General features: G+C 61.4%; 55 protein-coding genes (2 of these 55 running past the window's edge). 33 read left to right on the top strand and 22 right to left on the bottom strand.

Translation table 11 applies throughout. The features are described from left to right. Positions 1–259: the final stretch of a hypothetical protein gene (locus ACYVM5_RS21085; protein WP_460620058.1), read on the top strand. The gene continues 632 nt to the left of window position 1, outside the view; only the last 259 of its 891 coding nucleotides appear in the window; the start codon falls outside the window, past its left edge; it ends in the stop codon at positions 257–259. Positions 260–281: 22 nt separating this feature from the next. Here the strand turns inward: ACYVM5_RS21085 and ACYVM5_RS21080 are convergent, their stop codons facing one another. Further along, positions 282–1,610: a DUF5103 domain-containing protein gene (locus ACYVM5_RS21080; protein ID WP_460620057.1), complete on the bottom strand. Its 1,329-nt coding sequence runs from the start codon at positions 1,608–1,610 to the stop codon at positions 282–284. Between the two features lie 281 nt (positions 1,611–1,891). Between ACYVM5_RS21080 and ACYVM5_RS21075 the strand changes: the two genes are divergently transcribed. Continuing rightward, entirely contained in the window at positions 1,892–2,527 is a 636-nt protein-coding gene (locus ACYVM5_RS21075) for a carbonic anhydrase (protein WP_460620207.1), read from the top strand. 114 nt (positions 2,528–2,641) lie between these two features. Here ACYVM5_RS21075 and ACYVM5_RS21070 read toward each other — a convergent pair whose 3' ends face one another. Both ACYVM5_RS21070 and ACYVM5_RS21065 read right to left on the bottom strand, forming a co-directional pair. Continuing rightward, positions 2,642–4,552, bottom strand: coding sequence for an ABC-F family ATP-binding cassette domain-containing protein (locus ACYVM5_RS21070; RefSeq protein WP_460620056.1), 1,911 nt, complete (start codon positions 4,550–4,552; stop codon positions 2,642–2,644). A gap of 142 nt (positions 4,553–4,694) precedes the next feature. Beyond that, positions 4,695–7,427, bottom strand: a complete 2,733-nt coding sequence (locus ACYVM5_RS21065) for an AsmA family protein (protein WP_460620055.1) — start codon at positions 7,425–7,427, stop codon at positions 4,695–4,697. Positions 7,428–7,582: 155 nt separating this feature from the next. Between ACYVM5_RS21065 and ACYVM5_RS21060 the strand changes: the two genes are divergently transcribed. Both ACYVM5_RS21060 and ACYVM5_RS21055 read left to right on the top strand, forming a co-directional pair. Then, the gene (locus ACYVM5_RS21060; RefSeq protein ID WP_460620054.1) at positions 7,583–8,140 is read left to right on the top strand and encodes a DinB family protein; all 558 of its coding nucleotides are present in this window, start codon (positions 7,583–7,585) and stop codon (positions 8,138–8,140) included. 47 nt (positions 8,141–8,187) lie between these two features. Further along, the gene (locus tag ACYVM5_RS21055; protein WP_460620053.1) at positions 8,188–8,811 is read left to right on the top strand and encodes a 2'-5' RNA ligase family protein; all 624 of its coding nucleotides are present in this window, start codon (positions 8,188–8,190) and stop codon (positions 8,809–8,811) included. Between the two features lie 148 nt (positions 8,812–8,959). On the opposite strand, the gene ACYVM5_RS21050 is transcribed toward ACYVM5_RS21055, so the two are convergent. The 4 genes from ACYVM5_RS21050 to ACYVM5_RS21035 all read right to left on the bottom strand — a co-directional run bounded on the left by ACYVM5_RS21050 (position 8,960) and on the right by ACYVM5_RS21035 (position 12,738). Continuing rightward, positions 8,960–9,592 carry a DNA-3-methyladenine glycosylase family protein gene (locus tag ACYVM5_RS21050; protein WP_460620052.1) on the bottom strand — a complete coding sequence of 211 codons (633 nt, stop codon included), beginning with the start codon at positions 9,590–9,592 and terminating at the stop codon, positions 8,960–8,962. Further along, on the bottom strand, positions 9,593–10,285 hold the full coding sequence (locus ACYVM5_RS21045; RefSeq protein WP_460620051.1) for a metallophosphoesterase family protein: 693 nt from the start codon (positions 10,283–10,285) through the stop codon (positions 9,593–9,595). It abuts the gene before it with no gap. A gap of 49 nt (positions 10,286–10,334) precedes the next feature. Further along, entirely contained in the window at positions 10,335–11,615 is a 1,281-nt protein-coding gene (locus ACYVM5_RS21040; RefSeq protein WP_460620050.1) for a cation:proton antiporter, read from the bottom strand. A gap of 76 nt (positions 11,616–11,691) precedes the next feature. Continuing rightward, positions 11,692–12,738 carry a threonine aldolase family protein gene (locus ACYVM5_RS21035; RefSeq protein WP_460620049.1) on the bottom strand — a complete coding sequence of 349 codons (1,047 nt, stop codon included), beginning with the start codon at positions 12,736–12,738 and terminating at the stop codon, positions 11,692–11,694. Between the two features lie 263 nt (positions 12,739–13,001). Between ACYVM5_RS21035 and ACYVM5_RS21030 the strand changes: the two genes are divergently transcribed. Further along, on the top strand, positions 13,002–13,307 hold the full coding sequence (locus ACYVM5_RS21030) for a hypothetical protein (RefSeq protein WP_460620048.1): 306 nt from the start codon (positions 13,002–13,004) through the stop codon (positions 13,305–13,307). A gap of 171 nt (positions 13,308–13,478) precedes the next feature. Here ACYVM5_RS21030 and ACYVM5_RS21025 read toward each other — a convergent pair whose 3' ends face one another. Then, complete coding sequence (locus ACYVM5_RS21025; protein WP_460620047.1) at positions 13,479–13,982, bottom strand: metallophosphoesterase family protein; 504 nt, start codon at positions 13,980–13,982, stop codon at positions 13,479–13,481. A 139-nt stretch (positions 13,983–14,121) separates the two neighbouring features. On the opposite strand from ACYVM5_RS21025, the gene ACYVM5_RS21020 reads away from it, so the two are divergent. Next, positions 14,122–14,829, top strand: a complete 708-nt coding sequence (locus ACYVM5_RS21020) for an NUDIX hydrolase (RefSeq protein WP_460620046.1) — start codon at positions 14,122–14,124, stop codon at positions 14,827–14,829. A 41-nt stretch (positions 14,830–14,870) separates the two neighbouring features. Then, a complete protein-coding gene (locus tag ACYVM5_RS21015) occupies positions 14,871–15,335 on the top strand; it encodes a hypothetical protein (RefSeq protein WP_460620045.1) in 465 nt (154 codons plus the stop codon). Positions 15,336–15,343: 8 nt separating this feature from the next. Here the strand turns inward: ACYVM5_RS21015 and coaD are convergent, their stop codons facing one another. From coaD to ACYVM5_RS20995, 4 genes are all read right to left on the bottom strand, one after another. Continuing rightward, complete coding sequence (coaD, locus tag ACYVM5_RS21010) at positions 15,344–15,811, bottom strand: pantetheine-phosphate adenylyltransferase (protein ID WP_460620044.1); 468 nt, start codon at positions 15,809–15,811, stop codon at positions 15,344–15,346. A 7-nt stretch (positions 15,812–15,818) separates the two neighbouring features. Beyond that, positions 15,819–16,694 carry a DUF3822 family protein gene (locus tag ACYVM5_RS21005; RefSeq protein WP_460620043.1) on the bottom strand — a complete coding sequence of 292 codons (876 nt, stop codon included), beginning with the start codon at positions 16,692–16,694 and terminating at the stop codon, positions 15,819–15,821. A 129-nt stretch (positions 16,695–16,823) separates the two neighbouring features. After that, complete coding sequence (locus ACYVM5_RS21000) at positions 16,824–17,327, bottom strand: NUDIX hydrolase (protein ID WP_460620042.1); 504 nt, start codon at positions 17,325–17,327, stop codon at positions 16,824–16,826. Between the two features lie 126 nt (positions 17,328–17,453). Continuing rightward, positions 17,454–18,080: a DUF4126 domain-containing protein gene (locus tag ACYVM5_RS20995; protein ID WP_460620041.1), complete on the bottom strand. Its 627-nt coding sequence runs from the start codon at positions 18,078–18,080 to the stop codon at positions 17,454–17,456. A 70-nt stretch (positions 18,081–18,150) separates the two neighbouring features. On the opposite strand from ACYVM5_RS20995, the gene ACYVM5_RS20990 reads away from it, so the two are divergent. The 4 genes from ACYVM5_RS20990 to ACYVM5_RS20975 all read left to right on the top strand — a co-directional run bounded on the left by ACYVM5_RS20990 (position 18,151) and on the right by ACYVM5_RS20975 (position 21,344). Beyond that, positions 18,151–18,594 carry a PaaI family thioesterase gene (locus ACYVM5_RS20990; protein ID WP_460620040.1) on the top strand — a complete coding sequence of 148 codons (444 nt, stop codon included), beginning with the start codon at positions 18,151–18,153 and terminating at the stop codon, positions 18,592–18,594. A 12-nt stretch (positions 18,595–18,606) separates the two neighbouring features. Further along, the gene (locus tag ACYVM5_RS20985; RefSeq protein WP_460620039.1) at positions 18,607–19,143 is read left to right on the top strand and encodes a hypothetical protein; all 537 of its coding nucleotides are present in this window, start codon (positions 18,607–18,609) and stop codon (positions 19,141–19,143) included. 62 nt (positions 19,144–19,205) lie between these two features. Next, positions 19,206–20,642 carry an ATP-dependent DNA helicase gene (locus ACYVM5_RS20980; protein WP_460620038.1) on the top strand — a complete coding sequence of 479 codons (1,437 nt, stop codon included), beginning with the start codon at positions 19,206–19,208 and terminating at the stop codon, positions 20,640–20,642. A 165-nt stretch (positions 20,643–20,807) separates the two neighbouring features. After that, positions 20,808–21,344 (top strand): DUF1573 domain-containing protein, encoded by a 537-nt coding sequence (locus tag ACYVM5_RS20975; RefSeq protein ID WP_460620037.1) that lies wholly within the window; start codon positions 20,808–20,810, stop codon positions 21,342–21,344. Positions 21,345–21,427: 83 nt separating this feature from the next. Here the strand turns inward: ACYVM5_RS20975 and ACYVM5_RS20970 are convergent, their stop codons facing one another. The 4 genes from ACYVM5_RS20970 to ACYVM5_RS20955 all read right to left on the bottom strand — a co-directional run bounded on the left by ACYVM5_RS20970 (position 21,428) and on the right by ACYVM5_RS20955 (position 24,621). Next, positions 21,428–21,805: a DUF423 domain-containing protein gene (locus ACYVM5_RS20970; protein WP_460620036.1), complete on the bottom strand. Its 378-nt coding sequence runs from the start codon at positions 21,803–21,805 to the stop codon at positions 21,428–21,430. 60 nt (positions 21,806–21,865) lie between these two features. Beyond that, the gene (locus tag ACYVM5_RS20965; RefSeq protein WP_460620035.1) at positions 21,866–23,053 is read right to left on the bottom strand and encodes an aspartyl protease family protein; all 1,188 of its coding nucleotides are present in this window, start codon (positions 23,051–23,053) and stop codon (positions 21,866–21,868) included. 188 nt (positions 23,054–23,241) lie between these two features. Beyond that, positions 23,242–24,312 carry an o-succinylbenzoate synthase gene (locus ACYVM5_RS20960; protein WP_460620034.1) on the bottom strand — a complete coding sequence of 357 codons (1,071 nt, stop codon included), beginning with the start codon at positions 24,310–24,312 and terminating at the stop codon, positions 23,242–23,244. A 45-nt stretch (positions 24,313–24,357) separates the two neighbouring features. Further along, entirely contained in the window at positions 24,358–24,621 is a 264-nt protein-coding gene (locus tag ACYVM5_RS20955) for a con-10 family general stress protein (protein WP_460620033.1), read from the bottom strand. Between the two features lie 275 nt (positions 24,622–24,896). On the opposite strand from ACYVM5_RS20955, the gene egtB reads away from it, so the two are divergent. From egtB to ACYVM5_RS20925, 6 genes are all read left to right on the top strand, one after another. Beyond that, on the top strand, positions 24,897–26,195 hold the full coding sequence (gene egtB / locus ACYVM5_RS20950; RefSeq protein WP_460620032.1) for an ergothioneine biosynthesis protein EgtB: 1,299 nt from the start codon (positions 24,897–24,899) through the stop codon (positions 26,193–26,195). Positions 26,196–26,234: 39 nt separating this feature from the next. Next, positions 26,235–27,209: an L-histidine N(alpha)-methyltransferase gene (gene egtD / locus ACYVM5_RS20945; RefSeq protein ID WP_460620031.1), complete on the top strand. Its 975-nt coding sequence runs from the start codon at positions 26,235–26,237 to the stop codon at positions 27,207–27,209. Positions 27,210–27,355: 146 nt separating this feature from the next. After that, entirely contained in the window at positions 27,356–28,459 is a 1,104-nt protein-coding gene (locus ACYVM5_RS20940) for a pyridoxal phosphate-dependent aminotransferase (RefSeq protein ID WP_460620030.1), read from the top strand. A gap of 155 nt (positions 28,460–28,614) precedes the next feature. Continuing rightward, complete coding sequence (locus ACYVM5_RS20935; RefSeq protein WP_460620029.1) at positions 28,615–29,973, top strand: MATE family efflux transporter; 1,359 nt, start codon at positions 28,615–28,617, stop codon at positions 29,971–29,973. A gap of 161 nt (positions 29,974–30,134) precedes the next feature. Next, positions 30,135–30,713 carry a DUF922 domain-containing protein gene (locus tag ACYVM5_RS20930; protein ID WP_460620028.1) on the top strand — a complete coding sequence of 193 codons (579 nt, stop codon included), beginning with the start codon at positions 30,135–30,137 and terminating at the stop codon, positions 30,711–30,713. A 160-nt stretch (positions 30,714–30,873) separates the two neighbouring features. Next, a complete protein-coding gene (locus ACYVM5_RS20925) occupies positions 30,874–31,233 on the top strand; it encodes a tRNA-binding protein (RefSeq protein WP_460620027.1) in 360 nt (119 codons plus the stop codon). Here ACYVM5_RS20925 and ACYVM5_RS20920 read toward each other — a convergent pair. Next, on the bottom strand, positions 31,230–31,649 hold the full coding sequence (locus tag ACYVM5_RS20920; RefSeq protein ID WP_460620026.1) for a DUF4296 domain-containing protein: 420 nt from the start codon (positions 31,647–31,649) through the stop codon (positions 31,230–31,232). The two genes, ACYVM5_RS20925 and ACYVM5_RS20920, sit on opposite strands and share 4 nt — an antisense overlap. A gap of 36 nt (positions 31,650–31,685) precedes the next feature. Here ACYVM5_RS20920 and ACYVM5_RS20915 point away from each other — a divergent pair, with 36 nt between their 5' ends. The 11 genes from ACYVM5_RS20915 to ACYVM5_RS20865 all read left to right on the top strand — a co-directional run bounded on the left by ACYVM5_RS20915 (position 31,686) and on the right by ACYVM5_RS20865 (position 46,188). Continuing rightward, positions 31,686–32,588 carry a DUF58 domain-containing protein gene (locus ACYVM5_RS20915; protein WP_460620025.1) on the top strand — a complete coding sequence of 301 codons (903 nt, stop codon included), beginning with the start codon at positions 31,686–31,688 and terminating at the stop codon, positions 32,586–32,588. A gap of 76 nt (positions 32,589–32,664) precedes the next feature. Then, positions 32,665–33,516, top strand: coding sequence for a hypothetical protein (locus ACYVM5_RS20910; protein ID WP_460620024.1), 852 nt, complete (start codon positions 32,665–32,667; stop codon positions 33,514–33,516). Between the two features lie 81 nt (positions 33,517–33,597). Then, positions 33,598–34,620, top strand: coding sequence for a vWA domain-containing protein (locus tag ACYVM5_RS20905; protein WP_460620023.1), 1,023 nt, complete (start codon positions 33,598–33,600; stop codon positions 34,618–34,620). Positions 34,621–34,761: 141 nt separating this feature from the next. Then, positions 34,762–35,430, top strand: coding sequence for a YggS family pyridoxal phosphate enzyme (locus tag ACYVM5_RS20900; protein WP_460620022.1), 669 nt, complete (start codon positions 34,762–34,764; stop codon positions 35,428–35,430). 132 nt (positions 35,431–35,562) lie between these two features. Beyond that, positions 35,563–36,750: a lysophospholipid acyltransferase family protein gene (locus ACYVM5_RS20895; protein ID WP_460620021.1), complete on the top strand. Its 1,188-nt coding sequence runs from the start codon at positions 35,563–35,565 to the stop codon at positions 36,748–36,750. A gap of 66 nt (positions 36,751–36,816) precedes the next feature. Next, positions 36,817–37,791, top strand: coding sequence for an alpha/beta hydrolase (locus ACYVM5_RS20890; RefSeq protein ID WP_460620020.1), 975 nt, complete (start codon positions 36,817–36,819; stop codon positions 37,789–37,791). Between the two features lie 248 nt (positions 37,792–38,039). Then, complete coding sequence (locus ACYVM5_RS20885) at positions 38,040–38,681, top strand: phasin family protein (protein WP_460620019.1); 642 nt, start codon at positions 38,040–38,042, stop codon at positions 38,679–38,681. 149 nt (positions 38,682–38,830) lie between these two features. Further along, a complete protein-coding gene (locus ACYVM5_RS20880; protein ID WP_460620018.1) occupies positions 38,831–40,513 on the top strand; it encodes an ABC1 kinase family protein in 1,683 nt (560 codons plus the stop codon). Between the two features lie 155 nt (positions 40,514–40,668). Continuing rightward, on the top strand, positions 40,669–42,762 hold the full coding sequence (locus ACYVM5_RS20875) for a hypothetical protein (RefSeq protein WP_460620017.1): 2,094 nt from the start codon (positions 40,669–40,671) through the stop codon (positions 42,760–42,762). Between the two features lie 99 nt (positions 42,763–42,861). Then, a complete protein-coding gene (locus tag ACYVM5_RS20870; RefSeq protein WP_460620016.1) occupies positions 42,862–45,258 on the top strand; it encodes a TonB-dependent receptor in 2,397 nt (798 codons plus the stop codon). Between the two features lie 96 nt (positions 45,259–45,354). Next, on the top strand, positions 45,355–46,188 hold the full coding sequence (locus ACYVM5_RS20865; RefSeq protein WP_460620015.1) for a DUF4249 domain-containing protein: 834 nt from the start codon (positions 45,355–45,357) through the stop codon (positions 46,186–46,188). A 214-nt stretch (positions 46,189–46,402) separates the two neighbouring features. On the opposite strand, the gene ACYVM5_RS20860 is transcribed toward ACYVM5_RS20865, so the two are convergent. Together ACYVM5_RS20860 and hppD are read right to left on the bottom strand one after the other, a co-directional pair. Next, positions 46,403–48,139, bottom strand: a complete 1,737-nt coding sequence (locus ACYVM5_RS20860) for a phospho-sugar mutase (protein ID WP_460620014.1) — start codon at positions 48,137–48,139, stop codon at positions 46,403–46,405. Between the two features lie 128 nt (positions 48,140–48,267). Next, positions 48,268–49,401, bottom strand: a complete 1,134-nt coding sequence (hppD, locus tag ACYVM5_RS20855; protein WP_460620013.1) for a 4-hydroxyphenylpyruvate dioxygenase family protein — start codon at positions 49,399–49,401, stop codon at positions 48,268–48,270. Between the two features lie 164 nt (positions 49,402–49,565). Between hppD and ACYVM5_RS20850 the strand changes: the two genes are divergently transcribed. The 3 genes from ACYVM5_RS20850 to ACYVM5_RS20840 all read left to right on the top strand — a co-directional run bounded on the left by ACYVM5_RS20850 (position 49,566) and on the right by ACYVM5_RS20840 (position 51,380). Then, the gene (locus ACYVM5_RS20850) at positions 49,566–49,952 is read left to right on the top strand and encodes a hypothetical protein (RefSeq protein ID WP_198070253.1); all 387 of its coding nucleotides are present in this window, start codon (positions 49,566–49,568) and stop codon (positions 49,950–49,952) included. 149 nt (positions 49,953–50,101) lie between these two features. Continuing rightward, positions 50,102–50,461: a DUF952 domain-containing protein gene (locus tag ACYVM5_RS20845; RefSeq protein ID WP_460620012.1), complete on the top strand. Its 360-nt coding sequence runs from the start codon at positions 50,102–50,104 to the stop codon at positions 50,459–50,461. Between the two features lie 76 nt (positions 50,462–50,537). Then, entirely contained in the window at positions 50,538–51,380 is an 843-nt protein-coding gene (locus tag ACYVM5_RS20840; RefSeq protein WP_460620011.1) for a hypothetical protein, read from the top strand. Positions 51,381–51,658: 278 nt separating this feature from the next. Here the strand turns inward: ACYVM5_RS20840 and ACYVM5_RS20835 are convergent, their stop codons facing one another. Continuing rightward, positions 51,659–53,578, bottom strand: coding sequence for an ABC-F family ATP-binding cassette domain-containing protein (locus ACYVM5_RS20835; protein ID WP_460620010.1), 1,920 nt, complete (start codon positions 53,576–53,578; stop codon positions 51,659–51,661). A 190-nt stretch (positions 53,579–53,768) separates the two neighbouring features. Here ACYVM5_RS20835 and ACYVM5_RS20830 point away from each other — a divergent pair, with 190 nt between their 5' ends. Then, complete coding sequence (locus ACYVM5_RS20830; RefSeq protein WP_460620009.1) at positions 53,769–54,623, top strand: hypothetical protein; 855 nt, start codon at positions 53,769–53,771, stop codon at positions 54,621–54,623. Positions 54,624–54,684: 61 nt separating this feature from the next. Here ACYVM5_RS20830 and ACYVM5_RS20825 read toward each other — a convergent pair whose 3' ends face one another. Next, positions 54,685–55,275 carry a hypothetical protein gene (locus ACYVM5_RS20825; protein ID WP_460620008.1) on the bottom strand — a complete coding sequence of 197 codons (591 nt, stop codon included), beginning with the start codon at positions 55,273–55,275 and terminating at the stop codon, positions 54,685–54,687. A gap of 277 nt (positions 55,276–55,552) precedes the next feature. Between ACYVM5_RS20825 and ACYVM5_RS20820 the strand changes: the two genes are divergently transcribed. Further along, the gene (locus ACYVM5_RS20820) at positions 55,553–55,867 is read left to right on the top strand and encodes a hypothetical protein (RefSeq protein WP_460620007.1); all 315 of its coding nucleotides are present in this window, start codon (positions 55,553–55,555) and stop codon (positions 55,865–55,867) included. A 162-nt stretch (positions 55,868–56,029) separates the two neighbouring features. Here the strand turns inward: ACYVM5_RS20820 and ACYVM5_RS20815 are convergent, their stop codons facing one another. After that, positions 56,030–56,073 carry the end of a hypothetical protein gene (locus tag ACYVM5_RS20815; RefSeq protein ID WP_460620006.1) on the bottom strand. The gene runs 484 nt beyond the window's last position, so the window shows 44 of its 528 coding nt (coding positions 485–528); the start codon falls outside the window, past its right edge; the stop codon is at positions 56,030–56,032.

Here is a 56,073-nt window from a genome sequence, read left to right as displayed (position 1 = left end):
CGTAGTAGGCATCACGCTGGCCGGCGGCAAAATCGCCATGCCCGGCCAGGGTGGTGGGGGCGGTGGCGGAATGAGCGGTGGCGGGATGCGTGGCGGTGGTGGCGGAATGCGTGGCGGCGGAATGCGCGGAGGTGGTGGCGGGATGCGTGGTGGCGGTGGCTATGGCGGCGGCGGCGGAATGCGCGGCGGCGGGGGCTACGGCGGGGCACAAATGACCCCGATAACGCTGAAAACCAGCGTGCAGCTCAGCGCGAAGTAGCCACAGCGGCGCGCTGCCGACGCTATTGCCGGCTGTTCATGTCCACGGTTTTGTAGCCGATGAGCAGGTCGGCGCGGGTGCCGGGCGGGCGGTAGTACACCAGCAGGTCGTATTGGTTTTCGGTTTCGTAGTGCGTGCCCTCGAAGTAGACTTCGTTCGGGGCCTTGCCGGTAGCGCCGGCCACGGCAAAATCGTAGTTGTAGTAGCCTTGCTTGAGCAGGGCGTGGCCGGTGTAGAGCTGCTGGGCCTCGTCGTATTTCAGCTTGAACTCGTCCTTCAGTTGCCAGTCGGAGAGCGCGCCGAAGACGTAGACCGGGCCGGGCGCGGGCTGCGGGGCTTTCAGCTGAAACTCCACGTCGGCGTAGTCGGCATTGGTGGCGCCGCTGCCGTATTCGCGGCTCTCGAATACGCGCTGGCCGTTGGAATCCACGTACTGGTTGTAGGCCGTGAGGGCACGCGACACTTCGGGCTGGAGCTGCACCGTGGTCACGGGCGTGGCGCGCGGGTCCACGTGCAGCACGCCGATGCCCACCGTCTGGATGGAGCGCGTGTCGAAATACCGGTACTCACTCAGGCCGGGGAAGGCGTTTTCGAAGTTGAAATACTGGTACTCAAGCCGGCGCTCGGCATCGCGCACGAAAGTGGGATGCAGGTTGTATTTGGCATTGTCCCAGCGGAAATTCTGGCGCAGCACCACCTTCACTTCCACGGCGGGGTTCACCAAATCCACAGTGCCGTAGCCGATGCTGAAATCGAGCTGCTGCATAGTGAACCGCTCCTGCCCGCCAATGACGATGCCCGGGGCCAGGCCCACATTCACCTGGTTCTCATACACCAACAGCCGGCGCGACACCACCGGCACGCCGCCCTGGCTTTGCACCACCAGCAGGTAGTTGCCGCTCAGCTTCACCTGCGGGGCGCGCAGCCGGTAGTGGTAATACGGCACTTTGGTGCCCGTGCCCACCCGGTAATCGGTGATGAGATACTCGTTGATTTCGCTCAGAAACTGCATGTCCGTCAGCACCGAAGGCTGCCAGTCGGCATCGCAGTGAATGAGCTTGGCGGTGTAGCGCTGGCTTTGCTCGCCCAGCACGTCAAACTCCAATAGGATGCTTGGGCTTTGGCCCAGGGGCACCACCGGCGGCTGCAATACCTCGTTGGGCTGGCCGGTGTTCACGTAGCACTGCACGCTGCGCACGTCGGGCGCGTAGGTGTAGTCCTGGTAGCGCAGGGTGCGGTCGGCGTAGTATTCGGGGGGCTTCTGGGTGCCGGGCGTGGTGCTGGTGATGGGGGTGCCCAGCGGCACGCAGGCGGTGGCGAGGAGGAGGGAGGCAAGGGGAAGGAGACGCATGGGCCGAAAGTTACGGCTCAGCAATAATGATTCGCTCCGCAAGGCTGTACGCCATTCGGAACAGCACGGGCCACTGGAAGGCGTTATGCATAAAACCCGGCCCGACGTAGAGGCTGCTTAACAACCCATCAACTCGGGATGCAAACCTGATTTGGTTAACTTTTCAAACCAGTTTGTTGCTTTGCGTTGCCATCGGAGCACCCGCGACGCCTGAACCAGCTCAGCAGGCCGTTCCAATTGAATTACACTATAGGTTTCCCACACAAAAAAGCAACAGCCAAATGCGGGTGCACACACAAGAAACCCAAGCCAGCTTAACCCCAAAGACTGCGCTTCAGATTTTGAGAGAAGGCAACAGCCGGTTCGTGAATAACCTCAAGGCCAACCGCGACTTGCTCGAGCAGGCCGGGTACACGGCCGACGGTCAATTTCCGTTTGCCGTTATTCTGAGCTGCATTGATAGCCGGACTTCGGCCGAGCTGATTTTTGACCAGGGATTGGGGGATGTTTTCAGCGTGCGGATAGCCGGAAATATCATCAACGAAGATATTTTGGGCAGCATGGAATTTGCCTGCAAAATAGCCGGCTCAAAAATAATTGTGGTGCTGGGCCACACGAAATGCGGCGCGGTAAAAGGCGCCTGCGACCACGTGGAAATGGGCAACTTAACGGCCTTGCTGAATAAAATTCAGCCGGCGGTATTTGATGAGAAAACCGAGTCGGAAAATAGAACTTCCGCCAATGCGGCCTTCGTAGAAAAAGTGGCCATGATAAATGTGAGTAGAACAGTGCGGGGAATTCTGGAGCGCAGCCCGATTTTAAAGGAAATGATTGAGAATGGGGAAGTTGGAATTGTTGGCGGTATGCACGACATCGCCACGGGACGAGTTGCCTTCCTGGAAGAAGCGGGAACGTAATCCGATATTCGCGTCAGCCAGAATTTGCCGGCATAAACCAACTGCCTGAAATAAAAACGCCTCTCCGAAGCACGGTGCTTCAGGAGAGGCGTTTTTATTAATTGCTCCTTCTAATTACACTTCCGCCAGCATTTCCCAACGGTCGTTCAGTTGGGCCAATTCCTTTTTCACCTGCTCGAATTTCATCGTTGCGTCCTTCAACTGCGATGAATTCTCGTAGATTTTCGGGTCGGCCAATTGCTTTTCGTAGCCGGCTAACTCCTTTTCCAGCGTGTCGATTTTAGCCTCTACTTCGGCCAATTCTTTCAGCGCTTTTTTCTGGTCGGGCGAGGAGGTTTTAGCTGGGGCAGCGTCGGCTTTTTTCTCTTCCTTGGGCTGGGGCTTGGGGGCTGAGGGGCTGGGCAGGCCGGCCTTTTTGGCGGCCTTTTCGCGGTCCTCCATCCATTGCTCGTACTCGTTGTAGGTGCCGGGGTACTCCTTCAGCTGGAAATCCTCGATGTACCAGATTTTGGTGGCCACGTTTTCCACGAAGAATCGGTCGTGGCTAATCACGATGAACGTGCCTTGGTACTGCTCCAGGGCCTGAATCAGAATGTTTACCGACACCATGTCCAGGTGGTTGGTCGGTTCGTCAAGGAGCAGGAAGTTGGCTTCCGAAATCAGGGTTTTGGCCAGGGCCACGCGGCTTTTCTCGCCACCCGAGAGGACTTTGATTTTCTTGAAAACCTCCTCGCCCGTGAACAGGAACGAGCCCAGTACCGAGCGCAATTCCATGTCGTTGCGCTTCGAGCCGGCCTCGCTCATCTCCTGCAAAATCTCGTTGTCGAGCGTTAAGCTCTCGAGTTGGTGCTGGGCGTAGAACGACATAATCACGTTGTGGCCCAGTTGGTGCTTGCCGGCCGTAGGCGCTTCGGTACCCGCCACGAGGCGCATGAGCGTCGATTTGCCCTTGCCGTTGGCCCCGATTAGCGCGATTTTGTCGCCCCGCTCGATGTGTACGTTGGTATCGCGGAAAATCAGCTTCTGGTCGTACTTCTTCGTCACGTGCTCCATGCGGAGGATGTGGCGGCCGGGCTCCACTTTGAAGGTAAACTTCATGTTGATTTTGGCCGCGTCCTGCGCCACGTCGTCGATGCGCTCCAGCTTGTCCAGGGCTTTCACGCGGCTCTGGGCCTGCTTGGCCTTGCTGGCCTTGGCTTTGAACCGCTCGATGAACCGCTCGGCCTGCCGAATCTGGGCCTGCTGGTTCTCAAAGGCGCCCTTCTGGATGAGGTTGCGTTCCTCTTTTTCCTCGAGGTAGTAGCTGTAGTTGCCGGCGTAGGGCACCAGCTTGCCGCCCAGCACTTCCACCGTAGTATTGGTGGTGCGGTCGAGGAAAGCCCGGTCGTGGCTCACGATGATAACCGCGCCCTCGTAGTCGGCCAGGTAGTTCTCAATCCACTTAATAGACGGCAAGTCCAGGTGGTTGGTCGGTTCGTCAAGGAGCAGGAGGGAAGGCTGCTGGAGCAGGATTTTGGCCAGCATCACGCGCATGCGCCAGCCACCCGAAAAGCTTTTCAACGGCTTGGCCAGCTCCTCGGTCGTGAAGCCCAGGCCTTCGAGGATTTCCTCGGCGCGGGCCTGCATGGTGTAGCCGCCCAGTGCCTCAAACCGCTCCTGCATGGTGGCCAGCTTGTCCACCAAATCATCGGAATAATCGGTTTCAAACAGCACCAGCAGGTCGTCGATTTTCTTCTGCAGTTCCAGCGCTTCCTCAAAGGCCTGCATGGCCACGTGCAGAATGCTCTCGTGCGTGTCGTAGCTCAGCAAATCCTGGTTCAGGAAGCCCAGGCTCACTTCCTTGCTCATCGAAATCGAGCCGCCGTCGGCTTTGTATTCGCCCACAAGCAGGCGCAGCAGCGTCGATTTGCCAGTACCGTTGAGGCCGATGAGGCCGATTTTATCCTTGGGCTTGATGTGCAGGCTGGCGTTGTCGTACAGCGTGCGGGAGCCGAAGTGGAAGTCGAGGTCGGAGATTGAAATCATGGGGTCGCGGGGTATTCAGGCGCAAAGGTACGGCCGATGCCGGGGCCGCCGGCTAAAAAACCGAACTGCCCCATGAGGCAACCACCGAACGGGGCTGGAAAGTGCGAAACGCAAGGGACTGTTTTGCCCAGTTTGACCCTTGTTATTTCTTCTTTGTCTCCTGTTTAGATACGCCCTTTGGCAGTGGCGCTTGGTCCTGGGCTTCGCTCAGCTTCTGGGCGATTTTCTGAGGTACGCCTACGTTGTTGAACAGGCCGCTCACCACGCCCTGCCGCCAGAGCGCAAACACCGAAAAGCGCGGCTCGCGGGTGCTTTTCATTTCGCCGGTCACCAGCTCGCCGCGCTTGCGCGGGTTCTGGTCGCGAATCACGATGACGTTGACGGCCTTTGAAATGACGCGTTTGATGAGAGTTTTTTTGACTTCCTCGTGCTTGTAGCCCAGCAATTCCATTTGCAAACCAGTGTATTCGGCCCACATGGTGCCGGTGGTGCCCTGGCGGTCCACCCGCATATCGAAACGGATGCGCTGGGCCTGGCCGCGCTTGAACTCCACCAGCTTGGTGGGCACGGTCATGGAGTTGAGCATGGCAAACGGGCCGGACCCGAATGCGCCCCAGATGCGGTGGCGGCCCTTGGGGTCGAGCAAATAGATGGACACCTGCGCATCGAGCCGGCACTGGTTCTGGAGGTAAGTGGTGGCCCGGCCGGTGAGGGGCGTGGCGGGCGTCTGGTGCCGGCGGTCGTTGCTCAGGTTCAGGAACGTACCGTTGAACCGGGTGATGTTCATGGTGCCGGTGATGGGCGTGAGCGGGCTGCGGTAGGTGGTGTATAGGTTGCCGTTCACGAGGTCGAGGCGGGGCACGTCGACGATTACGGGCAGGTTGAGCATTTCCTCGGGCGAGATTTTCGACTTGTTCGGGTTGATGGGCCCGCGGCCGTCGGAGGCGATGGTGACGACCGGGCTTTGCACGGTGGCGCGCTTCATCCGAAAATCGCCGTGGTTCACCAGCCCCACAAAATCGAGCCCGGCCATTGCCAGCCGCTTCACTTTGATGGTGACGGCCGGGGCCTGGTAGCCCTTGTGCAGGTTCATGCCAATGGGCGAGAACCGGGCCCGTAGCAGCATGTCGCTGAATGTTAGCTGATGGGCATCGGTGTCGAGATGCACGTACTGGCTGCTGGCCCGGTAAAAAGGGGGGTCGAAGGGGGCGGAAAACCGGCCGGTATTCAGCACCCAGGCGCGGGCGTAGGCAATGCGGCGCGGGTCGATATTCGCCGCCGAATCGATGCGGATGGATTTGCCGGTCGCGTTCAGGTCGCGCACGTGGGGGGCGTGCCGCCAGCGGCCGAAGCGCACGTCGGCGTGGTTCACGCGCACCACGGCCAGGTCGGAGCGGCGCAGCTGTTTCGAGAGCAGCTTCCAGAAGGGCGGAGGGGGCTGCACGGGCGGCGTAAAGTCGAGGTCCGGCCGGTCCAGCACCAGGCTTTGGGCCTTGAAATGGCGTTGTTGCAATGCTTTGGAATCGAGCCCGGCCAGCGCCAGGCCGGGCAGCTTGAGGTCGACGCGTACGCCGCCGGACTTGCCCTGGCACGGCGCGGGCGGCCGAATCCGCACCGAGCGCAAGTCAAACGTTCCTTTCGCGGTTGATAAATGCAAACTACCCAGCGCCAGCGCATGCGCCGCCACCGTGGCCTGGCTACGGCCCAGCGCTACTTCCCAGGCTTTAGCAAAGAAAATGCGCTGCGCATCGGGCGCATTCAATGAATCGAAATGAATGGCCGTGCCCGCTACTTGCAGGCCGTGAATGACGGGATTTGCGGCTGTGCCCTGCACCCGGACGTAGCCTTCCTGCACAGCCAGATGTGCCAAATCAAGGCTTTTCAGGTATTCCAGAGGTGATTTTGAGTTTCCCGCCGAGCCCGTAGCGGGCAGACTGGCGGTAAGCTGCGGCTGCCGAATCAGCAGCGAATCGGCCCGAAACCGGTGCTGGTGCTGCAACGCCGCCGCCCGCAGCCCGGTGAGGCGCAGGCGCGGCAGCGTCAAATCGACGCGGGGCTGACCGGGGGCGGTATTGCCCAGCGGTTGCACCCGTCCGGAGTCGAGTTGGATGCGCTGGTCAGCGGTCGAAACAGTGAGCCCGGCCACGGCTAGCTGATGGCCGCCCGCCTGCCCTTGCGCGTGTTGCAGCCGCAAATTCCAGCCAATGGCGTAGCCCAGACGCTGCGAATCGGCCGCGCCGGCCGCGCTGATGAGCAGGTTCTGGGCGCTCAGGTCGGCGCGGCGAAATTGGGCCGTGGATTGGGCCTGCGTGCCGCCGGGCTGGTAGCTGGCCTGAACATGTTGCAAGCCGAAGTAGCCAATATCCAGGCCTTTGAGCTCGAGCGGTAGTTTTTCGTGCAGTGGCTTTCCGGCGTTTTTGGTGGATTTTTGGGCCAGCGCCAGCACTTCAATCCGGGCCGAATCCAGCACCACACTGTCAACCGGCACCACGCCCTTCCGCAACAGCGCCAGCAGGCCAATGTCCGTGATATCAATTTGCGCCACATCGAGCCGGATACGGGGCAGGGTGTCGGCCACAGTAGCGGCAGGGCGCAGGCGCAGGCCGCTGAGCCGAATGGCGCGCTGCCACAGGCTGGTGTGCAGTGCGCCCACTTGCAGGCGGTATTGGCCGTGGGTTTGAGTGCTCACCTGCTGCTCCAGCTTGCGGCGCAGCCACGGGTCGAGCATGCGCTGCGCCACCAGGGTGAGCACGAGCAGCACCGCCGCCACGCCCAGCAGCCACCACACCCAACGACGGCGCCGGGGCGAAGGAACCTCCGGCGCACGGGGTGCGGCAGGCGACGGGAGGGCGGTGGGTACAGCTAGTTCGGACACGGCATCGGGCGGAAAGCGGATAACGCAAACGGCCCGGGGTAAGGTTGTGCTTTAGCCAGCTGAGTCGATGAAAAGGCGCAATTCCCCGACCAGTCAGCTAGTTAAAATGCCGGCCGGCCTACTGTAGCTTCGGCCGGATTCATTACTTTTAGGCCATGCCTACCCCCTCCGCCGCCGACGCCCTGGGCGCGGCCCTGCTGGCTTCTTTCCGCCACAGCTTTCAGCAATATAAAACCCTGGCCGACCGCGCCCTGGGCCAGCTCAGCGATGCGGAGTGGCTGCACCGGCCCGCGCCGGGCAGCAACAGCGCCGCCGTCATCGTGCAGCACATGGCCGGCAACCTGCGCTCGCGCTTCACCGATTTCCTGACCACTGACGGCGAAAAGCCCACCCGCCAGCGCGACCAGGAGTTTGAGGAGCCCCAGAGCGCAGCCGGTATCCCGGCGCTGCGGTGGGAGTGGGAGGCCGCGTGGGGCGTATTGTTTGATTTGCTGAATGAGCTACAACCGGCCGATTTGCTGCGCACCGTTACCATCCGGGGCGAGGCGCACACGGTGCTGGAGGCCGTGCAGCGGCAGGTGGCCCATTATGCTTCGCACGTAGGCCAGCTGGTGCAGCTGGCCAAAATCATTCGGGGCGATGATTTTCAGTCCCTCAGCATCCCGCGCGGCCAGAGCCAGCAGTTCAACCAAGCCATGCAGGCTCGCAAATAAGGCCACTCGTGCATCTACTTGGCCGTACTCCCGTAAGCAACATGCCAATGATTCAGCCTGATTTTCTGCCCGGCTGCCCCGCCGAGAACACCGATTGGCCCCCGCCCTATATGCTTGCCATCACCACCCTGCTCACGCCTCCTCACGCCGCGCACATCAATCGCATCATCAAGCGCTTGGAGAAGAAATTCGGCCTCGACGACGTGCAGGCCACTCCCGACCCGCACCTGACCTACCAGCTGGCCGGCGTGCACAAGCTCTCGGCCCTGAAGGAAGTGCTGGCCGACGTGGCTGCTACCACCGAGCCTTTTTCGGCCTTCACCACCGGCCTGGGCGTGTTTCCGGGCGAGCGGCCCGTTATTTACATCCCCGTGCTGCGCTCTGATGCCCTCAACGCCCTGCACCACCGCATCATCGAAGCCACCGCGCCGCTGTGCCTGCGCACCGATAAGTTCAGTGGCCCCGATTGCTGGCTGCCGCACATTTCCCTGGCTCTGCACGACACCACCCCCGACCTGCTCGGCCCGGTGCTGAGTTACCTCAACGAGGAAACCTACAACCTGAAAATTGAGATAAACAACCTCGCCATCCTGCGCCAGCAGGGCGACTTGTTCCTGCAGGAAGAAACGTTCCAACTGGGGGTAGAACAGGCGGTGGCGAAGGAACGGTAGGGGAATGCAGGATAATCAATAACGGTCATGCAGAGCGCAGCGAAGCATCTTGCTCACCACCACTAATCTTGTTCGATTGGGTTTGGTTGAGCGGTAAAGATGCTTCGCTGCGCTCTGCATGACCGTACTATTTAAGCATCGAATCCTGTTACACCGACGGCGGAATCTGGGTGCCGTTGTCCAGGCTTTGCCACAGGTATTTGCAGGCCAGGGAGCGGTAGGGCCGCCAGGGCTCGGCAATCACAATCATGCGTTTTTGGAGGGCGCGCCCGGTTTCCTCCAGGCCGTAGTGCTTGCGCATTGCGTTTTGCACGCCCAGGTCGCCTTCGGCAAACACGTCGGGCTGGTCGAGGGCGAACATCTGGAGCATCTGGGCCGTCCAGCGGCCCACGCCCTTGATGGCGGTGAGGTGCTGGGTGAAGGCCTCTTCCGAGAGGCTGGTGAGGTGCTCGTAGTCGAGCAGGCCACGCTCATTGTACTCGGCAATGGCCTTGAGGTAGCCGGCTTTCTGGCGCGAGAGGCCCACGGCGCGCAGTTCGTCTTCGCTCAGGGCCAGTACTTCGCGGGGCTCGGGGTAGCCTTCGGGCGGGAACAATGACTGAAAGCGTTTCCAGATGGCCGCCGCCGCTTTGGTCGAAATCTGCTGGCTCACGATGGCGCGCAACAGGGCCAGGTACAGGTCTTCGTGGGGGCGCGGGTGAATGTCGCGGCCGTTGGCAATGACGGCCCCGAGAATCGGGTCGGCGGCCGAGAGGTGTTCGATGGCGGCTTGGTTGAGCATTTAACGGGGAGTAATATGGGCGGAGCGGGCCTTGTCCGGCAGGTCGTCGGGATTGACGGGGAGCATGATAATGTCGAGTACCTTGCCAGTGGGCGAGAGGCGCAGGCCCGTGAGGTTGTACCCGAACACCGCGCCCGTGTCGAGGTACACGGTATTGGTGGTGCGGTCGAAAAACGGTTCGCCGCCGTCGGTGGGCGTGTGGCCCACTACTTGCAGCTGCGGCAGTTGCCGGAGCGGCCCCCGCCGCCACAGGATGCCGTCGGAGCTGTCGCGGTCCATGGCCACGGCCATCGGTATGTCGGCCAGGCCGGCGTGGCTGACCAGTACGTGGTCGTTTTGCCACAGCAGCGGGCGTTGTTCCAGCCAGGGCAGGTGCCGGGCCAGCAGTTTGGGCTGCAATTTATATTGGTCGGTGGTGCTGCGGCCACCCCAGTTCAGCCAGCCGGGGTAGGGCCCCTGGGGGCTGAAGTGGTGCAGCAGTGCGTCCTCGTGATTGCCCATCAGGAAGGTGGTCGACTCGGGATATTGCTCGTTGAGCTGACGGGCCAGTTCCACAGTCTCGGGAATGTGGGCACCGCGGTCTACTAAATCGCCCACCTGAATGAGGTGGTCGGTGGCCGGGTCCCAGCGCTTCAGCATTTCGCTGAAAGTGTGAAAGCACCCGTGCACATCGCCAATGATGAATAGATTCATGGCTTTTAAAACAGTGAAGAGATGGTGGAAAGGTCCTGCCGGAAGTGTTTTAGTCGTGTTTTTTTGCCTCGTCTGTACCCGGCTGCGCCACGCCCAGCCAGCGCACCAGCGGCCCGATGGTCAGGCCCTGGCCAATAATCGAAAACACCACCACCACGTAGGTAATGCCCACCAGCAGCTCGCGCGGCATGGTGGCGGGCAGGCTCAGGGCCAGCGCCACCGACAGGCCGCCGCGCAGGCCGCCCCAGGTGAGCACGGCCAGGCTGTGGTCGGAAGCCCGGAATGTGTTGCGTACCCGCAGCAGCCCCAGCGGCAGGGCCACCGCCGCCAGCCGCGCCACCAGCACCACCGCTATGGCCGCCAGCCCCGCCAGCACCGTGCGCCCGGGAATGTGCAGCACCAGTACTTCCAGCCCCATCAGCACAAAGAGCAGCGCGTTCAGCACCTCGTCAATCAGCTCCCAGAACTTGTCCACGTAGTCCTGCGACGCATCCGAAAGCATGCCGCCGCTGCGGCTGAAATGGCCCACCAGCAGCCCGGTCATCACCATCGCCAGTGGCCCCGAAGTGTGCAGGTACGTGGCCAGGGCCGTGCCGCCAGCCACTAGCGCCAGCGTAATAAGCACCTCCACCTGGTAGTTGTCGATGGTGCGCAGCAGCCAGCCCGCGCCCAGCCCCAGGGCCGTGCCCAGGGCCAATCCGCCCACCGTTTCGCGCAGAAAGATGCCCAGCGCGTGGCTCAGCGTCACGTCGCCCGGCCCCAGCAGAGCCACTTCCAGCGTCACCACAAACAGCACCACGCCCACGCCGTCGTTGAACAGCGACTCGCCCACAATCTTGGTTTCGAGCGATTTCGGAATGTTGGCTTTGGTCAGGATGCTAAGCACGGCCACCGGGTCAGTAGGCGAAATCAGCGCCCCAAACAGCAGGCAGTAGATAAACGGTGTGGGCAGCCCAAACCACGGCAGTAGCAGGTACATGGCCCCGGCCACCAGGCCCGTGCTCAGCGGCGTGCCCACCAGTGCCAGCACGCTCACCGGCCAGCGCAGCCGCCCCAGACTGCGGGTATCGACGTGAATAGCGCCCGCAAACAGCAGAAACCCCAGCATCACCTGCATCACGATGGTGCTGAAATCCAGTCGGTTCACCAACTTCGCAAACTTCAGCACGGGCTTCACCTCGAACTGCGCCAGCCCCACCAGCGCCAGCGACGCCACCAGCCCCAGCACCATCAGCCCAATGGCAGTAGGCATCTTCAGATAACGCAGATTGACGTAGGCAAAAGCCGCCGCAATGACGAGCAGGAGCGCAAGGGCGGTGTAGAGGTCCAATAGGGTAATGATTAGTGGTTAATAATTAACGGTTAATTGCACTATGTGGACCAAGTAGTCCATTAATCATTGACCGTTAGCCATTAATCATTGATAAAGCTGCCTCAATGCGCGCCACCATCGCATCATCCACATCCAGGTGCGTTACAAACCGAATCCACTGCGGCCCGAAGCTGCTGGCCCGGATGCCCTGCGCCTCCAATGCGGCCAGGAAGTCGGCGGCGGGCAGGCTGTCGTGCAGACGGAAAATAACGAGGTTGGTTTCCGGGTTCAGCACCTCCGCCACGTAGGGCTGCAGGCGGAGCGTGGCGGCCAGCTGGGCGGCGCGGCGGTGGTCGTCGGCCAGGCGGTCCACATGATTTTCCAGCGCGAAAAGGCCGGCAGCGGCCAGGTAGCCGGCCTGCCGCCACCCGCCGCCCATCACCTTGCGGATGCGCTTGCATTTCTTAATAAAATCGGCCGAACCCAGCAGTACCGAGCCCACCGGCGCGCCCAGCCCCTTGCTCAAACACACCGAAATCGAGTCGAACAACTGCCCATAATCTTCGCTGCGCTGGCCGGTAGCCACCAATGCGTTGAAAATGCGCGCGCCATCGAGGTGGCGCGCTAGGCCGTGCTTTTTCGCCACTTCGCTGATGGCGGCCATGTCGTCCCAGCTGTAGCAGCTGCCGCCGCCCCGGTTGTGCGTATTCTCCAGGCACACCAGGCGGGTGGTGGGGTAATGCACGTTTTCGGGCCGGATGGCGGCTTCCACCTGCGCGGCCGTGAGGCGGCCCCGCTCGCCAGGCAGCAGCGCCACCGACGCGCCGGAGTGAAACGCAATGCCGCCCACTTCCCACAAATAAACGTGGGCCGTCTGCTCGCAAATTACCTCGCTCAGCGGCTCGGTGTGGGCCTTGATGGCAATCTGATTGGTCATCGTGCCCGAGGGGCAAAACAGGCCGACCTCCAGCCCGAAACGGGCCGCGGCGGCTTCTTCAAGCCGGCGCACGGTGGGGTCTTCCTCGTACACGTCGTCGCCCACGGGCGCGGCCCACATGGCAGCCAGCATGGCAGGCGTGGGGCGGGTCACGGTATCGGAGCGTAAATCGACCAGGGGAAGGGCAGGGTTTTCAGGGCGCATAATGTTGAGGTATAGGGAAGGTGCCGGAGGAAAATGACATGGCAAAAGCCGCCCGGCAAGCTCCAGAGCCGCAAACCAGCGCTACGAAGCCTCCAAACCGGGCCGCACGGCCGGGGCAAAAGTAGCGCCCGGAACCCGGCAGCCGTCGCCTGGGCGAATGCGCAGTAATTCAGCAAAATGCCTCGCAGGCTTGCACTTTCAAAATGAAAGCCCTACTTTTGCCCTCCGTTTCGTAAGCCCTAGACTCTAATCATTCCGGCACCATGACCGTTACCCGCCTCAAGCGCAAGCACCGCAAGAACATTGCCCGCGCCAACAACAAGCAGCACATCATCAAGGAGTTGCTCCGCACGCCCGTTCTGAAAAACGTGGACCTCGAAGAGCTGAAATCGCGCTTCACCACCACCGCAGTTGCTGCTCCCGCCGCCAAAGCTCCTGCCAAGAAGGCTGCTAAAACCACCGAAACGGCCGACAACGCCGCCGCTTTCGATGCTGCTGATGCCGTGACCAAGCCGGTGAACGCCGACGGTCAGGAAGGCGAGCACCCCAAGCCCGAAATTGCTCTGTAAGTAATTTTCCGTTTGTCATCGTGTCGGGCTGAAGCAATTCGTCCGGTTTCGTTGGCTAGGCCCAAAATTCGACAAGCCCCGTTTCCTGTTTTGCAGGTTGCGGGGCTTGTTGGCTTTCTCATGGGTGGCGGTTGTTATTGCGGGTGGAGCACAGCGCAACGACAGACGGCGTCAACTGCTGCGCTTACCCAATTCCACGGCCTGCAAATCCACCACCTTGCCGCCGCTAATACCGAAGCGCAGCAGCGTGCGTACCTGGTGGAAGCCGTGGCGCCCGGCCGCGCCCGGGTTTAGGTGCAGCAGGTGGCGGCGCGGGTCGGGCATTACCCGCAAAATGTGCGAGTGCCCGGTGATGAACAGCCCCGGCCGCGCCTGGTCGAGCAGGGGCCGGGCGGCGGGCGCGTAGTGCCCCGGATAGCCGCCAATGTGGGTAATCAAAACCCGCAGCCCCTCAATTTCAAAGTCTTGGACCAGGGGCTGGGTGCGGCGCACGTCCGTGCCGTCGATATTGCCGTACACGCCCCGAAAGTGCGGCGCTAAGGCCTGCAGTTCGTCCACCACACGGGCATCGCCGAAATCGCCGGCGTGCCATATTTCGTCGCAGTCGCGCAGATGATGCGCGATTCGCTCGTCGAGGTAGCCGTGGGTGTCGGAAAGCAGGCCAATACGTGTCATGCCGCAAAGATGGGGGCGGCCGGCAAATCGGCCCATTCCCGTATCTTGCAGCCGCTACCACCGACCAGCCTCTTAATTTTATTCCCTGACGTCGGCCGCCTGCTTTTGGCCGAAGTCTTCCCTCAATTCGCTTTTCCCGATGAACATTTTCATCAACGACATTCCGCTGGTTATCAAGAAGCTCAGCGAAAAAGTGTACAAGCATAAGTTCGACCTTATCCTGAGTCCCGACGATGACTTCACATCGAAAGACCTGGTGGGCGATGTGCTGGTGCGCGACGCCGGCCCGCTGTTCATCGACCGTCTGCTGCGCCTGATGGAGGTGAAGAAGCTGAAAAAGCTGAAGTCGCTGACCATGCTGGTCAAAAAGAAAAAATTCATCACCCTGCACTTCAAAGACCAGTTCAAAATTGCCAAGGCCGGCGGCGGGCTGGTGGTGAAAGGCGACCAGGTGCTGATGATTTACCGCCTCGGCAAGTGGGACCTGCCCAAGGGCAAGCTTAAGAGCGACGAGGACCAGGCCGCCGGTGCCCTGCGCGAAGTAGAGGAAGAAACGAACATTAAGCTCGAACTCGGCGAAGAGTTGCCCAGCACCTGGCACAGCTACGCCTATAAGGGCAACAAGATGCTGAAGAAAACCAGCTGGTTTCTGATGAAGTGCCTCGATGACAGCCTGATGAAGCCCCAGACCGAGGAGTATATTGAGGAAGTACGCTGGATGTCGCCGCAGGAGGCCCTGGCCAAACTGGAAGATTCCTATGCCTCCATCGCGCTGGTGGTGCGCCACTACCTGAGCGAGATGGCCGGCAAGTCGAAGCCGACCAAAGAACCGGCGAGCGGGAAATAACCGTACATTGCCGGGCTATGCAGTGGTTTCGGATACTTATAGTGAGTCTGCTCTTGGTTGGGGTGGGGGCTTGTTCGGGCGCCCACGAGCCCAACCATGACCGCGCCGCGCCCTCCGCAGCCGCTCCGGCCCTGAAACTACCGCAGCTGAATGTGTCGGCGCTGCTGCCGCTCACCATTGATGAGATAAGCCAGCAGCTGGGACCGCGCCTGCCCATGCCGGATTCCTTCACCGACCCCACGCGGGTACCGTCCATCCATTCCGATGAGCGACTGGATTCGACGGTGCTGTTTCAGCACCGGGGCCTGACCATGGTGGTGGGCTATGATGCCCGCACGCGCCGGGTGAATGAGTTGCTGTTGATGGGCAGCAACGAAAATGACCTGATGACCCGTAGCGGCCTGCAGCTCAACTCGCCGGATTACCTGGTGCTGCCATTTTTTCAGCGGAACCGCCCCACCCAGCTCATGGGCCTGCGGGTGCTGGCACTAGCGCTCAGCCAGTAACCGCTGCGCTACTGCGCCAGAGGCGGCAGCGAAAATGGTAGAAAAGCATCGACATTGCCCCCGAAACGGTGAATGTCGCGGATGATGGTGCTGCTGATGGCTCCCAGCGTGGGCGAGGTCAGCAGAAACACTGTTTCCAGGCCGGCATTGAGGTGTTGGTTGCCGTAGGCAATGGGCTTTTCGTATTCGAAATCGGGGCTGTTGCGCAGGCCCCGCAACAGGAAGTTAGCGCCGGTTTCGCGGGCAAATTCTGCCGTGAGGCCTTTAAAGGTGCGCACCGAAACCCGCGAATCGTTTTGGAAAAGCCCAGCAATCAGTCCCTGCATCTGCTCAACCGGCAGGTAGCGCTGCTTGCTGCTGTTGGTGCCAATGGCAATGATAACGTGGTCGAACAGCGCCAGCCCGCGCTGCACAATGTCGAGGTGGCCATTGGTGAACGGGTCGAAGGAACCGGGGAAAAGGGCAATGCGGGGCATGGCGCTATCAGGCAAAGTGCAGGCTGAACAGGTCGAAATAGCGGTACTCATACACGTCGTTGAGCCGGTAGCTGTACTGCACGTTGCCGGGCCGGGTGCCAAAATGCACGTTGCGCACGTAGGTGCGCAGCAGGCTGAACACGGCCGAATCGGGCGTGAGCTCGCCCCACACGGTCACGTCGTCCTGGTCGGGGTCGAGAGCTAATTCCTGCATCACGAGGATGGTGTAATACACCACGTCCTCGGCGGTGGTGCAGGGGAACACGTTACAGTATTCGAGGTGCTGGCCCAGCACTACCAAGGTGAGCTCCTGCGGGCCGGGGTTGAGGTATAGCCGGCGCGGGGAGGCGGCCCCGCGTTGGTGTACCAACCCCGCCAGCAGGGCGCTGGTGTGGTGCAGCAGGCGGCCGGTGGCACCGTAGGTGGCGGTCAGCCATTCGGCCAGCGTAGCGTCGGCGGCAAATACGTTCACCAATTCCAGGCCGGGGTGGGTGGTGTGGCGCACCACTTCGGTGGGCGTGGGGGTGTGGTGCAGGCGCAGGGTGGCGGCTTCGTCGCCGGCCCGAAACAGCGGGGCCGGCAGCAGCGTGAAGGCCCGGCCCGTGACGGCCAGCCGCACCGCATTCCAGCCCCGCAAGCCCAGGAAATCGTGCTGGGCGGCCAGGGCTGGCACGCCACCAGTGGGCAGTTGGTAGTCCTCGAGCACTACAAATTTGCGCCGTTCCACATCGGCCACGGCCACGTGCAGGCGGGCGGGGCTGGCCAGCAGGTACAAATTGTAGGCCCCCAGATTGGCGGGGTCAAACGTTTCATCGCGCAGGCGCAGCAGGGGCGGCAACGCCGCCGCCGACGCGAAAGAGGCTGAAGTAGTGGGAGCAGGCACGAATCGAAGCTAAGCAGGCCAACGGCCGGGGCTAAAGATAAGGCCGCGCCTGTGGAAGCAGCGGCAACCGGACCGGGCAGGCCCCGCTGTTTTCCGCTCCGTGTGCAGCGTTGAATTCCGGATTATTAATCAGACAAAGCGTATCTGGGGCACAAATAAGTCGTCGGGGCTGAGCATCATGCGCAGCAATGGATGCACCTGCACCGGGGGCAATTGCATCAGCTGGCGGGGTGTAAACCACTGTAGCTCCGTGAGTAGCTGGCGGTCGGCGGCGTGTTCGGGGTCGTGGCCCAGGGTAGGTTGGGCGTCGGCGTCGGCTATTACTTCGAAGAAAAGCTCCAGGGCCTGAAGCTTATCGGTACTGAACTCGTGCAGATGCAGAAAGCGCCCCACCCGAACCGTCAGGCCGGTTTCTTCCCGGAATTCCCGCACCAAAGCTTCTTTAAGACTCTCGCCAAACTGCCAGCCCCCGCCCGGCGGCGACCAGAACGGCGCATCCTGCGGCAGCAGGCCCCGGTGGCCCGCCAGCAGCAGCCCGCCATCGCGCAGCAACAGCCCCCCAACCCGCACCCTAACTTTACCAGAATATGCCTGCAGGAGTGTATCGGGGGAAATATTCGGCGAATCGGGCATAGCTCGTTGGGAAGGGTGAAAGGCCGTCGGGTTATCAGGCGGCAGCCTTGTACGGCAAACGCCCTCGAAACGACATTGTTTTGCCGATTATACCTGCGCCGGAGTAAGAATTTCTTAGTGAGAAAGTTATGTGCCCGGCTGGCGTTGGCCCTGTTCCAGCCGGCTCGTAGCTGCCGCGCGGCGGCGCATTCGCCCGCGCCGCAGCCGGCTCAGGATGAACGCCAGCAGCAACACCACCAGCCCAGCCGCCACCAGCGGCAGCAGCAGCGTGATGGCCACGCCGCCCACGGCCAGCGTGTTTTCGACGGTGGCCAGCACGGGGTTGGCCAGGCCGGCGGTGGTGGCGGTGGAGGCGCCCCGCAGCAGCGCGGTGCCGGTTTGCACCAGGCCGGCCGTGCCGCCGCCCACCAGGATGCCCAGCGTCCAACGCAGCGTGGGGTCGAGGTGGGGGAGGGCCGAGGTCATGAGAATGGTGCCGGCTATGAAGGAGGCCGGCGTGGTCATTGTATCCAGCACGTGGTCAACCAGCGGAATGTAGTAGCCGGCCACTTCTACCACCGTGGCCGTGGACAGCGTGAGCAGTGCCGCCCAGGTGCCCAGCCAGGCAAAGCCCGCCGCCGGGGCCAGGTAGCCGGTGTGGTAGGCAATGCTGGCCGCCAGCAGCGGCACAAATACCCGAAACCCGCTGCACGCCGCCAGCCCCAGGCCCAGCGCGCCCGCCACCAGAAACTGCATTGCCGGGACCTGTTCCATGACCATTGCGAAAGCTGAATTGTGACGCCGAAAGATACGGGCACGAGCCGTAGCCCAGTACCTTTGGCGAATGTCTTCAGAAAACCACGCTCCTGCTTCCGCTACCACCACTGACCTCGAAACCCGCATCCGCCGCAAGCTGCTCGGGCAGGGCTTCATGCACCTCATTGGGGCTGAAATGACGGTTATTATGCCCGGCCGCATCGAGGTCGAGCTTACCCTGGAAAACCAGCACCTGCAGCAACGCGGCTTCGCGCACGGCGGCCTCATTGCTACGCTGGCCGATTTGGTGGCCGGCTTCGCGGCCGTGACGCTGGTGCCGGACACCTTCGGCGTGGTCACGTCCGATTTGAAAATCTCCTACCTGAACCCCGGCGTGGGCCGCCAGCTTCGCGCCATTGGTTGGGTGCTGAAACCCGGCCGCCGCCTGCATTTCTGCGAAGCCGAGGTGTGGTGCGACGACCTGCTGATTGCCAAAGCCAGCGCCACGATGGCGGTGATTGAACCGCAGTGACAAAACCCGGTAATGGAAAATAAGGGCACCAGGTACTATCCATACCATGTGCGCTGGCAACAGCGCGAGGGATTTCTCCTATGGCTGGACCGACCAGAACCGGAACGAGAGTCGCTTTGGGTTGATGCCCAAAACAGCGTGCCCATTTTCGAGACATACCAGCAGCTAAATTCCTTCGTGCTTGGTTTAGGTCAGGAACTGGAGAGCCAAGTAAATAAGCCAACTAATCTTGACGCAGTAGCCGATTGGTTGGCTCATGGTACCGAACAGCCGGTTGAGGAATGTTTGGGGGCCTGGAATTTGTTTGATGATTTGAGTGCCGGCGTGCAAAAGCCATTCGTGGGCAATGCACACAACCCGAAACGTGACCAAGTTTTTGACATGCTTTATGCCAAAAATGGTCCGTATCTCAACTCAGAAATTGATGTGCCTTGGCACTTGAATGGTCCGATGCAGTGGAAGCTGGAGAGCCTGAATACCTTGCGTTATATCCTGACTCAAGGGCTTGGGCTATGGAAACAAAGCACCTATTGGCAGTTTAAAACTTAGCGCATCAAAAAGAAGCTGTCCCTGCACTCGTTGGCAGCAGATAAATATCTTACTGAATAACTGTGTCATTACTCTCCCTCCGCACCCCGTCCGTCCGCGACTACTTCCCCTACGAGCCCACCGACGACCAGGCCCTGCTCTTCACGCAGCTCGACGCGTTTCTGAAGGACCAGTTGCCGGGGCGCAAGGTGTTTGTGCTGCGCGGCTACGCGGGCACCGGCAAAACCACCGTGGTGAGCGCCCTGGTGCAGTGGCTGCACAAGATGCAGCGCAAATACACCCTGATGGCCCCCACGGGCCGCGCCGCCAAGGTGATGGCCGGCTACGCGGGCGTGCCCGCCAGCACCATCCACAAGAAGATTTACCGCCAAACCAGCGGTTCGCCATCCGAACGGCTCAACTTCCAGCGCCAGCCCAACCGCGCCGAGCAGACGCTCTACATTGTGGACGAAGCCTCGATGATTTCGGATGAGAAAGCCTTCGGCGAGAACGGTTTGCTCGATGATTTGATGGGCTTCGTGTTCGAGAAAACCAGCAACAAGCTCCTCGTCATCGGCGATACGGCGCAGCTGCCGCCGGTGGGCCAGCTCCTGAGCCCGGCCCTCGACCCGGAGCTGCTGGCCCACCGCTTCCGGGCCGACGTGGGCAGCGTGGAACTGCGCCAGGTGATGCGGCAGGCCCAGCAGTCGGGCATTCTGGTGAATGCCACCGAATTGCGCGAAGAATTGCGGGAGGAAGCGCCCAATATCCAGCTGCATACTAAGGGTTTCCGCGATATTTTTAAGATGGGCGGCGACAAGCTGGAGGACGGCCTGCGCTGGGCCTACCGCCAGTTTGGCCACGAAAACACCACCATCATTTGCCGTTCCAACCGCAACGCTAATCAGTACAACCAGCTTATCCGGCGGGCGTTGTTCGATGCCGAGGAGGAAATTGAGGGCGGCGACTACCTCATGGTGGTGCGCAACAACTACTACTGGCTGCCGAAGGACTCCGAAATTGGCTTCCTGGCCAACGGCGATTTCCTGCAAATCACGAAAGTGGTGCGCCGCGAGGAGATGTACGGCTTCCACTTCGCGCAGGCCCAGGTGCGGCTGGTGGACTATCCCGACGAGCCCGAAATCGAAGTGAAGTTGCTGCTCGATACGCTGCACACCGAAAGCCCGGCCCTGCCCTCGGACCGCAACAATGCCCTGTATATGGCCGTGAGCGAGGACTACGCCCACCTCAAAACCAAGGCCGAGCGCTACAAGGAGATGCGCAAAGACCCCTACCTCAACGCCCTGCAAGTAAAATTTGCCTACGCCCTGACGTGCCACAAGGCGCAGGGCGGGCAGTGGCAAGCCGTGTTCGTGGACCACGGCTTTCTGAAGCCCGACGAGCCGCTGGCGGGCGAATTTGCGCGCTGGCTCTACACGGCCATCACGCGCGCCTCGGAGCGGCTGTTTCTGCTCAACTTTCAGCAGAAGCTGATAAGCGACCCGGTGGAAGAGGACTAAGCCGCAGGAACAACACGGAATCATAAAGCAAGCCACTTCGTTGAGAAAGACTTCACCGTTTCTTCAGGCATGGCCGGCTAGTTTGGTCAGAAATTTGTGAGTGCGCCCGAAAGCACTAAATTTGTTCATCCCTCAGCCCATCAACGTTTCTTCTTTTTGAATTTTATGAAAAAAACCCTGCTTCTCGCCCTGAGCCTGACCGCTGCTGCCTACTCCGCCCAGGCCCAGGCTCCGGCTGCTAAAGCCGCCACTACGGCTGGCCCTGCCATCACGTTTGAAGAAGTGAAGTACGACTTCGGTTCTGTGGTGCAGGGTGGTACTGTTGACCACACGTTCAAGTTCAAGAACACCGGCACGGCTCCCCTCATCATCTCCAACATTGGTGTGAGCTGCGGCTGCACCACTCCGGAGTGGACCAAGGCTCCCGTAGCCCCCGGCAAAACCGGTACCATCGCCGCCCACTTCAACTCGGCCGGCAAAATGGGCATGCAGAACAAAGTGCTGACCATTGAGTCGAACGCCACCGCTGGCAGCACCACCGTTTCGCTGGTTGGTGAAGTGAAAGAAGCCACCACGGCCGCTGCCAACGCCACCCCCAGCATGACCGTGACCGACACCACGCCGATGGCTACCGTGAAAGACAACGGCAAGAAGGTGAAAGAGAAGTCGGGCGACACCAAGCTGAAAGCCAAAGTGAAATAAGCTTTCGCTTGAAATAAAAGCCCAATAAAAAAGGCCGCTTGCATTTGCAGGCGGCCTTTTTTATTGGGCTTTTCGACAAAGCCTTATAGCTCGCGCATGGCCAGAGCTAGGCTTACCCAGCCCGCCAAAAACAGCAGCCCGCCGATGGGGGCCACCGCGCCCAGCTTGGTTATACCCGTGAAGCACAGCGCGTAGAGCGAGCCACTGAACACCACAATGCCGCCCAGCCAAAGCGCACCCGTGGTGCCCAGGCTGCGCAGCTCGGGGCGGGCGGCCCAAAGCACGCCCACGGCCAGCGCGGCCAGGGCGTGGTAAAACTGGTAGCGCACGGCGGTTTCGAAGGTGTCGGCACGGCCGGCTTTCACCAGCATGTCGTGCAGGGCATGGGCTCCGAAGGCCCCGATGGCCACGCCCAAGCCGCCAAACACGGCGGCCAGCTGAATTAAAAGTCGAGCAGTCATAAAGAAGAATAGGGGAGAATGAAGGCACGAAGGTAGCCTGCCTGCCCGCAAGCCCGGGCGTCAGATTTGCCGTTTGAGGCGCAGGGAAGCGGTGTGGAGGTTGCCATCGGGCCTGCGCAGCACGAGCAGAAGCACGCGGCCGTCTTCGGAATGCAGCATGCGGTCGAGCTGCGTCAGCGAGAACGTATTGACCGGCAGGAAATTGACGCTGACCAACTCTTCGTCGGCTTCGATGCCGGCGGTGGCGGCCGGCGAGTCGGGCATGACCCGGAGTATCAGGAACCGGTGGTAGTCGTCGCCGGTAGCCAGCAGGTCAATGCCGGACATGTCGTGCTCGAAGGGTTCCCGAAACTTGGTGTTGGGGCGGAGCAGCAGGCGGCGGTGGGGATAGTCGACAACGAGGGAAAACCGTTTCAGCAGCTCGTAGCCAATGTTGCCGTTGCGCTGCACGTCGATGCGCCGGTGCACGTCGCCGGCATCGGGAAAGGAGGTGAGGACCGAACGCATGGCGTAGCGGCCCAGGTGCAGGGTCGGCACCCGCCCCAGAAAGCCCCGCACCGTGCCCGACAGCCCCCGCCCCAGGTCGGTTGGCAGGCGGCGGGCGGGGGCCGTCATGCGCGGGTCCGAGTCGAGCTCCAGGGAAAGGGCGTGGCTAGCCCCGGTATCGAGCACCAGTTTGAGCGGCATCGTGAGCGAGTCGTTGAGCTGCACGGGCACGGTGAAATAGGCCTTGTTATTTTCCAGCGAGAGCGGCAGGCTCGACCAGCGCCTGCCACGGGGAGGATGATAGGTGGCCGGGTCGTTGAGCACCACCGTGGACATTTCCGAATGAATGGTGACCACAAAGCTGCGAAACAACTCGGAGCCCAGAATGCCGCTGATGGGCACCCCCACGTAGCCCGACAGGTTGAGCACATCCTCCGACATCACCAGCCAACTCATGCGCGGGGCAACTGCGCCCGGCAGCTCCACGCGCACGCTGTCGGTTTGGTAGGCGAGCAGGCCGGTATCGGTCCCGCCCATGCCGACTACCCGGAAATACTGCCCGTGGTGGAGGCGCAGTGAGTCGGCCAATTGCGGTGAGGTGATGATGGACGTGCCTACGCCGGAATCGAGCAGAAAATTGAAGGGGCCAGCTCCGTTCAGACGCAGCTTCACCACCAGCAGGTTGCGCTGCACCTGAAAGCTTAGCGAGGTCTGGTGGTCATTGGCACGGGTGAATTCGAACGGGCCGGGCGGCAAGGGCACTGTCTGGGCGCAAACGGGCGAATGCAGCCCCCAGCAAAGGGCCCAGGCAACCAGCAAAAACACCAAGTGCGGGCTACGCATAATCTGGGACAACTCAAGCAACCGGTAAATAAAGCGAAAAGACACGCTATAATTTGCCTGGGGTGCAAATAACCACCGAGGTTGAGGCATAGTCCGCGCTTTTGAGCTTACCCGAGCGCCTCCCAGGCTTCGGCAGGAGCGTAGCGCAACGCCCCGCCGCTGATGTGCAGCGGCGCCGCTAAGTTGTTGTGATAGAGTTGGCCCGTGCCCAGTCCTTGTGCAAAGCCATGCACATTGTACTCGCCCGTGAGCTGGGCCACGGCGTTCAAACCAATATTGGATTCCAAGGCCGAAGTAACCCACCAGCCAATGCCGCGTGCCTCGGCCAGCGCAATCCACTGGCGAGTGGCGGCGTGGCCCCCCAGCAGGGTGGGCTTGAGCACGATATAAGCCGGCCGTATTCCATCGAGTAGCTCCGCCTGCCGCCCGGGCTCGGTCACGCCAATCAACTCCTCATCCAAGGCAATGGGAATGGGGGAGGTGCAGCACAGCGCAGCCAGTGCCGCCGGCTGGCCCGCCGCAATGGGCTGTTCGATGGAATGGATGTCGAACGCGGCCAACTGCTCCAGCTTAGCCGGCGCTTCGGCCGGTGCGAACGCCCCGTTGGCATCGACGCGCAGCGTGAGCCGCTCGGGCGGCGCTACGGCCCTGATTTCGGCCAGCAGGCCCAGCTCGGTGGCAAAATCCAGCCCCCCGATTTTGAGTTTCAGGCAGGAGTAGCCTGCCGCTAGCTTTTGCTGGATTTGCTCCCGCATAAAGGCCGCGTCGCCCATCCACACCAGGCCATTGATGGGCAAAGCTGCTTCGCCCCGGCTGAAAGCATTGTCGTAAAGCTGATGCCGGCCGCCCCGCGCCAGGTCCAGCGCGGCGGTTTCGAGGGCAAAGGTGAGCGCCGGCCACCCCGGACCCACAAACGCCGGGGCATCGGCTGCCGAAAAAGCAGCCAATGCCCCGGCGTTGAACCGTTGGCATAAATCAGCAATGGCCTTGGCAAAGTCGGGGCCGTAATCGGGGCTGAGGCCCGCCAGCGGGGCGGCCTCTCCAACGCCTTCCACCAGAGGGCGGGCGTCATCGGTCAGATGTAGGTACCAGGCCACGTGCTCGGCCAGCGCGCCCCGCGACGTGCGTGCCGAAAAGCTGAAGCGCAGCGTACGCTGCGATAATCGAAGATGAAGCATGGCGCAAAGATGCGCGCCGAGCCATATCAGCGGTGAGTTGCGGCGTTACTTTATCTGGGAGCTTTTGCCGCGGCGACTTACAAGGCCACCCTTTCGGCCGGCATCCCGGGCCTCATCGGCTGAGAAGCGGTGGCCTCGGCCACTGGCGTGCGATGCCTTGCCGCCTTCGCTGGCAATGCGGCGCTGGGTTTCGGGGCTCATGGCGGCGAAGCCGCGCCGACTCTTGGTGCCTACGCGGTTAGCAGGGCGAGTAGTGCTTTTGAGGGCTGGAGTAACAGTTGCCTCGGCAGTGAGCAGGTTCGTTTTCATATGACTAAGGGAAGAAGGTTTTGTATGTTGCAATGGTAGTGTGGATAGTCAACATTACCTACCTTTCCTAACCTGAAATGTTGCTTTTATTGCTGAAACTGGTCGTAAATACCACTTTTTACCGAGGAGCTTCTACGTACTTTTCCCTGGCTCTACGTGTTTGATTCGAACCATAACTGCCCGGTTTTCCTCGGAATATTTACGCCCCCGCACAACCTCCGAACTGCTAATCCGGTTAGTGATGGAGGCCTTGCTTTTTCCACTGTTTTTCTGCTATGACTCACGTCCCCGTTTCACCCGCCGCCGCCCGCGTGGCACCCACCTGGCTGGCCCGCTACCGCGCCGTGCGCGCCCAAAGCCAGGCCCTGTGTGCGCCGCTGCTGCCCGAAGACACCGTGGTGCAGCCCATGCTCGACGTAAGCCCGCCCAAATGGCACCTGGCCCATACCACCTGGTTCTGGGAAACCTTCCTGCTGAAGGAGTACGCGCCCGACTACCAGTTGTTTCACGCAGACTACGCTTACCTGTTCAACTCCTACTATAATTCCCTGGGCTCGCGCGTGAACCGGGCCGACCGGGGCACGCTCTCGCGCCCGGCCTTGGCCGACGTGCTGGCCTACCGCGCCCACGTCGATGCCGCGCTGGCCCAGCTCCTCACCGAGCGGCGCGACCTGCCCCCGTTATTTTTCGAGCTGCTGGAGCTGGGCCTCCAGCACGAGCAGCAGCACCAGGAACTACTGGCCACCGACATCAAGTACATTCTCAGCACCAGCCCACTGGCTCCCGAATACCTGCCTGCGGCCGGTCTGCCAGTCAATGAAGCTGCCGACATAGTACCAGCTGCTTGGCTGCCCGTGCCCGGCGGCGTGCACCGGGTAGGCTTTCAGGAAAATGGGTTTTGCTTTGATAATGAGCTGGCGGCGCACGACGTGCTGCTGGCTCCCTTCGAACTGCAAAACCGCCTGGTGACCAACGCTGAATACCAGGCCTTCATCGAGGCCGGCGGCTACCGCGATTTCCGCTACTGGATGGGCGAGGGGTGGGACTTAGCGCAGGCGCAGGGCTGGGAAGCGCCGCTCTACTGGGTGCGGCACGCCGATGGCTGGCACCGCTTCACGCACCACGGCCTGCAAGCCGTGGTAGCCGAGGCGCCGGTCACCCACATCAGCTTTTACGAGGCCGATGCTTATGCCAACTGGGCCGGCGCGCGCCTGCCCACCGAGGCCGAGTGGGAGACGGCCGCCCGGCACTTCGGGGCCACCACCAGCGCCGGTACCTGGCTTGAAAGCAACCTGTTCGACCCGCAACCCCTACCCGCCGACGCCGACCCTGCCCAGTGCCACCAGTTGCTGGGCGACTGCTGGGAGTGGACCTACTCGGCCTACCACGCCTACCCCGGCTACGCCCGCGCCGCCGGCGCGCTGGGCGAGTACAACGGCAAGTTTATGGTGAACCAGCTGGTGCTGCGCGGCGGCTCCTGCGCCACACCCGAAAACCACATTCGCGTCAGCTACCGTAATTTTTTCCACGCCGACAAGCGCTGGCAGTTCACGGGCATTCGCTTGGCGCGCTAGGCCTGCGGGCGGTGTTTCTTTGTTTCTTCAGTTTCCTCTATGCCCATTTCTTCTATCCTAAGCCCCTCCGCAACCGAGCTGGCGCGGCACGTGGCCGATGGCTTGCGCCGCATCCCCAAAGCCCTGTCGTCGATGTATTTCTACGACGACGCGGGCAGCCGCCTGTTTCAGCAAATCATGGATTTGCCGGAGTATTACCCCACGCGGGCCGAGTTTGCCATTTTCCGGGAGCACGGTGCGGCCATTGCGGCGGCCCTGAGCCCGGCGGGCGGCGGCGACTTCGCGCTGGTGGAGCTGGGAGCCGGCGACGGAGCCAAAACCAAGCTGCTGCTGCGCGAATTGCTGGCCGCCGGCACCCCATTCACCTATGCCCCGGTGGATATTTCGGCCGGGGCCATGACGGGGCTGGTAGCCGCACTGAAAGAAGAGCTGCCGGCGCTGAACGTGGCCCCGGTGGTGGAGGACTACGCCACAGCCCTCACGCAGCTGCGCACCTGGCCGGGCAGCAAGGCGGTGCTGTTTCTGGGCTCGAACATCGGCAATTTTGGCCCGGCCGAGCGGCTTGATTTTCTGCGGCAACTGGCCGCCCCCCTGGCCCCGGCCGACCGCCTGCTCATCGGCTTCGATTTGCAGAAGGACCCGCGCCGCATCCGGGCGGCCTACGATGATGCCCAGGGCGTAACGGCGGCCTTCAACCTCAACCTGCTCACCCGCCTCAACCGCGAACTGGGGGCTAATTTCGACCTCGCTCACTGGCAGCACTACACCGACTACAATCCCCTGAACGGGGCCGTGCACTCCTTTCTGGTGAGTAACCGGGCGCAGCAGGTACGCGTGGCCGCTCTCGACGAGACCTTTGAGTTTGCGGCCTGGGAGGTGATTCATACCGAAAACTCCTACAAATTTACCTTGCCCCAGATTGAAGCCCTGGCTGCCGACGCCGGCTTGCGCGTGGTGGAGTATTTCACCGATGCGGCTACCGATTTTGCCGACGTAGTGCTGGCTGCTAGGTAGCGTGGCGCCTGTCATCCTGAGCACAGCGAAGGACCTTATCACAGTTGAATATTTTGCAGTGATTCCGCTAAAGCAGCCGCGATAAGGTCCTTCGCTGCGCTCAGGATGACAGACGATTCTTGTCTTTACCCCGATAAAAATCCCCCATGCTCACCCTTGCCTCCGGCTACGGAAATTTTGCAGTGCCCGCAGTTGCCCTGGCCGCGGCCGACGAAGCCCTACGTCCTGCCCGGCAACACGGCCTGCCGCTGCCCGTGAGCCCCGTGGCCGGCCTGCCCGAGCTGCGCGAAGCCCTGGCCCACCGCTACCGCCAGCGCGGCGCTGCTGGTGTCATGGCCGAACAGGTGGTCGTGACGGCCGGGACCAAAGCCGGCCTGTTTGCCCTGCTCAGTGAAATGCTACAACCCGGCGATGATGTGCTGCTGCCCACGCCTAACTGGTTTGGCTTCTACGACCTGGTGCGGCGGGCCGGCGGCAGCCTGCGCCCCCTGCCGCTCCGTGCGGTCGATAATTACGCCCTCACGCCCGAAATGCTGCGGGCGGCCCTCACGCGAGCCACGCGGCTGCTCATCATCAGCAACCCCAACAACCCCACCGGCCGCGTGTATTCGCGGGCCGAGTGGGCGGCAATATTGGCCGTGACGGCCGAATTCCCGGGCCTCTGGGTGCTCAGCGATGAGATTTACGAAGGCATCAGCTTTGGGCCGGAGCCGGTGCCTACGCTGCTGGCCCTGCCCGGCCCACACGAGCGGCATGTGGTGGTGAGCGGCTTTTCGAAGTCGCTGGCGCTGGCGGGCTGGGGCGTGGGCTGCCTGGTGGCCCCGCCCGCGCTGGCGCAGGCCGTGGCGGCGCGCATATTCAGCACCGGCCTGGCGGTGCCGGTGCCGGCCCAAATGGCCGCACTAGCCGCCACGCAGCACGCCGAGGCCATTGGGGCAGCGTTGTGTGCGCAATTAAAGCCCACCCGCCAGCTCTTGCTCGATGCATTGGCGGCGCTGCCCGGCGCGCCCACCGTGGCTGCGCCCGAAGGTAGCTACTACGTTTTTGCCGATTTCACCCGCTTTCTCGCGCCCGGTTTGCCGGCACCGGAAGCATCGGCTACGCTGGTGCGGCAGCTGGCCGAGGCCGGTGTGGAAGTAGTGGACGGGGCTACCTGCGGCGCCCCGGGTTTTTTACGGCTGTCTTACGCCGTGGCGGAGGCCGATTTGCGGCGGGCGCTGGCCATCATCGGGAGCGTGGTGGGTTTGTAGAGACGCGACACTTCGCGTCTCGGCGTATGCGCCGTTCGGGAATCGTTCAGTGCCAAGACGCGAAGTGTCGCGTCTCTACATCGGGCCTTGTGGTTTCGATTTAACCCCTTGCGAGCGGCTCGCCCGTACCTTTGCCGGGCTTTTTATAGGGAATTATGCTGAGTAATATTCGTCCTCATTTGCGGCCCACGCTGTTGCTGGCGTATCCGGTGGTGCTGTCGCAGCTGGGGCACATCATGGTGAGTTTCGTCGATTCGGTGCTGGTGGGGCGCACGGGCACCGTGCCGCTGGCCGCCGTGAGCCTCGGCGTAAACAGCACCAATGTCATCATGATTCTGGGCATTGGCCTGAGCATGGGCAGCGTGCCGCTGGTGGCCGCCGCCGACGGCCGCCGCGACCTGCCCGACCTGGCCCGCCTCCTGGTGTCGTCGGTGTGGCTAAGTGTGCTGGCCGGGCTGGCGCTGGCCGGGCTGGGCCAGTTGGTGCCGCCGCTCATGCACTACCTCGGCCAGGCCCCGGCTGTGGAAGCGCTGGCTGCGCCCTGGGTGCGGGTCATCAGTTGGTCGTTTCTGCCGTTGATGATTTTTCAGGGCTTCCGCGAGTTTGCCGAGGGGCTGGGGCTCACGCGGCAGGCCATGTGGCTCTCGGTGCTGGCCAATGTGGTGAACGCCGCCCTGTGCTACGCGCTGGTGTTTGGCCACTGGGGAGCACCCCAGATGGGCCTGATGGGCTCGGCCTGGGCCACGCTTATTGCCCGCACGCTCATGGCCGGGCTCATGGGGGCGTATGTGCTGCTGGCCCAGCGCCTGCACCAGTACCGCGCCGCCGTGCATAGCTGGCTGCCCGACTGGGCCACGCTGGCCCGGCTGTTCAATATCGGCGCGCCCATTGGCGTTCAGATGGCGTTTGAAGTCGGAGCCTTTGCTACGGCGGCCATCATGATTGGCTGGCTGGGCGCGGTGCCGCTGGCGGCGCATCAGGTGGCCATCAACCTGGCTTCGATAACCTACATGGCGGCCAGCGGCATTGCGGCGGCGGCCACCATCCGGGTGGGCAAGCTGATGGGCAGCGGCGACATGCCGGCGGCCCGGCAGGCCGGTTTCGCGGCCTACGTGCTGGGTTTTGGGTTTATGGCCACGATGGGGGCACTGTTTATTGCCCTGCGGCACCAGGCCCCGCTGCTCTACAGCCACGATGCGGCCGTGGTGGCGCAGGCCGGTACGCTGTTGCTCATCGCGGCCCTGTTTCAGGTGTCCGATGGCTTGCAAGTGATGGGCCTGGGCGCACTGCGTGGGCTGGAGGATGTGAAAGTGCCTTCCGTGGTGGCCTTGCTGGCGTACTGGGCAGTGGCGTTGCCGCTGGGCTATTTTCTGGGGTTCCGGTTGCATTTTGGCGCGCCGGGCGTGTGGACGGGGCTGCTGCTGGGGCTCACCATTGTGGCGGGCGTGCTCATCGTGCGCTTCCGGCGCGAAACCGCGCCGGGCTACGTGCCCGAGCCGGTAGCCGTGCCGTAGCGCATTTTATCGAAACTGTTTAATAATTCGGTGTTGTTAGATGTCTGTCATCCTGAGCGCAGCGAAGGACCTTCTCACATTGGAACGAATTGTGTCAACGTGAGAAGGTCCTTCGCTGCGCTCAGGATGACAGACTTTTAAACGCCTTCGTACTTTGCCCCATGCTTTCTCTTCTGACTTCGCTCTTAACGGCTGCCGCGCTGCTGCAAGGCCCGGCCGCGAAACCCCAGCCAGCCCCCGCTGCCAGGCCCGCGCCTGCGCCGCCCATTCCGTGGTCGGCCACGCGGCGGCTCACGATGGCCGACTTCCAAGGCCACCCCGGGCCGTCGGACCGGCTGGCGGCCCTCACTTCGGCCGATATCAAGTCCAATGCCGCCTGCCGCGATTTCGTGTTCAGCGCCACCGTGCAGGCCACGTTCGACCCCAATACCTCGTGGTTTCAAAATCCCAAGCTGGCCTCTGAAGCCCTGCTGCGCCACGAGCAACTGCACTTCGATATCACCGAGGCCTACGCCCGCCTCATGCGCCAAAAGCTGGCCGCCTTCGCGGCCAAAGCCGATTGCAATAAGCTCCAGCCGGCTTTCAACAACGTGACCAAAGCCGTGTACGCCGAATGGGACAAGGAGCAGAACCGCTACGACCAAGAAACCGGCCACGGCCTGAACGCCGTGCGCCAGGCCTACTGGGAAAAGCAGACGCAGCTGAAGCTAGAGCAACTAAAGATGTTTGCGGTGCAGTAGGGGCGGATTTAGCCGCAACGTGAACGTCATGCCGAGCGCAGCCAAAGCATTTCTCCCGCAGCAGTAATCCAATCGACAGGATTTAGTATTGCGGTAGAGATGCTTTGGCTGCGCTCGGCATGACCGTTTTTTTTCTATCGCCAATTCCCAGTTCCCATACATGACTTCTCCATCTATGCCCACTACCGCCATCTCCTGGGCTGATTTCGAGCGCGTCGACCTGCGCGTGGGTACCGTGCTGGAGGCGCGGGCTTTTCCGGAGGCGCGCCGGCCGGCGTATCAATTGCTGATTGATTTCGGGCCGGAAATTGGCCTCAAGAAGTCCAGCGCCCAAATCACGCACCACTACACGCCGGAGGCGCTGGTGGGCCGGCAGGTGTTGGCGGTGGTCAACTTCCCGCCTAAGCAGATTGGGAAATTTCGCTCCGAAGTGCTGGTAACGGGCTTTGCCGATGCCGACGGGCACATTGTGCTGGCCGCCGTGGGCGGGCCGGTGCCCAACGGGCAGCGGCTGGTTTAGTTGGTTTTGGCGGGCGGCCCCCATTGGTCGGCGGCGGGCTGGTTGGCTTTGGCGGGGTTGAGCCGGGCTTCGCGCTTGTTGAGTGTATCGATAACGCCGGCGTAGATTTCGTTCAAATCCTTGTTGTGAATGCCGTAATACCGGTAGCTGCGTTGGAAAGTGGAGTCGGATACTTCGTGTTTCCAGAGCATGTTTTTCTGCTGGGCCAGAAACAGCGCCCGCGACGAATCGGGCGAGAGGCGGCTGCTTTCTATCTGGGCTTCGAGCTGGTGCAGGTCGGCCAGCATCTGGGCCATTTTTTCCCGGGGGACCAAATCGGCGGGCAAGGGCGCTTCTTCGGGGCGCTGGCAGGCGGGCAAAGCGAGCAGGAGGGGGGCCAGCACCAGGCCCAGGCAGCGGCGGCGGAATGAGTTCACGCCGCAAAGTTAGTCCCGCGCCGTAGCTTCGCCGCCATGAACCCCTCCGTGCCCTCGGCCCTCACCGACCTGGTGCGCCGCCTGCGCCACCTCGAAATCCGCATTCGCAAAGCGGTGGAGGCCCAGCTACAGGGCGATTTTCACTCCGTATTCAAAGGCACGGGCCTCGAATTCGACGACGTGCGGCTCTACCAGTACGGCGACGAGGTGCGGGCCATCGACTGGAACGTGAGCAGCAAGGGCCACGGCACCTTCGTGAAAACCTACAAGGAAGAAAAGGAGCAGCAGGTGCTGGTGCTGCTGGACGTGAGCGGCTCGCTGGACGTGGGCGACGGCCAGCGCCGCAAGCTCGACGTGGCCCGCGACATCGCGGGGCTGCTGGCGCTGTCGGCCGCCCGGCAGGGTTCGGCGCTGGGTTTGTTTGCTTTCTCCGACCAGAAGGAGCTGTATTTGCCGCCCGGCAAGGGGCCGCGGGCGGCGTATGCGCTCATCAGCCGGCTATTTGGGCTGGTGCCGGTTTCGGCCCGCACGGGGGTGGGGGCGGGCATTAGGCAGGCGCTGGGGCTGCTCAAGCGCCGCAGTTTGGTGGTGCTGGTGTCCGATTTTATCGACGGCAACTACGAGCGGGAGCTCACCATGCTGGCCCAGCGCCACGACCTGATTGTGGTGCAGCTCCAGGCCCCGCGCGAGCGCACGTTTCCGGCCCTGGGCATCCTGCCCCTGCGCGACGCCGAAACCGGCCAGGTGCGTTGGGTGAACACCTCCAGCCCCGATTTTCGGGCCCGCATGGAGGCCCAGGCCGAGCGCCAGGAGGCCGAGCTGCTCAACATCTGCCGCCGCCACCGCACCGGCTTCCTGGCCCTGAGCACGGAGGGCGATTTTGTGCCGCAACTCGTGAATTTGTTTCGTCACCGTCGTCAATCGGGCCGCAATGGGTAAACTGATTGGGCATTTTGAGGGAAGAAAACGTGTGTTGCTCAGCCTGATTTTTAGCTTGCTGCCGGGCGTTACTGCTTTGAGCCAAACCACTCCGCCGCCCATTCCGCAGGGCCGCTTTCTGAAGCAAACCGTGCTGGTGGGCGAGCCGCTCGACTACGAGCTGCGCTACGAGCACGCACCCGATTTGGAGGTGGTGTTCCCCGATTCGCTGGCCAAGTTTGCGCCATTTGAGTATGCGGGCAAGACCTTTTACCCCACCCGCACCCGGCGCGGCATCAGCCTCGACCGCGCCGTGTACCACCTGCGCACCTTCCGGCTCGATTCGGTGCAGACCCTGGCCCTGCCCGTGGCCGTGCTGCAAGGCCCCGACACGCTGAGCGTGCTGCCGCTGCCCGCCCGCGTGCGCCTGCTGCGCACGGCCGCCCCGCAGCGCGGGGCCGCCCAATTGCCCGTCCTGCGCCAAAACCTGGTACTGGTGCCCGTCGAGCCCATTTTCAACTACCCGTACTGGTTGGCCGGGGCGCTGGCGGTGCTGCTGCTGCTGGCGGGCGGCGCGGCGCTGTTTCGGCGGCGGCTGGTGCAGCGCTACGCGGCCTACAAGCGGCGCAAAAACCACGGCTATTTCCTGGCGCAATTTGCGCGGCACGTCGAGCGGTTCGAGCTTTCGCGCTCGGCCACCAACGTGGAGCGGGCCGTGGTACTCTGGAAAAACTACCTCGCCGGCTTGGAAAACAGCGGCCTAAACTCCTTCACCACTCGCGAAATCGTGGCCTATTTCGAGAATGACTCCGATGTGCGAAAGGCGCTGAACGCAACCGACAAGGTGATTTACGGCAACGTGCAAACCGAGGAAGCCGCCGAAGTCGACCGCGCCTTCCAGCGCCTGCGTGGTTTCGCCGAGCGGCGCTACGCGTCGGTGACGGAGTAGCGCGGACTTTTAGTCCGCGAGTCCAACCATTCTGCTGAATCCCGGGCGCGGACTAAAAGTCCGCGCTACATTCGCCCCCGCTTGAACGACTTTTTTAACCTTCTTCGCTACACCACGCTGGCTGGCTACCAGTGGCAGCAGCCGCGTTTGCTGCTGCTCATTGCGGCCGTGCCGCTGCTGTTTGGGCTGCGCTGGGTGCTGGCGCGGCGGCGGGCGCAGGTGGCAGTGGCCTTCGCGCCCGGCCCCGTGCGGCGCGACTGGTCGGCCGCTCTGCGCTTCGTGCCCGATGTGGTGCTGGGCCTGGCCCTGAGCTTTGCCATTGTGGCCCTAGCCCGCCCGCAGCGCACCGATGAGCGCGTGGAGCAGTCCGGCCGGGGCATCGACCTGGTGCTGGCCCTCGACGTATCGGGCTCAATGGAAATCCAGGACCTGCGCCCCAACCGCCTCGAAGCCGCTAAGCGCATTGCCACCGATTTCCTGAGCTCCCGCGTGGGCGACCGGCTGGCCCTGGTAGCCTTTGCCGGCGAAGCCTACTCGCTGGCCCCCCTCACCACCGACTACGACCTGCTGCGCGAAGACCTCGCCGGCCTGCACGTGGGCATGATAAAGGAGGACGGCACGGCCATTGGCACGGCCCTGGGCGTGGCCACCAACCGCCTGCGTGAGTCCACGGCCAAGTCGCGCGTCTGCATCCTGCTCTCCGATGGCGAGAACAACGCCGGCAGCCTCGACCCGCTGCTGGCCGCGCAGCTGGCTCACGCCTTTGGCATCCGCATCTACACCATCGGGCTGGGCAAAGACGGTTTCGTGCCCTACGGCCAGGATTCCCTGGGCCGCACCCGTTACGTAAACACCCGCCTCGACGAAACCACCATGCGCCAGCTCGCCGCCGCCGCCGATGGCCGCTTCTTCCGCGCCACCAACACGGGCGCGCTGCGCGAGGTTTTTGCCCAAATTAATCGGCTCGAAAAGTCCGAAATCAAGCAGCTCCGCTTCCGCAACACCAAGGATTTTTACCGGCCATACTTGTGGCTCAGCATCGGACTCTGGCTGCTGTGGCTGGTGCTGAAAAACACGTTCCTGAGCAACCCGCTGGAAGACTAAAAATTCGGACGGTGTTGTCATCCTGAGCGCAGCGAAGGACCTTATCGCGCCTGTGCCGTTTGGCATTACTGCAAACCGTTCGAGCATGATAAGGTCCTTCGCTGCGCTCAGGATGACAACGTCTAAAAAATAACCCCACCCATGTCCATCGCCGATAATATCCACCGCCTCAACGCCGAGCTGGCCGGCACGGCCGCCCGCTTATGCGTCGTCACCAAAACCCACCCCGTCGAGCTGCTTCAGGAGGCTTATGCTGCCGGCGCGCGCTGCTTTGGCGAGAACCGACCCCAAGAAATGGCCGCCAAGCAGCCCCAGCTTCCGCCCGATGTGGAATGGCACCTCATCGGCCAGCTCCAAACCAACAAAGTGAAGCTGCTGGCCCCCTTCGTGCACACCATCCAGAGCATCGACAGCCTGAAATTGCTGCGCGAAATCAACAAGCACGCCGCCGCCAACAACCGGGTTATTAACTGCCTGCTGCAATTCCACATCGCGCAGGAAGAAAACAAATCGGGCCTCACGCTGGCCGAAGCCGAGGAAATCCTGACCGCGCCCGAGTTCGCGCCGCTGCAAAACGTGCGGCTCACCGGCGTGATGGGCGTAGCCACCTTCACCCCCGATGAGGCCCAATTGCGGCAGGAATTCCAAACGCTGCACGGCTACTTCGACCACCTCAAAGTCACGTATTTCGCCGATGTGCCGGACTTCCGCGATATCTCGATGGGCATGAGCGGCGACTACAAACTGGCCGTGGCCGAAGGCAGCACGCTGGTGCGGGTGGGCAGCGCCATTTTCGGCAGTAGGGGATAGGGACATTCGCGCGCTGCGACCCTCTGCGTAAACCACTGCGCCCACTACGGGAAACAGCACCCGCACAACCCATCAAGCGCGGCGCTGGAAATTCTTCTATCTTCCGTCCCCAGTCCGCCGCAAATTCCCACTATGCCCGCCACCACTGCGTCCTCGCCGCCTCCACCGGCCATTGTGGCCAACCAACACATCTACGACGACTATTTCGAGGAAGAATTCACCCGCACGGTGGACGAAAACATCCTCCAGCTGCTCGACCGTGTCTGGTTTCGCTCCGAGCTGGTGGGCTTCGAGAACTACCCCCAGCGCAACAACCCCGACCGGCCCCTGATTTTCGCCAGCAACCACTCCGGCATGGCCTTCCCCTGGGATGCCATTGTGGCGCTGTCGCACCTATTCCGTTACCTGCCCCGGCACGAGTCGCTCTCCGACCTGCCGCGCCCGCTTTCGGCCCCGTTGCTCTCGCAAACGGCCCTGATGAACCCCTACCTGGTCAAAGACTTCTGGAAAAAATGCGGCTGCGTGGATGCCACGACGCTGAATTTCGAAACCATGATGTACTACCAGGACCACAACCTGATGCTCTACCCCGAGGGCGTGCCCGGCATCGGCAAAGGGTTCAACCGCAAGTATCAGCTCCAGCGCCTGGCCACCAGCATGGTGCGCCTGGCCCTGCAGCACGGCACCGACATCGTGCCTTTTTACACCATCAACGCCGAATACCTCAACCCCTACGCCTATAGCTGGGACGGCATCAACAACCTGACCAAGAAAATCGGCATCCCGTTTCTGCCGCTCACGCTGTTGCTTTTACTGGTGTTGGTGCAGCCCTGGGCCTTTTACCTGGCTTTTCCGGCCAAGCTGGTCTTCGTGATGGGCACCCGCATCCGCCCGTCCGACCTCACCAATAAAACCGTGGACGAGCTCAGCCGCGAAGAATACCTGGCCCTGAGCGAGCAAATCCGCCAGCAGATGCAGGCCGAGATGGACGCCGCCGTGGCCGCCCACGGCCAAAAACCTTACCGCTGGGGCGAACTCTGGCAGCGCATCAAGGAAAACCGGCGCTTCTTCCCGTTTTTCTTGCCTTTCGCCTGGCCCGCCATGTTCACCGAGTTCGAGCGCCTCTACGTGAAGGAGGGCCGACGCAACTTCCGCATGCAGCTCGATAAGCCCGGCGCGTGGCTGCGCATGCTTTGGCGCAACCCCATAACCCTGGCCTATTTCATCCCGTTGTTAGGCTGGATTCCCCTGGCAATCAAAGGCTACAAAGGCAATAAGCTGGGGCAAAAGCAGAAGGCTTACCGCAGCAGTCAGCAGTAGGGTGCAGGGCTTGCCCCGCACCCTACTGCTGATGTCCCCACACCCTCCCCTCCAAATCCCACCCGCATGCCCTCCTTCCAACACCTGCTGCTCAAGCAGTTTCTCACGGCGGCGGCCGCCCCGCTGGCCCGCCGCAAGCCCAGCGTGGGGGCCATGCGCCTGGCTATGGAGGCCGGCTCCCTCTTCCAGTTCATGCCCTGGAAGGTGAACTTGGAAAGCTTCAAGCTCGATAATCGCCTCGAAGCCGAGTGGCTGCGGCCGCGTACCGCGCACCCCACGCGGGTGCTGCTTTACCTGCACGGCGGCGGCTACGTGCTGGGCTCGCTGAACACCCACCGCAGTCTGGTGGGCAGCCTGGCCCAGCGCACGGGCCTCAACGTGCTCACCATCAACTACCGCAAAGCGCCTGACCACCCATTTCCGGCCGCGCTCGATGATGCCCGCCGGGCCTACCGCTGGCTGCTGCGCCACGGCCACCAGCCCCACGACATTGTGGTAGGCGGCGACTCGGCCGGCGGCGGCCTCGCCCTGGCCCTGTTGCTGGCCTTGCGCGATGCCGGCGAAACCCTGCCCGCAGCCGGCATCGGCCTCTCGCCCTGGACCGACCTCAACCTACCCATCACCGCCCTGCGCCGCGTGGCCCGTGAAGAAGGCCTCCTGCTCGAAGCCCTGCAAATGCGCACCTGGGGGCCGCTCTACGCCCACAAAACGCCCCTCACGCACCCGCTGCTCTCGCCCGCGCAAGCCGATTTGCACGGCCTGCCGCCGCTGCTCATCCAGATTTCCACGGCCGAAGTGCTGTACGACGACGTTGTGAAGTTCACGCGCAAAGCCCGCGCAGCCGGCGTGCCCGTTACCCTACAACCGTTTGAGGGACTGGTACACTGGTGGCATTTGTTCTGGCGCGTGGTGCCCGAAGCCCGGCAGGCCCTCGACCAGGTTGCGGATTTTCTGACGGATATGTGGGCCCGGCCCATTGCCGCCACCGTGCGGCTGCCGCTGGCCGAACGACGCTTGCCGGTGCGCCGCCGCGCCGCATAAGCTGTCGCTGAACGCGTTGCGAAGGGTACCAGTCGGTGTTGAATATTCAGGAAATCGAAAAAATAAATTCTCTTTTTGATGATTTTAGGCCACTTTTGGTGAAATCCGGCGTACACCGCTCAACTATGTTGGCGAGTGTTCGTAGGTTTGCATCGAATTTAGTCGGCTTGCATACTACTTTGGTATGGCAATGGGCTTTAATACAGTAAGTTCCCTTTTTTCTTTCACCCCAACCCGTTTCCTGCACCATGGAAGATTTGTTTAAAAAGTTCGTAAATGCTGGCGTCGGCTACATCGCCCAGGGCAGCAAGTCGGTTCAAAGCACCATCGATAAGCTGGTGAAGGACAACAAAATGACCCAGGCCGAGGGCAAGAAAATTGTGGATGAGCTGCTGAAAAGCGGCGAAACCAAGCGTGCCGAGCTCGAAAAGCAGTTCCAGGGCCTGGCCGACCGCGTGAAGAGCACCGTGGGCCTTGGCGACGCCAAGCCCGCTAAAGGCAAAGCCGCCGCCAAAAAGCCTGCCGCTAAAGCTGCTGCTAAGCCCGCCGCCAAAGCTTCCAGCGTGGTAAGTGCCGCCAAAACCACCGCCAACCAGGCCGCCAGCCGCGCTGCCGGTGCCGTGAAAAACGTGGCCGACCGTGTGAGCGCCGCTGCCAGCACCGCTCAAAAATCTACGGCTGCCACGGCGGCTGCCGCTGCCAAACCGGCGGCTAAGCCTGCTGCCAAAGCACCCGCAAAACCCGCCGCCACGGCCGCTAAGCCTGCTGCCAAAGCCCCGGCCGCGAAAGCTGCAGCCAAACCGGCTGCCAAGCCCGCTGCCAAAGCACCCGCAAAACCCGCCGCCAAACCTGCTGCATCGGCTTCGGCGGGTAGCGAAGGCAACGCTTAAGCGGCCTCCTGATACCAAAGAAAAACCCCGTTTGCTCCAGGCAAACGGGGTTTTTTAGCGTAAAAAAATCGACCTGAAAACGGGCCTGATGGGCGTGATAGTCGCCCGGAATCTGCGAAATCAGATTAATCTGCGTAAATCTGCGGGTAATGTTTAAAAATACAATTTCCAACCTCTCCCGCATTCGGCAGGTGGCCGAGGTGTTGCTGCGCTATGGTTTCGAGGATGTGGTGACGACCACGCCCCTACGCCGTCTCGTGAGCCAGGCGCGCCGCCTGAGCTGGCAGCGGGCCGACCGGCAGGTGTTCGAAACCACGCGCTGGGAGCGGGTGCGTCTCATTATCGAGGAGTTAGGGCCCACGTTCATCAAGCTGGCCCAGGCCATGAGCAACCGGGCTGATTTGCTGCCCGAGGCACTGATTGACGAATTCGAGAAGCTGCAAAGCAACGTGCCGCCCTTCGAAACGGCCGTGGCCCGCCAGATTATCGAGGAAGAGCTGGGCCGGCCGATTGCGGAGGTGTTCAGTGAGTTTGATGATGTAACGCTCGGCTCGGCCAGCATCGGGCAGGTACATCGGGCGCGGCTGCTGACAGGGGAGGAAGTGGTGGTGAAAGTGCAGCGCCCCGGCGTGCGCGAAAAAGTGCGCTCCGACCTGGCTTTGCTGCACGAACTGGTGCGCCTCACGGCGGGCTTCCTGCAAAAGCAGGGCCTCGCCAACCCGCAGGACATTGTGGATGCCTTCGAACGCAGCATGAGCAAGGAGCTGGACTATACGGCCGAAGCTCGCTCAATGGAGCAGTTTCGCAAGCTCTACGAGAACTACACCACGTTTTACGTGCCCAAGCCTTACCGCGAGCTAAGCACGGCGCGCATTCTGGTGATTGAGTTCGTGAGCGGCTGCAAGATTACCGACAAGGCGCAGCTGCAGGCGTGGGGCCTGAGCCCCGCCGACGTGGCCGAAAACGGCATGGATATCTACCTGACCCAGATTTTTGAGTTCGGGATTTTCCACGCCGACCCGCACCCCGGCAACGTGCTGGTGCGCCCTGATGGCACGGTGGTCCTCATCGATTTCGGCATGGTGGGCCGCCTCACCAAGCAGCAGAAATACGCGTTTGCGGGCGTGTTCATCGGCATGGCGCGGCAGGATGCGCGCAGTATGGCGCTGAACTTCCGGCGGCTGGCTCTCACGGCCGAAATCCCGGATATGCGGGCCTTCGAGTCGGACCTGAGTCAGCTGATTGAGGATTTTGCCATGCTCGACGTGAAGGAGATGAGCATGAGCGACCTGGCCGACGCGCTCCAGAACATCATTTACACCTATAAATTGCAGGTGCCGGGCGCGGTGTTCCTCATCCTGCGGGCGCTGGTGATTCTGGAGGGTATCGGTAAAGTCTTGCACCCCAACTTCAACACCTTCGAGTTCGTGGCACCCTACGGAGCTAAGATTATCCGCGAGCAATACTCGCGCGAAAACCTGCTCACCGAGGCCGAATACACCGGTACGCAACTGCTGGCGCTGCTGCAGACCCTGCCTGCCGATGTGCGCCAGATTGTGCGCAAAATCAGCAAAGGCGAGCTGCGGCTGAAGTTTGAGCTGGTGGGCTACACGACCCTACTGCGCAAGGCCGACCAGCTGGTGAGCCGCACCATTCTGGCACTGCTGGGCGTGGGCGGGCTGCTATTTTCGGGCCTGACGCTCATGGGCCGCTACTCGCCCGACATGCCCTACCACCGCGGCGTGCCCGAAATAACCTGGTGGAGCCTGGGGGCCACCGGCTTCCTGCTGCTGATACTGCTGCTGCTGGGCACCCGCCGACGCGAGAAGTAAGCGCAACCGCTGAATTTGGACAAATGGTTTGGCTCCGGGCCTTACGCGGCCCGACCTTTGCAGCCGTGCGGTTGTATTTCGGCCCACCTGCTGCAATGTCTGCTTCCTTCGTCGTCCGCGTTACGTTTGCTGTTTTTGGGATTTTATGGGGAGCGATGCCGCGAATTTCCGTTGCCCAGACGGCCCCGGCCGGCCCGCCCATTCTGCGCGAAGCCAGCCTGCAGACCGATACCGCCACCTACCTGCTGAGCCGGAATACCGTGGCGGTGCAGGGCGTGTCGGCGCTGTATTTCTGGTACCGGCGCGACGATGAAACCGTGGAGCTGCGCCTCTACCCGGCCAATGCCAAGCCCCTGCGCCTGCGCCGCAACCCCGATTTTCAGCAGCTCGACTCGCTGACCAAGGAGGACGACGGCGGCTTCCGCACCCGCCTCAAGTTCCAGAACCTGACCAGTAGCCGCTTCCTGCGTCTGGTGGTGGAGCAGGCCGCTGACTCGGCCGGGCGTGAGCCGCGCCGTGAGGTGGTGCCGCTGCTGCCGCTGGTGCGCACCACGCTGGCGCTGCGCGTGGCTGATAATGAATTGTTTGTAGGCGAAGAAAAGGTGTTTGAGCTAACCAGCTCGAATGCCCGCAATGTGCACGCCACGGGCGAGTGGGTGCGTGGCACGGAGTTCGACTACCGCCTGGTGGCCGAGGCCAACGGCACACTGCGCCTGCACGTGCTGCCCAACCAACTGGGCCCGCGCACGCTGGCCGTGAAGCTCCAAACCGAGCGCCCCATCCTGCTGGCCGGCAACCGCATCAGCTATCAGCTCCCGGTGCTCAAGCAGGAATTCAACGTGAAAGCCAGCCGCCTGCGCTTCCTTTCGCCCGACAAGCGCAGCGTGACCCTGGACGACGTGAGCCGCCGCAAAGGCACCGAACTGATTCTGGACAACGGCCGCAGCTTTGAATTGCATCGCACTTACCGGGTTGAGGACCAGGAGGAGCCCGGCGGCACGCTCATCGCCGAAATTTTCACCCGCCAGTTCCTCAGCAACGACCGGGTGCTGTGCTACCTGCGCCCCTACAACACCCACCGCCAGACCGAAGGCTACCTCTACATCAAGGAAAACGATGTCGCCCGCTACCTCACCAACCTCGACATCACGCCCCAAACCGTGATTCGGAACGTGCAGGTGCTGCACCGCGGCGGCGAGTGGACTTCCGGCCTGAGCGTGAGCCCCGGCGAAACCGTGGACGTGCGCCTCGAAGGCGAGGGCCTGCAAAAAGCCCGCATCTCGTTCGAGGATTTGCCGGTGATTCCGTCTGATTCATCGGTACGGACCGATGCCCGGCTGGTGTACCGCGTGCGGGTGCCGGTGAGTTACGACCGACGAAAAAGCACCATCTACAACGCGGGCCAGGCCACTGGCTATACCCTCAACATCAAGGAATTTCAACGCCCGCACCCGCTCGATTTTATTTCGGTGGCCTACGGCGACGCGGCCCGGCCCATCACCCGCCTCAACGGCCCGGTGCTCTACGATGGCACCATCCGCGACGTGGTGTTTCAGTTCAACCCCAACGCCATCGATACGCCCGATTTGCTGTTCGGCAAGCAGTACCTGACGTTTGAAATCCGCACCCTCAACAGCAAGGGCGAGCTCATTGAGCTGCGCAACGTGGAAAGCCTGCTGGTATGTCCCGGCGATAATTCGCCCCGCGCCACCTTCTACCAGGACAAGCAGTGTCGCACCGACCCGCTCAGCCTCAACCCTCTGCTAGGCCGCAAAACCTACGACCTCGACGAGTGGAGCCGCATTGTCGTCACGGTCAAGCACGTATCCAGCCAATACGGTGAAACCGGCTACACCCAAACCGTGGAGCTGGTGCTGAAGCGCCGCTACAAATTCGACATCGACGTGAGCTTTCCGGCCGGCCTGCTCACCCGCAAGCAGGGCGACTCCGGTTTCGGCGATTTGGGCGGCATCTCGCTGGCTACGCTGGCGCAGTTCAGCTTCTATAGTCCCAACAAAATCAACCGCCTGCGCCCCTATAAAATCGGGGCCGGCTTCGTGGCGCTCAACGCTTTCAACCTCGGCAGCAGCAGCACCAACCGCGACCTCGGCGTGGTTATTCTCGGCTCCGTCTATCCCACGCGTCGTGAGGCCAAATTCACCTTCCCGCTCTACCTGGGCGGCGGATTTCTGCTGGGCACCAGCCGCTGGTTCTACATGCTGGGGCCGGGCATCGGGGTGCGGCTGTAGCGTTGGCAGCGCGGGCGCGGTGGTGGCAGTGAACCGGCTTTTCCGGTCATTGGCAGAAAAAGCAGAAGGGTAGGCGTGGTTCGGCGGTAGTTTTGGGATATGAAATCACCCCGTGCTGCTGCGTTGTCTATTTTTTGTCTGACTAAAACCCTGGGCGCTGGGCGCTGGCGCGTGCTGGCCACCGGGCTGCTGGTGGCGGGTGTACTGCCGCACATGGCCCAGGCGCAGGGCCGCGTCACCATCAGCGGCACGATTAAGGATGCCAAAACCGGCGAGGATTTGACCGGCGCTTCCATTCGCATTGTGGAGCTGTCGGGGACGGGCACCGCCGCCAATGCCTACGGTTTTTACACCCTCACGCTGCCGGCGGGCACTTACACGGTGGAGGCCAGCTTTGTGGGCTATGCCGCCCAGCCGCGTAAGGTGACACTCGACAAAAGCCAGCGGCTCGATTTCAAGCTGGCCGGTGGCGGGCAGGAACTGAACGAAGTGGTGGTGACCGGCCGCAGCAGCCAGGCCAACATCAGCAAAGCCCAATCTGGCGTGGAAACGCTGGATATGAAGCAGATAGCCAAGGTGCCGGTGCTGTTTGGCGAGAAAGACGTTATCAAAACGCTGACTTTGCTGCCGGGCATTAAAACGGCGGGGGAGGGCAGCAGCGGCTTCTCGGTGCGCGGCGGCAACGTGGACCAGAACCTGATTCTGCTCGACGAAGCGCCTGTGTACAACGCCTCGCACTTGCTGGGCTTCTTCTCGACGTTCAACTCCGACGCTATCAAGGACCTGACGGTGTACAAGGGCGGTATGCCGGCGCAGTACGGCGGGCGGCTGTCGTCGGTGGTCGATATCAAAATGAATGACGGCAACAACCAGCAGCTGCACGGCAGCGGCGGCCTGGGCCTCATTGCCTCGCGCCTGGCCTTGGAAGGACCCATTGTGAAGGACAAAGGCTCCTTCCTGGTGACGGGCCGGCGTACCTACGCCGACATTTTCCTGAAGCTGTCGAACAACGAAACCACCAAAAGCGCCCGCCTCTATTTCTACGATTTCAACGCCAAGGCCAACTACACCCTCGATGCCCGCAATCGCATTTACTTCTCGGGCTATCTGGGGCGTGATGTGCTGGGCATCAACACTTTCGAGAACAACTACGGCAACCAGACGGCCACGCTCCGCTTCAACCACCTGTTCACCGACCGGCTGTTCTCGAACACCTCGCTCATCTACAGCAAGTACGATTACCAGATAAAAATCCGGGCCAACGACTCCGATTTCAGCATCGATTCCAAGATTAAGGACTGGAACCTGAAGCAGGATTTCGAGTTTACGCCCAGCTCGAAGCAGACGCTGCGCTTCGGGGCCAACGTTATTTACCACACCATCACGCCCGGCCACGTTACGGCTGCTTCGGATGGGCCGGTGAATTCGACGGCCGACAAAACCAACTACTCGCTCGAATCAGCGGCCTACGTTTCGCACGAGTGGGCGGCCACAGACAAGCTGGATTTCACGACGGGCCTGCGGCTGTCGTCGTTCAGCCTGTTGGGCGCGGGCACGTATTCCAGCTACAACCTGGCCGGCACCGTGCTCAGCAGCCAGAGTTATTCATCCGGCCAAGTCATCAAAACCTACGTGAACCTGGAGCCGCGCCTCGCGGTGAGCTACCAGCTGTCGGATAACACCGCCCTGAAAGCCGGCTACGCCCGCAACGTGCAGAACCTGCACCTGCTGAGCAACTCGGCCGCGTCGTCGCCCACCGATTTGTACGTGCCTACCACCAACAACGTGAAGCCCGAAATGGCCGACCAGCTCTCGGGCGGCTATTTCCGCAAGTTGGGGGCCAATCAAGGCTACTCTTTCTCGGCCGAAGTGTACTACAAGTGGCTGCAAAACCAGATTGACTACCGCGACGGCACCCAGCTGCGCGGCAACCAGGACGTAGAAAGCACGCTGCTCTACGGCAAGGGCCGCGCCTACGGCGTCGAGTTTCTGCTGAAAAAGGAAACTGGCCGCCTCACCGGCTGGGTGGGCTACACGCTCAGCAAATCGGAGCGGCAGTTCACCGACATCAACAGCGGCAGCTGGTTCAACGCCCGGCAGGACCGGCCCAACGACCTCTCGGTGGTGGGTGTGTACCAGCTCTCGCCCAACTGGAGCCTGTCGAGCACCTTCGTGGCCAGCACCGGCAACGCCGTGACCTACCCCGTGGGCAAATACTACGTGGCTGGCCAGGTGGTGAGCCTCTACGGCCAGCGCAACGCCGACCGCCTGCCCGGCTACCGTCGCCTCGACGTGGGCGCCACCCTCGACAAACCCCAAAAGGAAGGCCGCCGCTTCCACCACAGCTGGAACTTCTCCATCTACAACGTGCTGGGCCGCGAAAACCCATACAGCATCACCTTCCAGACCAACCCCGACGACCCCAGCCGCACGCAGGCCCTGCAAACTGCGCTGTTCCGCATGGTGCCATCGGCCACGTACAATTTCAACTTCTAGCACTGTAGCGTGGACTCTGCGAGTCCGCGCCTGGGCGAGAACCCAAACGTCTCGACAACACGCGGACTCGCAGAGTCCACGCTACATCATCTCCCCATGCAAATTCGTTTCACCTTCCGCCTCCTCGCCGCTGCCGCCACCGTGCTGCTCGCCGCGTCCTGCCAGAAGGTCATCACCCTCGACCTCAAGGAAAGCGCCCCACGCCTGAGCATCGAAGGCAACCTGGCCGATGACGGGCAGCCCTGCACCGTGCTGCTGGGCCGCAGCGTAAGCTACACCGAAACCAATACCTTCCCGGCCGTGAGCGGGGCCAAAGTCACGCTGAGCGACGATGCTGGCGGCCTCGAAACCCTGGCCGAAACCAGCACGCCCGGCCAGTACCGGGGCCGCACTGTTCTGGGCCAGCCGGGGCGGCGCTATACCCTGCGCGTGGAGGTTGAAGGGCAGGCCTACGTAGCTGTATCGACGCTGCCCTCGCCGGTAGTGCCGCTGGCGGGCCTGCGGGCACAGAAAGCGCCCATTGGTACCAATATTCAGGCATTACCGGACTATCTGGACCCGGCCGGTACGCGCAATTATTACCTGTTCCGGCAGTACCGCAACGGCCGTCTGAACAAGAACATCTACCTGCAAAATGACGAATTCACCGACGGCAAAGCCAACGTGCGCGGCCTGGGCACGGGCGGTGGCGGCGGCGGTGGAAACACCGATGCCGACAAGCTTGTGGCCGGCGACAGCCTGCGCGTAGAAATGCAGAACGTGGACGCTGACGTGTACGAATACTTCCGCACCCTCAACCTGACCTTGCAGGGCGGCGGCATGGCTACCGCCTCGCCAGCTAATCCTAAGTCAAATTTTACGAGTGACGTGCTGGGGTATTTTAGTGCGCACTCGGTGCGGCGGCGCACCATCTTGGTGCCGGCGCTGTAGGATTGGGCTATACGGATGTAGAGACGCAATATTTTGCGTCTCGTCGTTGAACGGCCGGAACTGCTCAAATTTGCGCAGGCATAACAACCTCAGCAACGACAAGACGCAAAATATTGCGTCTCTACATCCATACGTCAGTATGAAAACTGTTCTAATTGCATAAAAAAGGCCGTCATGCTCAGCATGACGGCCTTTTTTATGCAATCGATGATGCTTACGCCAGCTTCATGTCGGCAATTATCGCCTTGATTTTCTCGTGGCCCAGGCGGTTGGCCAGGTCATAGTCCACGGCTGATTTCAGGGGCTGCTTCACGCTGAAATAGAACTTGATTTTGGGCTCGGTGCCGCTGGGGCGGGCCGATATTTTGCTGCCGTCTTCGGTGAGGAACTGGAGCACGTTGGAGCTTTCCACGCCGGTGTCGGTGCTGAGCCCGGTAGCCAGGTCGTGGATTTTGCCGGTTTTGTAGTCGCGGATTTCCACCACTTTCAGGCCGGCAATGCTGGTGGGCGGGTTGGCGCGCAGGCTGGCCATCATCTCCTGGATTTCCTCGGCGCCGCGCTGGCCTTTTTTGGTGAGCGAAATCAAATCCTCCACGTAGAGGCCATACTGGGCGTACATGGCCACCATTTCCTGGTAGAGGGTGCGGCCCTGGTCCTTGGCCACGGCAGCCATTTCGGCCACCAGCGCGCAGGCCGAGATGGCGTCCTTATCGCGCACAAAATCGCCGATGAGGAAGCCGTAGCTTTCCTCGCCGCCGCCGATGTATTTCTCCTGCCCTTCGAGGTCGCGGATAAGGCCGGCGATGTACTTGAAGCCGGTGAGGGTGCGGTAGCTCTTCACGTTGTATTCGCGGGCAATATCGCCGAGGATTTCGCTGGTCACGATGGTGTACACGATGAAATCCTGCGGCGTGGCCGTGCCGGCGCGGTGCCGGGCCGAAAGCAGGTAGTTGGTGAGCATCGCGGCCGTCTGGTTGCCGTTGAGCAGCACCCATTCGCCCTGGTCGTTTTTCACACCTACGCCCACGCGGTCGGCGTCGGGGTCGGTGGCCAGCACGATGTCGGCATTGGTGGCTTTGGCCTGGTCGAGGGCCAGCTGCATGGCGCTTTTCTCCTCCGGGTTGGGCGACTGCACGGTGGGGAAGTTGCCATCGGGCGTGGCTTGGGCCTGCACCACGTTCACGTTGGTGAAGCCGAACTCGCGCAGCAGCCCCGGCACCAGCGTGATGCCCGAGCCGTGAATGGGCGTGTACACGATGTTCAAATCGTGCTGGCGCTGGATGGCGGCCGGGTCGATGCTGAGCTTTTTGGCGGCGGCGAAATACCGCGCGTCGATATCGGCCCCGATGCGGATGATTTTCGAGTTATCGGCCGCAAATTTCACCTCGCTCGGGCTGGTGATTTTGTTGACTTCGATAATGATGTTGGTGTCGTGTGGGGCCACTACCTGCGAGCCGTCATTCCAGTACACCTTGTAGCCGTTGTACTCCTTCGGGTTGTGCGAAGCCGTTATCACACAGCCGCTTTGGCAGCCCAGCTCGCGGATGGCAAACGACAATTCCGGCGTGGGCCGCAGGCTGTCGAACAGGTAAACGGTAATACCATTGGCCGAAAAAATGCCGGCCGCTATTTCGGCAAATTCGGTGCTGTTGTTCCGGCTGTCGTGCGCGATGGCAACTTTAATTTCCTGCCCCGGAAAGCTCTGCAACAGGTAGTTGCACAGGCCCTGCGTGGCCATGCCCAGCGTGTAGCGGTTCATCCGGTTCGAGCCCGGCCCCATGATGCCACGCAGGCCGCCGGTGCCAAACTCCAGGCTGCGGTAGAAGGCGTCGGTGAGGGCGTCGTCCTGGCCGGCAGCCTGCATGTCGCGGATGGCCTGCTGGGTTTGGGCGTCATACTCGGGCGTGAGCCAGGTGCTGATGGTGTGCTGGATTTCGGGGGTGAGCGGCATGGGAGGGAATTAAGGAGGTTTGGCGGTAAATGTAGAGACGCATATTTGCGTCTCGTCGTTGAACGGCCGGCAAAGCGGCGCGGACGACAAGACGCAAATATGCGTCTCTACCTCAGAAACTAAAAGAATTACAGGTTGCCGCGCAGGGCCTGCTCGCGCTCGATGCTTTCAAACAGCGCCTTGAAATTACCTTTACCGAAGCTCTTGGCCCCTTTGCGCTGGATGATTTCATAGAACACCGTGGGCCGGTCTTCCACTGGCTTGGTGAAAATCTGGAGCAGGTAGCCTTCTTCGTCGCGGTCTACGAGCAGGTTCAGGGCTTTCAGCGACTCCAAATCCTCGTCAATCGCGCCGATGCGCTCCAGCAGGTCTTCGTAGTAGGCGCCGGGCACGGTCAGGAATTCCACGCCGCGGCGGCGCAGTTCCGTCACGGTCGCGCGGATATCCTTGGTGGCGATGGCAATGTGCTGCACGCCGGGCGAGTGGTAGTAGTCGAGGTACTCCTCAATCTGCGACTTTTTCTTGCCTTCGGCGGGCTCGTTGATGGGGAATTTCACGTAGCCGTTGCCGTTGGAAACCACCTTGCTCATCAGGGCCGAATACTCGGTCGAAATGTCTTCGTCGTCGAAGGTGAGGAGCAGTTTGAAGCCCATCACGTCCTCGTAAAACTTCACCCACTGGTTCATTTCGCCCCAGCCCACGTTGCCCACGCAATGGTCGACGTGGAGCAGGCCCACCGGCGCGCCCTGCGGTACCAGGCTGCTTTTGGCCACGTAGCCGGGCAGGAACGGGCCGCTGTAATTGGTGCGCTCCACGAAGGTGTGGATGCTCTCGCCGTAGGTGTAAATGCCCGAAAGCGTTACGCTGCCGTGCTCATCCTCAAGGGTATAGGGTTCGAAGGCCGACTTGGCACCGCGCTTGGTGGTTTCTTCCCACGACTTGCGGGCATCGTCTACCCACAGGGCCATTACCTTCACGCCGTCGCCGTGCTTGGCCACGTGCTGCGTGATTTCGGAATCGGGCAGGAGGGAGGTGGTGAGCACGAGGCGGATTTTGCCCTGCTGCAGCACGTAGCTAGCGCGGTCGCGCAGGCCGGTTTCGGGGCCGGCATAGGCTACCAGCTCGTAGCCGAAGGCGGCCTGGTAGTAGTAGGCCGACTGCTTGGCGTTGCCGACGTAGAATTCGACAAAATCGGTGCCTTTGAGGGGGAGGAAATCCTGGGCGGGTTGGGCCAGCACTTCGGGCGAGGTCATGGTTTGCATGGGTGGGAAGCGGAAATTAGCGGGGTGAATGACAGGGTAAAAATACAGCTTCTATTGGTTTGGGGCGAGAATTGGCGGAAAGCAACGCAACGCCGGAGCCGGAACGCCGCGCGTTTGCCAATTCATTCCCATTTTTGTGCCCAATCATCTGCCTTAGCGCTCCCATGAATACCGAAGAACTGAACCGCGCCCTCGTGGCCCTGATTGAAAAAAAGGCCGAGCTGCACACCCTCAAATACGACGACGCCCGCTACGACGACGTGGAAGAGGCCCTGCACGACCTCGAAGACGACTTCAACGACGAGTACGGCGACTTCCTGGAAACTGCGCTCGACAAAGTGCACACCGACCTGAAATCGGACACCGACGTGCTACTGCCCACTGCCTACCTGCCCAGCAACCCCGGCTCGACGCCCACGCCCAAAGAAGGCGTTTGGGTTGATTCGGAGAAATACCCCGGCAAGGAAGCTCGTATTACGTTGGTTCCCAACCCCGTGCGTATTATGCTCACCGTAGGCAAGCAGGTGCAGCAGGAGCTGTGGAAGGCCTAGGCGGACGGTTTCTTAACAACAGAAAAAGAACGTCATGCTGAGCGTAGCCGAAGCATCTCGCGTGTGGTAGTAATTCATTTACTATTGCGGTAGAGATGCTTCGGCTACGCTCAGCATGACGTTCTTTTTTCGCCCTGTTCAAAAAAAATATGCTCTACCGCATCGCCGAGCCCGCCGACTGGCACCACGCCCAGCAAACCGGCTTTTTTGCCAGCGCCGACCTCGCGGCCGAGGGCTTCATCCATTCCTCGGAGCAGCACCAGATTCTCGAAACGGCCCGCCGGTATTATGCCGGGCGGGCCGATTTATTTTTGCTGGAATGGGACGAAGCGGCCCTGGTCGCTGCGGGTGTGCGCGTGGAGCGCGAGTGGGTGGCAAGCCGGCAGCAGCATTTTGCGCACGTTTTTGGGCCGGTACCGCTGGGCGCGGTGCGCCGCCATTGGCCACTTGGAGCCGATGAGAGCGGTGATTTTGAGCTGCCGCCGGAGTTGGTTATTTTAGGAGAATAATTTTTTTGTTGCCGTGCAACCTCGTCCCGGGCGGCGGCATCTTCCGACCAGAAGCTCACCCTAAATCGTCAGTTGTATGCTGCCTTTTTACGTTCGTTCGTTGCGTTGGCTGGCGTTGGCCGGGCTGGCTACGGGCTGCGCCCCCACCTATCAGCTGGGCATGAAGCCGACCCGGGCCACCGGCTTTTTTGTGGAGGGCCGTGAGCAGGCCCAAACCGTGGCCGACAGCGTAGAAGTGCGCCTGAGCTTCGTGTGCTACGAGCCCACGCGGGTAGTATTCGAGGCCGAATACCGCAACCCCTCCCACCACGCGCTGGTGGTCGACCCGGCTGCGTTTCAGTACGAAGCCAGCCGCCTGCCCGCCCCGGTCCCCGGCCCCAAAGCCAAGCGTCCCAAGCCCCTGCCCGGTGCTGAGGTAACGGCCGCCGTGGCCGCCGCCAGCATGGCCCTGCCGTTGCCCCCGCTGCCCCCCAACGCCGTGGCCGCCTTCGACCCCGAACCCGAAATAACCGCCCTGCGCAGCAAAGCCGATAGCGAAGCCACCAAAGCCGCCAAGTTCGACTGGCTGGGACTGGCCCTCGGGGCGGCCAGCCTGGCTACCGATGTGGCCAGCATTGGCAAGCGCGAAACGCCGGCCCAGTACCAGAGCCGCGCCGCTATCCACGACGCGGCCGTGACCTACAGCGTCATCTCCACCGCCGCCAAAATTGAGCACGCCGTGGCCGCCGAGGTGCTCCAGCAGCGCGCCGCCATGCTTCAGGACTACGCCCTGCGCAAGGTGACGCTGCAGCCCGGCCAGCAGGTGCGCGGCTACCTCTACTTTCCGCGCTACGATGCGGCCGATGGCCTGGTGGTGAAGGCCCCGGTAGGCGGAAACATGGTGCCGCTGGAGTTTGCGCAGGTGCGCCGGCGGCAATAAAAAATAATTGCTAAATGCAACGCCGTTTGCTGTATATTTCGATTCCTTTCCACGCTTTACTCCTTTCCAGTATGCAAACTTCGCCTTCTTCGTGGCTAATTGAAAGCGCCCGACATCAGAAAAAATCTCAGCGAAACGGACTGATTTTGAGTGGGCTATTGATAGCCACTGCCGTGTTGGTTCAGATATTTGGTTAAACAAAAAGCCCCGGCAATCTGTCGGGGCTTTTTGTTGCTTACGGGGCTTCGGTTTGTGTAAATGAGCCGGGTTGGGTGAATTTACCCCAAATCGGCCAGCTCCAGCCACCGTTCTTCTTTCTCCCCCAAGTCCTTTTCAATTGCTGCCAGACGGGCGCCCCAGGCGGCGAAGTCCTGGGGGCTGCCGCTGCCGCCGTTCAGCTTGGCGGTGATTTCCTGCTTCTCGGTTTCCAGCGTCGCCATGGCTTTTTCGAGCTGCTCGTACTCCTTTTTCTCGGCGAAGGTGGCGCGGCGCTTGGTGGGCGAGGGGGCTACGGCCGTGCTCACGGCGGCCGGCGTGATGGCGGTTTTGGCGGCGGCGCGGGCGGCTTTGGCGGCTTTTTCTTCTTCGATTAGCGCGGCTTCGGTTTCGCGTTCGGCGAGGTATTCGCGGTAGTCGGTGTAGTTGCCGGGGAAGTTGAGGACGGCGCCGCCCGGCTCCAGCACGAAGAGGTGCTCGGCGAGGTGGTCGAGGAAGTACCGGTCGTGGCTGACGATGAGCAGGCAGCCCGAGAAGTGCAGCAGGAAATCTTCCAGAATGTTGAGCGTGGCCAGGTCCAGGTCGTTGGTGGGCTCGTCAAGAATGAGGAAGTTGGGGTTTTTGATGAGGACGCGCAGCAGCTGCAGGCGACGCTTTTCGCCCCCGCTCAGCTTGCTCACCAGCGTGTATTGCTGGGCCGGCGGGAACAGGAACAGGTTCAGGAACTGGCTGGCGGTGAGCACGTCGCCGTTGGCCAGCTCCACCACTTCGGCCACTTCCTTCACGATGTCGATGACGCGCTGCGAGGGGTCGAATTCCAGCTCGGTCTGGGTGTAGTAGCCAAACACGGTGGTCAGGCCCACGTCGATGGTGCCGGAGTCGGGCTTGAGCTTGCCGGTGAGCATGTTGAGCAGCGTGGACTTGCCCGCGCCGTTCGGTCCTACCAGGCCAATCCGGTCTTTTTTCTTGAAAACGTAGCTGAAATCGTCGAGCACCACGTTGTCGCCGAAGCGCTTGTTGATGTGGTCGGCTTCGATGATTTTACCGCCCTGGCGGGTGGTTTTCACGCTCAGCTCCACCTGCTGCTTGGTGAGGTTGGTGCTGGCCTTTTCCTTGGTGACGTAGAAGGCGTCGATGCGGGCTTTTTGCTTGGTGCCGCGGGCCTGGGGCATGCGGCGCATCCAGTCGAGCTCCTTTTTGAAGAGCTGGCGGGCCTTTTCCACTTCCACGGTTTCGCGCATTTCGCGGTCGGCCTTTTTCTCCACGAAATAGGCGTAGTTGCCCTGGTAGCGGTACACCTGGCCCTTGTCGAGCTCCACGATTTCATTGGCCACCTTGTCGAGGAAGTACCGGTCGTGGGTCACCATCAGCAGGGTGAGGGTGGGGGAGGAGAGGCGGTTTTCGAGCCACTCGATGGTGGCCAGGTCCAAGTGGTTGGTGGGCTCGTCAAGGAGCAGCACATCAGGCTCTTCGATGAGGACGCGGGCCAGGGCCACGCGCTTGCGCTGCCCGCCCGAGAGCTGAGCCACGTTGCGCGTGAGCAGCTCGCCGAGGATGCCGAGGCGGCCGAGAATCTGCTGCACCTGGGCTTCGTAGTCCCAGGCGTTGAGGGCGTCCATGCGTTCGAGCACGCGCTGCAGGTCGTCGGGCTTGTGGTCGGGGTCGTTGACGACGTGCTCGTACTCCTGGATGGCCTTGAGCGTGTCGTTCTGGCTGGCGAAGATGGTTTGCTCTACGCTCAGGCTTTCGTCGAACACGGGGTTTTGGCCCAGGTAGGTGACGCGGATGCCTTTGCGCACGCTCACCTCGCCGGTGTCGGGGGCTTCGAGGCCGGCCAGCACCTTCATGAGGGTGGTTTTGCCGGTGCCGTTGATGCCCACAAAGGCCACGCGCTGGCCCAGGTTCAGGCCGAAATTGAGGTCTTTAAACAGCCAGCGGTCGGCGTAATTCTTCGAGATGTTCTCGGCGGATAACAGGTTCATAGGCCGCAAAGGTACGGCCGGGGCGGGCGGGGTAGCTTATAAGCAAGCTCCTGGCCGAATGACCAAACCCCTTGCCTGCTATCCTGTGCTCAAGTGTAACAGAAGACACTTCACGTTTTCGTTTACCTTGTCTTGAAATTCAGAGTAGCACCTACCTATTATAGGCTAATAGAAGTATAATATCAACAGGATGGAAACCAAAATTGATTTTGAGAAAATTAAGGCAGATACATTCGAAGTATCTGAGGCAGCGTTTGGCTATATTGTTGACAAAATACAAGCTCTAATTGATAAAAGTATTGTTGACACAAGTCTCATATTTCCACTCGTTAAATTTATTATTGATAGAAGTTCAACTGTTTCACAACTGGCTAAAGCTGGTAAAATCTGGGATGCTGAAATAATTTTTCGGTCTACTCTTGAAGTTCTATCCAAACTCTTAATAATTACTACTCAAGCTAACGAAGAAGCTGTGAATAGTAAATTGGATGAATATTGGGTTCAGATAGGCGAAATGGAAAGGCTTCGTGCTTCATTAGAAGTTGAAAAAGTAGTAAAAGGTGGTAATATGAATGATTTGGATGCATTCAGACGTCAAATCTTACCAGATTTAGAACGGTTGGATTTAGAATCCAGAATCACAAAAGACAAACGCAAAAGGTTGTCCAACGATTGGTCTTTCAATGATATACTACTCAATCTTGCTAAGAATAAGGAAGTCATACCGCTAATAGGTTATGATGTCATGCATTATTTCTGGAAGATGTCGTCGCACATAGCGCATGGCGATAAAGTCGCTATGGTTGCAATCAAGATTCAAGAAGAAATAGCTGAAGGAAAAGAAATTAGAGATATAACTCAGTATTTGAAATTGCTGAAAGCTGTCAGTGGTGCCTGCTTTTGGGCAGCTTCACAATTCTCTGGTTTTATAAAAGATGATAACGCAACAGAAGATATTATAGCTAGATTTTTAGCTTATGATAGATATATGACACGTATTCATAAAGCCATAGCTGAAGAAGCTAGCAGGAGAGGTATTCAGTAACCCTAGCCCCTATCGCGGCTGCCGACACGCCCCGTCGCGGCGGGGGCGGAGGTTGCTGACCTCACTTGTGGGCCTGGGCTTCGAGGTAGGCTTTCAGGCCGAAGTCATGTTTGTAGAGCATGATGCCGGGCGCGTGGACGATGAAGGCCACGATGGCGGCCGACTTGCCGCGCTCGGGCCGGCTCAGCTCGAAGCCGATGCCGTCGAAGGGCGCGTCGAGGAGCGAGCGGGGCTCTTCGGTGCCGAGCTGCAGGTTGAAGGCCTTGTCGTGGCGCGGGTAGAGGGGGGCAATGTCGGCCACCGGCGAGCCGATGTGCAGGCCGTTGGCCAGCTTGAAGGCCGGCGAAGTGGTGCGAATGAGCTGCACGGTGCGGGCCTTGGAGTTGGGCGCAGCCCCGGACGGGCGGGCCCAGTACACGTCGAGCTGGCTGGAGCGGTTGCCGGCCACGGTTTCCTTGCCCACCCAAGTATTCCACGACTCGCCCAGCGCGCCTTCGGTGTGGGTGGGCGGGCCGAGGGGGGCCAGAGATTTGAGCGGGTCGGTGCCGATGGCCACGGTGCCGATGCTGCGGCCGGGCACCACCAGGTAGCGCGGGCCGGGAGCCGCCAGCACGGCGGCGCCGGCCAGCAGGAGGGTGGGGAGGAAGTGCATGACAGGCAGAATGAGGAAGCGGACGGCCAGGGGTTGGGATATACCGGATAAGATTATACGCAGACCCGCCGTGCGTGAGCTGCCAGCACCCGTTACTCCCAATACGCCCCATCGCGGCGGAGGCGAAGAGCCGGCGCACCGGCAATTGGTAGGCAGAAACATACGAATGCATTGCTTGGAAAGGGTATAGCAGAGCGGCTCCGTTCGATTCTGCTCAAGTGTGAATAGATTATATAAATATTTACTATGTTTACTATTCACTAAATCCTCAGTTATCATGAAATCATTCACTTTGCCATTCCGGACCTCAATTTCCCGGGCATCTGCGCCGGGCACCCTCAATCTGGATGAGCCCAATGCTGTGCTGCGGGCGCGGGCGCTGGCATTTTCGCTGGGCACATCGTCGTTGCACATCGATTGTTCGCGGCTGGCGTGCCAGCGGGCGCTGGGGGTTGGCTATGTGGTTTCGCAGCTGCTGCTGCTGCATCGAGCGGGGGCCAAGGTGTGGTTGCGCAACGTGAATGCCCCCCTGCGACGTTGCCTTGACCTGCTGCGCCTCAATTCGCTATTCCAGATTGAGGAAGCCTGGTGAAAAGCAGCCTGGCTCACGCCATAGGGAGCCCGCAACGCTCGTAGCGCAACAGTGGGAAGGACTATACGCGTCGCAGCCCCATGATTTCAACCAAAGCCAAAGGCCCGTTTACCAACCGGTAAACGGGCCTTTGGCGCGCAGTGCCTGGCAATGCGGCAGGCGCTATTGCAACGATTTGGGCAATACGTACTGGTCCTTGTCGAGCA

The organism is Hymenobacter ruber, from assembly GCF_054783255.1.
The sequence above is the reverse complement of the archived record's forward strand: the minus strand, read 5'-3'. Positions and strand labels throughout refer to the sequence as shown.

Bases quoted from the DNA above. Each gene is read 5' to 3' on its own strand.
- ACYVM5_RS21035 (WP_460620049.1), bottom strand. From the start codon at position 12,738: ATGCGCCCTGAAAACCCTGCCCTTCCCCTGGTCGATTTACGCTCCGAT.
- ACYVM5_RS21070 (WP_460620056.1), bottom strand. From the start codon at position 4,552: ATGATTTCAATCTCCGACCTCGACTTCCACTTCGGCTCCCGCACGCTG.
- ACYVM5_RS20955 (WP_460620033.1), bottom strand. From the start codon at position 24,621: ATGAAAACGAACCTGCTCACTGCCGAGGCAACTGTTACTCCAGCCCTC.
- ACYVM5_RS20885 (WP_460620019.1), top strand. From the start codon at position 38,040: ATGGAAGATTTGTTTAAAAAGTTCGTAAATGCTGGCGTCGGCTACATC.
- ACYVM5_RS20895 (WP_460620021.1), top strand. From the start codon at position 35,563: ATGCCCGCCACCACTGCGTCCTCGCCGCCTCCACCGGCCATTGTGGCC.
- ACYVM5_RS21055 (WP_460620053.1), top strand. From the start codon at position 8,188: ATGATTCAGCCTGATTTTCTGCCCGGCTGCCCCGCCGAGAACACCGAT.
- ACYVM5_RS20990 (WP_460620040.1), top strand. From the start codon at position 18,151: ATGTCTTCAGAAAACCACGCTCCTGCTTCCGCTACCACCACTGACCTC.
- ACYVM5_RS20915 (WP_460620025.1), top strand. From the start codon at position 31,686: ATGAACCCCTCCGTGCCCTCGGCCCTCACCGACCTGGTGCGCCGCCTG.
- ACYVM5_RS20845 (WP_460620012.1), top strand. From the start codon at position 50,102: ATGCTCTACCGCATCGCCGAGCCCGCCGACTGGCACCACGCCCAGCAA.
- hppD (WP_460620013.1), bottom strand. From the start codon at position 49,401: ATGCAAACCATGACCTCGCCCGAAGTGCTGGCCCAACCCGCCCAGGAT.
- egtD (WP_460620031.1), top strand. From the start codon at position 26,235: ATGCCCATTTCTTCTATCCTAAGCCCCTCCGCAACCGAGCTGGCGCGG.
- ACYVM5_RS21060 (WP_460620054.1), top strand. From the start codon at position 7,583: ATGCCTACCCCCTCCGCCGCCGACGCCCTGGGCGCGGCCCTGCTGGCT.
- ACYVM5_RS20820 (WP_460620007.1), top strand. From the start codon at position 55,553: ATGAAATCATTCACTTTGCCATTCCGGACCTCAATTTCCCGGGCATCT.
- ACYVM5_RS21045 (WP_460620051.1), bottom strand. From the start codon at position 10,285: ATGAATCTATTCATCATTGGCGATGTGCACGGGTGCTTTCACACTTTC.
- ACYVM5_RS20835 (WP_460620010.1), bottom strand. From the start codon at position 53,578: ATGAACCTGTTATCCGCCGAGAACATCTCGAAGAATTACGCCGACCGC.
- ACYVM5_RS21025 (WP_460620047.1), bottom strand. From the start codon at position 13,982: ATGACACGTATTGGCCTGCTTTCCGACACCCACGGCTACCTCGACGAG.
- ACYVM5_RS20865 (WP_460620015.1), top strand. From the start codon at position 45,355: ATGCAAATTCGTTTCACCTTCCGCCTCCTCGCCGCTGCCGCCACCGTG.
- ACYVM5_RS20975 (WP_460620037.1), top strand. From the start codon at position 20,808: ATGAAAAAAACCCTGCTTCTCGCCCTGAGCCTGACCGCTGCTGCCTAC.
- ACYVM5_RS21050 (WP_460620052.1), bottom strand. From the start codon at position 9,592: ATGCTCAACCAAGCCGCCATCGAACACCTCTCGGCCGCCGACCCGATT.
- ACYVM5_RS20860 (WP_460620014.1), bottom strand. From the start codon at position 48,139: ATGCCGCTCACCCCCGAAATCCAGCACACCATCAGCACCTGGCTCACG.
- ACYVM5_RS20830 (WP_460620009.1), top strand. From the start codon at position 53,769: ATGGAAACCAAAATTGATTTTGAGAAAATTAAGGCAGATACATTCGAA.
- ACYVM5_RS20870 (WP_460620016.1), top strand. From the start codon at position 42,862: ATGAAATCACCCCGTGCTGCTGCGTTGTCTATTTTTTGTCTGACTAAA.
- ACYVM5_RS20935 (WP_460620029.1), top strand. From the start codon at position 28,615: ATGCTGAGTAATATTCGTCCTCATTTGCGGCCCACGCTGTTGCTGGCG.
- ACYVM5_RS21080 (WP_460620057.1), bottom strand. From the start codon at position 1,610: ATGCGTCTCCTTCCCCTTGCCTCCCTCCTCCTCGCCACCGCCTGCGTG.
- ACYVM5_RS20930 (WP_460620028.1), top strand. From the start codon at position 30,135: ATGCTTTCTCTTCTGACTTCGCTCTTAACGGCTGCCGCGCTGCTGCAA.
- ACYVM5_RS20880 (WP_460620018.1), top strand. From the start codon at position 38,831: ATGTTTAAAAATACAATTTCCAACCTCTCCCGCATTCGGCAGGTGGCC.
- ACYVM5_RS20825 (WP_460620008.1), bottom strand. From the start codon at position 55,275: ATGCACTTCCTCCCCACCCTCCTGCTGGCCGGCGCCGCCGTGCTGGCG.
- ACYVM5_RS20925 (WP_460620027.1), top strand. From the start codon at position 30,874: ATGACTTCTCCATCTATGCCCACTACCGCCATCTCCTGGGCTGATTTC.
- egtB (WP_460620032.1), top strand. From the start codon at position 24,897: ATGACTCACGTCCCCGTTTCACCCGCCGCCGCCCGCGTGGCACCCACC.
- ACYVM5_RS20890 (WP_460620020.1), top strand. From the start codon at position 36,817: ATGCCCTCCTTCCAACACCTGCTGCTCAAGCAGTTTCTCACGGCGGCG.
- ACYVM5_RS20850 (WP_198070253.1), top strand. From the start codon at position 49,566: ATGAATACCGAAGAACTGAACCGCGCCCTCGTGGCCCTGATTGAAAAA.
- ACYVM5_RS20940 (WP_460620030.1), top strand. From the start codon at position 27,356: ATGCTCACCCTTGCCTCCGGCTACGGAAATTTTGCAGTGCCCGCAGTT.
- coaD (WP_460620044.1), bottom strand. From the start codon at position 15,811: ATGCCCCGCATTGCCCTTTTCCCCGGTTCCTTCGACCCGTTCACCAAT.
- ACYVM5_RS21030 (WP_460620048.1), top strand. From the start codon at position 13,002: ATGACCGTTACCCGCCTCAAGCGCAAGCACCGCAAGAACATTGCCCGC.
- ACYVM5_RS20840 (WP_460620011.1), top strand. From the start codon at position 50,538: ATGCTGCCTTTTTACGTTCGTTCGTTGCGTTGGCTGGCGTTGGCCGGG.
- ACYVM5_RS20970 (WP_460620036.1), bottom strand. From the start codon at position 21,805: ATGACTGCTCGACTTTTAATTCAGCTGGCCGCCGTGTTTGGCGGCTTG.
- ACYVM5_RS20985 (WP_460620039.1), top strand. From the start codon at position 18,607: ATGGAAAATAAGGGCACCAGGTACTATCCATACCATGTGCGCTGGCAA.
- ACYVM5_RS21020 (WP_460620046.1), top strand. From the start codon at position 14,122: ATGAACATTTTCATCAACGACATTCCGCTGGTTATCAAGAAGCTCAGC.
- ACYVM5_RS20875 (WP_460620017.1), top strand. From the start codon at position 40,669: ATGCCGCGAATTTCCGTTGCCCAGACGGCCCCGGCCGGCCCGCCCATT.
- ACYVM5_RS21075 (WP_460620207.1), top strand. From the start codon at position 1,892: ATGCGGGTGCACACACAAGAAACCCAAGCCAGCTTAACCCCAAAGACT.
- ACYVM5_RS20900 (WP_460620022.1), top strand. From the start codon at position 34,762: ATGTCCATCGCCGATAATATCCACCGCCTCAACGCCGAGCTGGCCGGC.
- ACYVM5_RS20960 (WP_460620034.1), bottom strand. From the start codon at position 24,312: ATGCTTCATCTTCGATTATCGCAGCGTACGCTGCGCTTCAGCTTTTCG.
- ACYVM5_RS20995 (WP_460620041.1), bottom strand. From the start codon at position 18,080: ATGGAACAGGTCCCGGCAATGCAGTTTCTGGTGGCGGGCGCGCTGGGC.
- ACYVM5_RS21000 (WP_460620042.1), bottom strand. From the start codon at position 17,327: ATGCCCGATTCGCCGAATATTTCCCCCGATACACTCCTGCAGGCATAT.